At 66.1% G+C, this 56,336-nt stretch carries 51 protein-coding genes and 1 other RNA gene (1 of these 52 only partly in view); 29 read left to right on the top strand and 23 right to left on the bottom strand.

Features of this window, described 5'->3' with window-relative positions; genetic code table 11:
- Positions 1-135 precede the first annotated feature (135 nt).
- Positions 136-351, top strand: a complete 216-nt coding sequence (locus tag XH93_RS31280; RefSeq protein ID WP_139480027.1) for a dodecin family protein — start codon at positions 136-138, stop codon at positions 349-351.
- A 108-nt stretch (positions 352-459) separates the two neighbouring features.
- Here XH93_RS31280 and XH93_RS31275 read toward each other — a convergent pair whose 3' ends face one another.
- The 3 genes from XH93_RS31275 to XH93_RS31265 all read right to left on the bottom strand — a co-directional run bounded on the left by XH93_RS31275 (position 460) and on the right by XH93_RS31265 (position 4,248).
- Positions 460-1,671, bottom strand: coding sequence for an ABC transporter substrate-binding protein (locus XH93_RS31275; RefSeq protein WP_194470408.1), 1,212 nt, complete (start codon positions 1,669-1,671; stop codon positions 460-462).
- A gap of 128 nt (positions 1,672-1,799) precedes the next feature.
- Positions 1,800-3,368, bottom strand: a complete 1,569-nt coding sequence (locus tag XH93_RS31270) for a DUF4403 family protein (RefSeq protein ID WP_194470407.1) — start codon at positions 3,366-3,368, stop codon at positions 1,800-1,802.
- 190 nt (positions 3,369-3,558) lie between these two features.
- Positions 3,559-4,248, bottom strand: a complete 690-nt coding sequence (locus XH93_RS31265) for a L,D-transpeptidase (RefSeq protein ID WP_194470406.1) — start codon at positions 4,246-4,248, stop codon at positions 3,559-3,561.
- A gap of 250 nt (positions 4,249-4,498) precedes the next feature.
- Between XH93_RS31265 and XH93_RS31260 the strand changes: the two genes are divergently transcribed.
- On the top strand, positions 4,499-5,701 hold the full coding sequence (locus XH93_RS31260; protein ID WP_246799343.1) for an acyltransferase: 1,203 nt from the start codon (positions 4,499-4,501) through the stop codon (positions 5,699-5,701).
- A 36-nt stretch (positions 5,702-5,737) separates the two neighbouring features.
- Here XH93_RS31260 and XH93_RS31255 read toward each other — a convergent pair whose 3' ends face one another.
- Both XH93_RS31255 and XH93_RS31250 read right to left on the bottom strand, forming a co-directional pair.
- Positions 5,738-6,520: a sulfite exporter TauE/SafE family protein gene (locus tag XH93_RS31255; RefSeq protein ID WP_246799342.1), complete on the bottom strand. Its 783-nt coding sequence runs from the start codon at positions 6,518-6,520 to the stop codon at positions 5,738-5,740.
- Positions 6,521-6,829: 309 nt separating this feature from the next.
- Positions 6,830-8,212, bottom strand: a complete 1,383-nt coding sequence (locus tag XH93_RS31250; protein WP_194470403.1) for a TAXI family TRAP transporter solute-binding subunit — start codon at positions 8,210-8,212, stop codon at positions 6,830-6,832.
- Positions 8,213-8,351: 139 nt separating this feature from the next.
- Between XH93_RS31250 and XH93_RS31245 the strand changes: the two genes are divergently transcribed.
- From XH93_RS31245 to XH93_RS31235, 3 genes are all read left to right on the top strand, one after another.
- Positions 8,352-9,407: a glycosyltransferase family 1 protein gene (locus XH93_RS31245; protein ID WP_194470402.1), complete on the top strand. Its 1,056-nt coding sequence runs from the start codon at positions 8,352-8,354 to the stop codon at positions 9,405-9,407.
- A 24-nt stretch (positions 9,408-9,431) separates the two neighbouring features.
- A complete protein-coding gene (locus XH93_RS31240) occupies positions 9,432-10,121 on the top strand; it encodes a class I SAM-dependent methyltransferase (RefSeq protein ID WP_194470401.1) in 690 nt (229 codons plus the stop codon).
- A 230-nt stretch (positions 10,122-10,351) separates the two neighbouring features.
- Entirely contained in the window at positions 10,352-10,972 is a 621-nt protein-coding gene (locus XH93_RS31235; RefSeq protein ID WP_194470400.1) for a hypothetical protein, read from the top strand.
- Between the two features lie 897 nt (positions 10,973-11,869).
- On the opposite strand, the gene XH93_RS31230 is transcribed toward XH93_RS31235, so the two are convergent.
- On the bottom strand, positions 11,870-13,534 hold the full coding sequence (locus tag XH93_RS31230) for an aminotransferase class III-fold pyridoxal phosphate-dependent enzyme (RefSeq protein WP_139480037.1): 1,665 nt from the start codon (positions 13,532-13,534) through the stop codon (positions 11,870-11,872).
- Positions 13,535-13,568: 34 nt separating this feature from the next.
- On the opposite strand from XH93_RS31230, the gene asd reads away from it, so the two are divergent.
- Both asd and XH93_RS31220 read left to right on the top strand, forming a co-directional pair.
- Complete coding sequence (asd, locus tag XH93_RS31225) at positions 13,569-14,432, top strand: archaetidylserine decarboxylase (RefSeq protein WP_194475394.1); 864 nt, start codon at positions 13,569-13,571, stop codon at positions 14,430-14,432.
- Positions 14,433-14,649: 217 nt separating this feature from the next.
- On the top strand, positions 14,650-15,453 hold the full coding sequence (locus tag XH93_RS31220; protein WP_194470399.1) for an NUDIX hydrolase: 804 nt from the start codon (positions 14,650-14,652) through the stop codon (positions 15,451-15,453).
- On the opposite strand, the gene XH93_RS31215 is transcribed toward XH93_RS31220, so the two are convergent.
- Positions 15,454-17,274, bottom strand: a complete 1,821-nt coding sequence (locus XH93_RS31215) for a transcriptional regulator (protein ID WP_194470398.1) — start codon at positions 17,272-17,274, stop codon at positions 15,454-15,456.
- Positions 17,275-17,431: 157 nt separating this feature from the next.
- Here XH93_RS31215 and XH93_RS31210 point away from each other — a divergent pair, with 157 nt between their 5' ends.
- The 3 genes from XH93_RS31210 to XH93_RS31200 all read left to right on the top strand — a co-directional run bounded on the left by XH93_RS31210 (position 17,432) and on the right by XH93_RS31200 (position 19,114).
- On the top strand, positions 17,432-17,737 hold the full coding sequence (locus XH93_RS31210; RefSeq protein ID WP_194470397.1) for a nickel-binding protein: 306 nt from the start codon (positions 17,432-17,434) through the stop codon (positions 17,735-17,737).
- 77 nt (positions 17,738-17,814) lie between these two features.
- Positions 17,815-18,228, top strand: coding sequence for a hypothetical protein (locus XH93_RS31205; RefSeq protein ID WP_194470396.1), 414 nt, complete (start codon positions 17,815-17,817; stop codon positions 18,226-18,228).
- 58 nt (positions 18,229-18,286) lie between these two features.
- Complete coding sequence (locus XH93_RS31200; RefSeq protein ID WP_194470395.1) at positions 18,287-19,114, top strand: class I SAM-dependent methyltransferase; 828 nt, start codon at positions 18,287-18,289, stop codon at positions 19,112-19,114.
- A gap of 74 nt (positions 19,115-19,188) precedes the next feature.
- Here the strand turns inward: XH93_RS31200 and XH93_RS31195 are convergent, their stop codons facing one another.
- The 6 genes from XH93_RS31195 to XH93_RS31170 form a co-directional block, all read right to left on the bottom strand.
- Entirely contained in the window at positions 19,189-20,784 is a 1,596-nt protein-coding gene (locus XH93_RS31195) for a FecR domain-containing protein (protein ID WP_194470394.1), read from the bottom strand.
- A gap of 171 nt (positions 20,785-20,955) precedes the next feature.
- Entirely contained in the window at positions 20,956-21,270 is a 315-nt protein-coding gene (locus tag XH93_RS31190; RefSeq protein WP_229179885.1) for a hypothetical protein, read from the bottom strand.
- A 156-nt stretch (positions 21,271-21,426) separates the two neighbouring features.
- Positions 21,427-22,041 (bottom strand): inner membrane-spanning protein YciB, encoded by a 615-nt coding sequence (locus XH93_RS31185; protein WP_194470392.1) that lies wholly within the window; start codon positions 22,039-22,041, stop codon positions 21,427-21,429.
- A 21-nt stretch (positions 22,042-22,062) separates the two neighbouring features.
- Complete coding sequence (locus XH93_RS31180; protein WP_194470391.1) at positions 22,063-22,863, bottom strand: CPBP family intramembrane glutamic endopeptidase; 801 nt, start codon at positions 22,861-22,863, stop codon at positions 22,063-22,065.
- Positions 22,864-22,960: 97 nt separating this feature from the next.
- The gene (locus XH93_RS31175; protein ID WP_194470390.1) at positions 22,961-24,070 is read right to left on the bottom strand and encodes an AraC family transcriptional regulator; all 1,110 of its coding nucleotides are present in this window, start codon (positions 24,068-24,070) and stop codon (positions 22,961-22,963) included.
- A gap of 128 nt (positions 24,071-24,198) precedes the next feature.
- Entirely contained in the window at positions 24,199-24,963 is a 765-nt protein-coding gene (locus XH93_RS31170; protein WP_194470389.1) for a DUF2147 domain-containing protein, read from the bottom strand.
- Between the two features lie 635 nt (positions 24,964-25,598).
- On the opposite strand from XH93_RS31170, the gene XH93_RS31165 reads away from it, so the two are divergent.
- From XH93_RS31165 to XH93_RS31140, 6 genes are all read left to right on the top strand, one after another.
- Positions 25,599-26,867: an extensin family protein gene (locus tag XH93_RS31165; protein WP_139863621.1), complete on the top strand. Its 1,269-nt coding sequence runs from the start codon at positions 25,599-25,601 to the stop codon at positions 26,865-26,867.
- A gap of 107 nt (positions 26,868-26,974) precedes the next feature.
- Entirely contained in the window at positions 26,975-27,358 is a 384-nt protein-coding gene (locus tag XH93_RS31160; protein ID WP_139480050.1) for a response regulator, read from the top strand.
- Between the two features lie 125 nt (positions 27,359-27,483).
- Positions 27,484-27,678 (top strand): hypothetical protein, encoded by a 195-nt coding sequence (locus tag XH93_RS31155; RefSeq protein WP_139480051.1) that lies wholly within the window; start codon positions 27,484-27,486, stop codon positions 27,676-27,678.
- Positions 27,679-27,869: 191 nt separating this feature from the next.
- Positions 27,870-28,574, top strand: a complete 705-nt coding sequence (locus XH93_RS31150) for an SDR family oxidoreductase (protein WP_194470388.1) — start codon at positions 27,870-27,872, stop codon at positions 28,572-28,574.
- Positions 28,575-28,915: 341 nt separating this feature from the next.
- On the top strand, positions 28,916-30,169 hold the full coding sequence (locus tag XH93_RS31145; protein ID WP_194470387.1) for a Spy/CpxP family protein refolding chaperone: 1,254 nt from the start codon (positions 28,916-28,918) through the stop codon (positions 30,167-30,169).
- A gap of 335 nt (positions 30,170-30,504) precedes the next feature.
- Positions 30,505-33,174, top strand: coding sequence for an alpha/beta hydrolase fold domain-containing protein (locus XH93_RS31140; protein ID WP_194470386.1), 2,670 nt, complete (start codon positions 30,505-30,507; stop codon positions 33,172-33,174).
- Positions 33,175-33,423: 249 nt separating this feature from the next.
- Here the strand turns inward: XH93_RS31140 and XH93_RS31135 are convergent, their stop codons facing one another.
- Positions 33,424-34,266, bottom strand: coding sequence for a GNAT family N-acetyltransferase (locus XH93_RS31135; RefSeq protein WP_194470385.1), 843 nt, complete (start codon positions 34,264-34,266; stop codon positions 33,424-33,426).
- Positions 34,267-34,551: 285 nt separating this feature from the next.
- Entirely contained in the window at positions 34,552-35,190 is a 639-nt protein-coding gene (locus XH93_RS31130) for a TetR/AcrR family transcriptional regulator (protein WP_194470384.1), read from the bottom strand.
- Between the two features lie 241 nt (positions 35,191-35,431).
- On the opposite strand from XH93_RS31130, the gene XH93_RS31125 reads away from it, so the two are divergent.
- The 4 genes from XH93_RS31125 (at position 35,432) to XH93_RS31110 (ending at position 41,934) form a co-directional block, all read left to right on the top strand.
- Positions 35,432-36,646, top strand: a complete 1,215-nt coding sequence (locus tag XH93_RS31125) for an HlyD family secretion protein (protein WP_371815129.1) — start codon at positions 35,432-35,434, stop codon at positions 36,644-36,646.
- Positions 36,647-36,753: 107 nt separating this feature from the next.
- A complete protein-coding gene (locus tag XH93_RS31120; RefSeq protein ID WP_194470382.1) occupies positions 36,754-38,346 on the top strand; it encodes a DHA2 family efflux MFS transporter permease subunit in 1,593 nt (530 codons plus the stop codon).
- A gap of 330 nt (positions 38,347-38,676) precedes the next feature.
- Positions 38,677-40,479 carry an ABC transporter ATP-binding protein gene (locus tag XH93_RS31115; protein ID WP_371814825.1) on the top strand — a complete coding sequence of 601 codons (1,803 nt, stop codon included), beginning with the start codon at positions 38,677-38,679 and terminating at the stop codon, positions 40,477-40,479.
- A gap of 66 nt (positions 40,480-40,545) precedes the next feature.
- Entirely contained in the window at positions 40,546-41,934 is a 1,389-nt protein-coding gene (locus tag XH93_RS31110; protein WP_194470381.1) for an MATE family efflux transporter, read from the top strand.
- Between the two features lie 17 nt (positions 41,935-41,951).
- Here the strand turns inward: XH93_RS31110 and XH93_RS31105 are convergent, their stop codons facing one another.
- Entirely contained in the window at positions 41,952-42,695 is a 744-nt protein-coding gene (locus XH93_RS31105; protein ID WP_194470380.1) for a sulfite exporter TauE/SafE family protein, read from the bottom strand.
- Positions 42,696-42,818: 123 nt separating this feature from the next.
- On the opposite strand from XH93_RS31105, the gene XH93_RS31100 reads away from it, so the two are divergent.
- Entirely contained in the window at positions 42,819-43,535 is a 717-nt protein-coding gene (locus XH93_RS31100; RefSeq protein ID WP_194470379.1) for an alpha/beta fold hydrolase, read from the top strand.
- A gap of 17 nt (positions 43,536-43,552) precedes the next feature.
- Here the strand turns inward: XH93_RS31100 and XH93_RS31095 are convergent, their stop codons facing one another.
- Positions 43,553-43,732, bottom strand: a complete 180-nt coding sequence (locus XH93_RS31095; protein ID WP_139480064.1) for a hypothetical protein — start codon at positions 43,730-43,732, stop codon at positions 43,553-43,555.
- Positions 43,733-43,889: 157 nt separating this feature from the next.
- Positions 43,890-44,304: RNase P RNA component class A (gene rnpB / locus XH93_RS31090), an RNA gene on the bottom strand.
- Positions 44,305-44,438: 134 nt separating this feature from the next.
- Here rnpB and XH93_RS31085 point away from each other — a divergent pair.
- Both XH93_RS31085 and XH93_RS31080 read left to right on the top strand, forming a co-directional pair.
- Positions 44,439-45,335: a LysR family transcriptional regulator gene (locus XH93_RS31085; protein WP_194470378.1), complete on the top strand. Its 897-nt coding sequence runs from the start codon at positions 44,439-44,441 to the stop codon at positions 45,333-45,335.
- A gap of 106 nt (positions 45,336-45,441) precedes the next feature.
- Positions 45,442-45,882, top strand: coding sequence for a PAS domain S-box protein (locus XH93_RS31080; protein ID WP_194470377.1), 441 nt, complete (start codon positions 45,442-45,444; stop codon positions 45,880-45,882).
- On the opposite strand, the gene XH93_RS31075 is transcribed toward XH93_RS31080, so the two are convergent.
- Positions 45,857-46,009 carry a hypothetical protein gene (locus XH93_RS31075; protein WP_172626617.1) on the bottom strand — a complete coding sequence of 51 codons (153 nt, stop codon included), beginning with the start codon at positions 46,007-46,009 and terminating at the stop codon, positions 45,857-45,859. The two genes, XH93_RS31080 and XH93_RS31075, sit on opposite strands and share 26 nt — an antisense overlap.
- Positions 46,010-46,280: 271 nt before the next feature.
- On the opposite strand from XH93_RS31075, the gene XH93_RS31070 reads away from it, so the two are divergent.
- Complete coding sequence (locus XH93_RS31070; RefSeq protein WP_194470376.1) at positions 46,281-46,640, top strand: YciI family protein; 360 nt, start codon at positions 46,281-46,283, stop codon at positions 46,638-46,640.
- 105 nt (positions 46,641-46,745) lie between these two features.
- A complete protein-coding gene (locus XH93_RS31065) occupies positions 46,746-47,981 on the top strand; it encodes an RNA polymerase sigma factor (protein ID WP_194475392.1) in 1,236 nt (411 codons plus the stop codon).
- An 83-nt stretch (positions 47,982-48,064) separates the two neighbouring features.
- Here XH93_RS31065 and XH93_RS31060 read toward each other — a convergent pair whose 3' ends face one another.
- The 4 genes from XH93_RS31060 to XH93_RS31045 all read right to left on the bottom strand — a co-directional run bounded on the left by XH93_RS31060 (position 48,065) and on the right by XH93_RS31045 (position 52,144).
- Positions 48,065-48,295 (bottom strand): hypothetical protein, encoded by a 231-nt coding sequence (locus XH93_RS31060; protein WP_139480069.1) that lies wholly within the window; start codon positions 48,293-48,295, stop codon positions 48,065-48,067.
- 334 nt (positions 48,296-48,629) lie between these two features.
- Positions 48,630-50,477 carry a CHASE2 domain-containing protein gene (locus XH93_RS31055; RefSeq protein WP_371814824.1) on the bottom strand — a complete coding sequence of 616 codons (1,848 nt, stop codon included), beginning with the start codon at positions 50,475-50,477 and terminating at the stop codon, positions 48,630-48,632.
- A gap of 71 nt (positions 50,478-50,548) precedes the next feature.
- Complete coding sequence (locus XH93_RS31050) at positions 50,549-51,070, bottom strand: FecR domain-containing protein (RefSeq protein WP_194470374.1); 522 nt, start codon at positions 51,068-51,070, stop codon at positions 50,549-50,551.
- Positions 51,071-51,271: 201 nt separating this feature from the next.
- The gene (locus XH93_RS31045) at positions 51,272-52,144 is read right to left on the bottom strand and encodes an N-acetylmuramoyl-L-alanine amidase (RefSeq protein WP_139480072.1); all 873 of its coding nucleotides are present in this window, start codon (positions 52,142-52,144) and stop codon (positions 51,272-51,274) included.
- Between the two features lie 460 nt (positions 52,145-52,604).
- On the opposite strand from XH93_RS31045, the gene rsmH reads away from it, so the two are divergent.
- The 4 genes from rsmH to XH93_RS31025 form a co-directional block, all read left to right on the top strand.
- The gene (rsmH, locus tag XH93_RS31040; RefSeq protein WP_194470373.1) at positions 52,605-53,600 is read left to right on the top strand and encodes a 16S rRNA (cytosine(1402)-N(4))-methyltransferase RsmH; all 996 of its coding nucleotides are present in this window, start codon (positions 52,605-52,607) and stop codon (positions 53,598-53,600) included.
- A 2-nt stretch (positions 53,601-53,602) separates the two neighbouring features.
- Positions 53,603-54,043, top strand: coding sequence for a hypothetical protein (locus tag XH93_RS31035; protein WP_194470372.1), 441 nt, complete (start codon positions 53,603-53,605; stop codon positions 54,041-54,043).
- 11 nt (positions 54,044-54,054) lie between these two features.
- Positions 54,055-55,812, top strand: a complete 1,758-nt coding sequence (locus tag XH93_RS31030) for a penicillin-binding protein 2 (protein ID WP_194475391.1) — start codon at positions 54,055-54,057, stop codon at positions 55,810-55,812.
- 124 nt (positions 55,813-55,936) lie between these two features.
- Positions 55,937-56,336, top strand: the 5' end (the start) of a protein-coding gene (locus XH93_RS31025; protein WP_194470371.1) for a UDP-N-acetylmuramoyl-L-alanyl-D-glutamate--2,6-diaminopimelate ligase. 1,058 nt of this gene lie beyond the right edge of the window; the window shows 400 of its 1,458 coding nt (coding positions 1-400); it begins with the start codon at positions 55,937-55,939; the stop codon falls past the right edge of the window.

Raw genomic sequence — 56,336 nt, 5'->3', positions numbered from 1 at the left:
TTCGAAGCGCGTAGCCCATCCGGGCTACGCCACACTCGGAATGGTGCGGCGCATCCTGTTAGCCCTGATGTCCCGATGTTAGGCTGATCGCGGCGGGAGCACTCGCCTCCTGCCTGACAGCAAAGGGAGGACGACATGGCTGAGAGCGTCTACAAGGTTATCGAGCTGATCGGGACCAGCAAGGACTCCTGGGAAAAGGCGGCCGCAGCAGCGGTCAGCAGGGCCGGAGAGACCCTGCGCGATTTGCGCGTTGCCGAGGTCGTCGAGCTCGACCTGCAGCTGGACGCCGCCGGCAAGGTCGAAGCCTACCGCGCCAAGTTGAAAGTTTCGTTCAAGTTCGAAGGTTCGTGAGCGCACGCAACCGTAGCTCGTAGCCCGGATTGCGTTTCGCTGCATCCGGGCTACGGAACGGTAGGGTGGGCAAAGCGAAAGCGTGCCCACCCTGCACAGCAACGACGGCTACGGCTTCACCAGCGGGCAGCCACCCTTGTCGAGCGGACGGAACGCCTCGTCGCCGGGCACGGTGGCGATCAGCCTGTAGAGGTCCCACTCGCCCTTGGACTCTTCCGGCTTCTTGACCTCGAACAAATACATGTCGTGCACCATGCGGCCGTCGATGCGGATGTGGCCGTTCTTGGCGAAGAAGTCGTTGATCGGCGTGTTGCGCATCTGCTCCATCACCTTCGACGCCTCGTCGGTGCCGATGGCCTCGATCGCCTTCAGGTAATGCATGGTCGCCGAATACAGCCCGGCCTGGATCATGGTCGGCATGTGGCCGACCTTCTCGTTGAAGCGCTTCGAGAAGGCGCGGGTCTCGTCGTTCATGTCCCAGTAGAAGGCGTCGGTGACGATCAGGCCCTGTGTCGCCTTGATGCCGAGCGAGTGGGTGTCGGTGATCTCCTGCAGCAGCGCGATCATCTTCTGGCCGCCCTGCACGAGGCCGAACTCGGAGGCCTGCTTCAGCGCGTTGGTGGTGTCACCGCCGGCATTGGCCAGCGCCACGACCTTGGCCTTCGACGCCTGCGCCTGCAGCAGGAACGACGAGAAGTCCGACGAGTTCAGCGGATGCCGCACGTCGCCGAGCACCTTGCCGCCGCTCTCCTTGACGACATTGGCGGCGTCGCGCTCCAGCGCCATGCCGAAGGCGTAGTCGGCGGTGACGAAGAACCAGGTGTCCTCGCCGCGCTTGACCATCGCCTTGCCGGCGACGTTCGACAGCGCGTAGGTGTCGTAGGTCCAGTGCACCGTGTTCGGCGAGCAGGCGATGCCGGTGATGTCGGAGGAGCCGCCGCCGGAATTGATGTTGATCTTGTTCTTCTCGCGGGTCAGCGCCGAGATCGGCAGCGCGACCGAGGAGGTCGGAACGTCGAGGATCGCATCGACCTTGTCGTTGTCGTACCAGCTGCGCGCGATGTTGATGCCGACGTCGGGCTTGTTCTGGTGATCGGCCGAGACCACCTGGACCGGCACGCCCTTCACCTTGCCGCCGTAATCGGCGACCGCCATCTCGACGGCGGCGACCGAACCCTTGCCGGTGGCGTCTGCATAGAGGCTCGACATGTCGGTGAGCACGCCGATCTTGACGACATTGTCGGAGATCTGGGCGTTGGCCGCGGTGCCGGAGGCCGCGAGCGCGAGGCCGGCCGCAGCTGCGGCCAAGAGCGATTTCATGGTTGTTCTCTCCCTGACTTTTCGTTGAGGGTTGCTGTCCACGGCGCCGTTCTATCCGGTGCGGCAAGGTGTCGCAAAGCCGACTTTGTGGGCAGACAACGGTATGCGGGGAGGGGCGGTTCCGCCGTTTACAGTGCCGGCAGCGCAGTGACCGCGGCCTTGATGGTGCCGTCGGTTTCCACGATCACCCGCAAGGTCTTCGCATCGAAGGCGATGCCGGCGAGGCGGATGCTGGTGACCTCGGCGTCGACGCGCAGGCCCTCCTCGTTCTTCTGCAGGTCGGCGATGGCAGCGGCGATCTTGCGCTGCGCATTGCTCGCGAACGGCTTGAGGTCGACGATCATCCGGTCGGCCAGCGCCTGCTGTACGCGCGGGATCGCCGCACGCGCGGCGGCGCCGAGCAGGCCGAACGCCGCCTCGGATTCCACCGCCAGCTCGACATCGTTCAGCCGCAACGTCTGCGCCTCCTGGTCCAGCCGCGGGCGGCCCCAGATATGCACGGTCGCCTCGGCGCCGAGGCCGAACCAGCTGGTCTTCTCCTTGGCCTGCACCAGGAGCGAGATCAGAAGGCGGTCGCCGGAGGCGGCGATGCTCGCGCGCTTGACAGTCACGTCGACCGGACCGGAGCCGTCCTCGGGAAAGGTCTTGCCCTTGAGCTGGGCCTCGACGAGCTGGGTCAGTGTGGTGAAGGACATGTCGACCGGCAGGCCGATTGCGACGCTGCCCGGCATCGGCGGCACGATCGAGAGTTTGTCGGGGAACGGGCAGCTCGGATTGGTCTGGGTCTCGGTGATCCTGGACTCGGCCTCGATCCCCATGGTGAGGATCATCGATGACGCATCGACCTTGGGCTGCGCCGCGATCGCGCGGGTCGGCCGCAACTCGAGCCACATCGGCGGCATCGACGAGGTGCCGCCGGTGCCCTGCAGCGGGATCGAGCGGCAGGCCTTGACCCATTGCGCGCGCGCGCTGTTCTGGAACGCCGGGTTGTTCTGCAGCTTGGCCTCGACGGCCGCGATCTGATCGGCGACCGTCTTGTCGATCACCGGCTTGACCTGGTTGGGCACGCTGATGCGGACGCCGGCGGCGGTCAGGCTGGTGTCGCCGAGATTGACCTGCGCCTGCAGGTTGGGCTCGATCCGCCAGGAGGCGCCGAGCTTCGGCCGCGATGTGAGGGTGACGTTGCCCTTGATCTCGGCATTGGCGTTGACGTTCTTGATGTTCACCGCGCCGATCTGCTTGGCGACATTGGCGCCGAGCAGGCTGCCGAGCGCGTCGTTGACCGCCCCGTTCGCTTTCGCCGACAGCGAGCCGGTGACCTTGAGCGATCCGTCGATCGGGGTCGACAGCGTCAGCACATCCTGGGCGCCGGTCAGCGCCATCGGGCCGCGCCCGGCGGTCCAGTTGATGTCGGCGTTCTGCAGGATCTGCGGCGCCGGATTGGGGGCCTTGCCGCCAAATGTCTTCGGCGCACCGCGTTCGGCGGCATCGCGGATCGCCGACAGCGCGACCGAGACCTGCGCCACGATCGTCGAGGAGCGCGGCGCGGCGGGCAGCGGCGGCACCTCCACGAGCTTGGGCTGCTGCACCGTGGCGCGCGGCGCAAACCACTCCATGGCCTTCAGGCTGATGAGGAACGACACCGCGACCACCGCGACGGCGATCAGGATCGTCCATGGACGCATCGGCAGACGCATCATTTCCCCGGATGAAATGAACTCGATGCGGTTGTACAGGCCCGCCGACGAGGGCGCCAGTGTGGCCGGATCAAGCTGGTTCGGGGGCGGAGTTGGGCGGCTGCCGCAAATCGCTGTGAAGAGTTAACGGACGCGACAACGGCCCCGGCGGGGAAGCCGGAGCCGTTGTCGATGAACGAATGTTTCCGGCTTAGCGGATGGTCGCGCCGAGATCCGCGCGGCGGTCGGTCATCGGCAGCACGATTACCTTGGTGCCGACGCTGACCCGCGAATAGAGATCGGTGACGTCTTCATTGGTCAGGCGCAGGCAGCCCGAGGAGACGCGGGTGCCGATGGTCTCCGGCATGTTGGTGCCGTGGATGCGGTAGATGGTGCCGCCGAGATACATGGCGCGGGCGCCCAGCGGGTTGCCGGGGCCGCCGGCCATGTGGCGCGGCAAATAGGGCTGGCGGGCGATCATTTCCGGTGGCGGGGTCCAGTCCGGCCACTCCGCCTTCTTGGTGATGGTCTGGGTGCCCGACCAGGTGAAGCCGTCGCGGCCGATGCCGATGCCGTAGCGCATCGCCTGGCCGTTGCCGAGCACGAGGTAAAGATAGGTGTGCGGGGTGTCGATGATGATGGTGCCGGGCGCCTCGCGGGTCGGGTAGGCGACGATCTGGCGGCGGAGGCGGGCGGGCAGCTGGAACGACCCTTCATCGTCCTGCGCCTGCGGCATCGACTGCACCGGCGGCGGCGCGGCCTCGGTCGGCGGCGTCAGCAGGAACGGGAACATTGGCAGCGGCGCGGCCGCGGCGGAATTGGAGAATGCCACGGCGCCGATCGCCAGCGCACCGAAGGCGGCGGCAGCGAGACGCGAGTTCAGCTTGCTGGAATTGAACATTGTCGACCCCTGTTGTTTGCGCCCTTGCACGCCAGTTCGGCGCGTCGTTGGCTCAAACCACTACAGGGTGGGCGTTTCCGGACGTTTGCACGAAATCGCCAAAATGGTTTCGTGGCGTTAGGGAATTGTTTCGTGCGTGTTTCGTGGGACAGTTAATCCAGGGTTGATCCGGAAGTGTCCCGGCACAGGACAGAAGTCCTTGGCACGCCCCTTGCTGTCCAGCGCATTGTTTCTCGGTTGAGAGGAAATGATGTCACGGCAATCGATCGGCAACATGCTGGATCGACAGAAGGGGTTCGGTCCGGGCTTCGACTTTCTCCGCATTTCGCTCGCGGTTTCCGTCGTCGCCGCCCATGCGCCCTATATCGCGATGGGACGTCTTAACGGCCCGGAGCCGTGGTATGTGTTTTTTCCGCACTATGCCGCCCTGGTGGTGTTCTTTGTGCTCGGCGGATTTCTGGTCGCGGCAAGCGGCCTGCGCTTGAGCCTGAAGGAATTCGTCATCAATCGCGGCTTGCGGATCATTCCCGCGCTCGCCGTGGAGATCGTGCTGTCGGCGCTGATCCTCGGACCGATCTTCACCTCGCTGCCGCTGTCGGAGTATTTCACCAGCTACGGGACCTACCGGTATTTTGGCAACATTGCTGGCCTGGTCGACTACATGCTGCCCGGCGTGTTCAGCGGCAACCCCGCACCGGAGGTCAACAGCTCGCTCTGGACCATCCCGTTCGAATACATGTGCTACGTGCTGATGATGGCCGTGATCTCCTGCGGACTGTTGCGCAGGCCGGCGCTGATCCTGTTCGGTGCGATCGCGCTCGTGGGCATCGGTCTCGTGCTTGATCGCACCGGGCACGCCGTGCTTCCGCCGCAGCTGACCCCCGGTGTCACCGCCTCGCTGCACGACAAGATCTTCAGCACCGCGATCTTCCTCGGGCGCGGCTCAAAACTGCTGGTCGCCTTCATCCTCGGCGTCGCGATCTACCTCTACCGGTACCGCATCCCCTACGATGGGCGCATTCTCGCCGCCTGCTGCCTGCTTTGCCTCGCCGTCGCGATCATCGGGCCGGTCGACTGGCTGACCCAGCCTGTCCTCAACGCCACCCTCTGCCCGGCGTTGGTCTACATCACCGCATACCTTGGCGTCTCGAAGCTGCCCCGCCTGCCGGTGTTTTCAAGGGGCGACTATTCCTACGGAATCTATCTCTATGGATTTCCGCTGCAGCAGGTGGTGAAGACGCTGCTGCCGAACACATCGTTGCTCGCGCAGTTCTGGATATCCTTCGTGCTGATCACGCTGTTCGCGGCGTTCTCCTGGCACTGGATCGAAAAGCCGGTGCTGAAGCTGCGCAGCGGCTTCTCGTTCGTGGCGCCGCGACGGCTCGCGGCCGATGACACGCCACTCGCTGCTGCGGCCGGTGGCGTCGCCGGCAGGCGATCCGCGGCTCCCTGACGGCATCCGAAGCACAGCCGGGATCGGCTGCGGGCTTCAGAACCGGATGTATCCGGCGAGGCCGTCCCACAGCAGCTTGGCCGCGGTGACGACAAGAATGGCGTAGCAGGCGCGGTACAACGCGCGCTGGTCGAGGCGCTCGTGCAGCCGCCAGCCGGCCCAGACCCCGGCGGGTACCGCTGGCACGCACAGCGCCATCAGCATCCACAGGCTGCGCGAGGGCGTGGCGAGCACCAGCCACGGGCCCGCCTTCAAGAGGTTGCCGACCGTGAAGAACAGGCTGGTGGTGCCGGCGTAGAGCGCCTTCGGCATGCCGAGCGGCAAAAGGTACATCGCCAGCGGCGGTCCGCCGGAGTGCGCGACCATCGTGGTGACGCCCGAGCCGAGCCCGGCCAACGAAGCCTTGATGGTCGAGCGCGGCCGCGGCTTGATCTCGCCGCCGCCGAGAAACCAGGTCGCGGCGAACGCCAGCGTGACGACGCCCATCACGATCTCCACCGCGTGGCGGCCGAGATCGCGCAGCACGAAATAGCCGAGGCCGATGCCGACGATGAGCGCCGGCAGCAGCATCGCGAGGTCGGCGCGCGACCAGGTGCTCGGCCGCCAGAAGCGCAGCGCCGTGATGTCCATGACGACGAACAGCGGCGCCAGCAGCGCGCCGGCGGCGATCGGATCCATCGCCAGCGACAATAGCGGGATGCCGACGATGGCAAAGCCGCCGCCGAACGCACCCTTCATGAAGGCGATCAGGAACACGCCGGCGAACGCAACCGCGAGCATGTATGGCCCGGGCAGTTCTGCGATGGCGGAGGCGGTCATGGTGCTGTGCGATGCGTTGCGATGATGAGCAACATGGTATCGCGTGCATGCGCGCGCAACTTTTATATTGCTCTCGGAGCACATTGCTCTCGGTGCAATTCCGCGCGGTGTTGTTGAGATCAGGTCGAACGGCAACCGCGTCGGAACTGCGCTCTCTCTCACCCCCTTGCGGGCCGTCGCGGGGGGCGTCTGCCAAAATGCCGAAAAACAACCCCATGCAAAGTAGCCGGCGGCCGACCGGCGATACGGCCTTGACACGTCGGGCAACTCACCGGTATTATTCCATTATCCCGAAATTATAGGCGAGCGCTAGGCGCGTAGCCGCGGCAGGCCGGGGCGGTCGCCGCCGATCACGGCGCGGCGATCGGCGATGGCGTGATGGAATTGCTCCAGCGTCAGCGCGATGACCGCGAGATCGCCTTCCTCGATCGCGCCGTCGTCGTAGCAGTCGAGCGCCTCGCGCAGGAGATCGTCGGCATCGCTCATCATCGCCTCGAGCTGTTCCGGCGTCTCGGCGCTGCGCACCCGCGTGATGAGCGCGAGCAGATTGTCGCGATGGGTGATGTACTGCTCGCGCTCGTTGCGCTTCATGTAGTGGCGCAGCCAGGCGCCCGCCGAGCCGAGGCCGGAGATCAGCAGGATTCCGGCCCAGAGATAGTCGGAGTATTTTTCCAGGAAGGTGCGCTCGGTGCCGTCGATATAGGCGGCGGCGCCCTGATGCGCCGGCAGCGCGGCGTCCTTGTCGGTGTCGGGCTTCTCGATCTTGGAGGCTGCCGGCGCCTCATGGGCGACCTGCTGGCGCAGGGCGAACAATTGCCGGGCCAGCGCGCCGACGGTGGCATCGTTCAGCGCGTGCTGCGCGATCAAGAGATGGTTGACGCTGACGGTCTCGACCTTGTCCTCGGGCCGCGCCGGCGACGACGAGAAGATGCTGCCCGGGATCTCCTCGGATTCGTAGAGCGGATGTTTCTGCGCGATCGCTTCCGAGACATCGACCGGCAGGAAGCGTGGCTCGCCGCGGGCCGCAGCGGTTGCCGAGATCGCTTCGGTGGTGACCTTGCTGTCGAGCGGGCCGACCGCCATGTAGGCGTCGAGCGAGGGATCGCGCGCCAGATCGGCGATCTGCTTGGTCGAGAACTGGGCGACCGCGACCTTGTCGGGATTGACGCCGGACTCGCTCAGGATCACGCGCAGCAGCGTGACATTGGCCTGCGTGCTGCCGATCACGCCGACCTTGCGGCCGGCGAGGTCGTCGATGCTCTTGATCCGCGCTGCCGAGCGCCGGGCGCCCTTCGCGCCGGAGGGCGCCCACAGCACGACGACGTTCTTGCGCAGGATCGCGACCGACTCCGCGCTCGCCGGCAGATTGAGATCGCCGCGCGCGACCGCGAGGTCGGCCTTGTTCGCGGCAAACAGCGCGATGCTCTCGGCGGCGCCCGCCGTTATCACCGGCTTCAGCCGCACCGCGCTGCCGTCGCGCGCAAACGTCTGCGCGAAGGCCTGCATCATCTTCACATCGTCGCTGCCGGTCGGGCCGACCGCAACCTGCAGCGTCACCGGGCGCAGCGCATAGTACAGCGCGCCGGCGCAGAGGCCGAACACGAAGATGCCGACCGCAAGGATCAGCAGCGACCAGTTTCGCCGCCTCAGCCTGCGGCGCACGGCGCCGGGATTTTCACTCTGCTCTGACATCTTACTGTCACGTTACACGAAAAACGGGGACTGCGGGTTCAAAAAGAACCTAACATTTCGATGACGTCATACGTTTGAAACATCCATGTCAGAACGTCGTGCGAGCAGAATCAAACGTTAACGATCTGGATCTCCTGCAATGCGCATACTGGTTGCGACCGATGCCTGGCATCCGCAAGTCAACGGCGTGGTGAGGACGCTGACCTCGCTGTCGCGCAGCGCCGCGACGCTCGGCGCCGAGATCGAATTCTTGACGCCGGACGGCTTTCCCTCGGTCGGCGTGCCGACCTATCCGGGCCTGCGCATGGCGCTGCCGAACCGCCGCGAGATCGCGCGCCGGATCGAGCAGGCCGCGCCCGAGGCGATCCACATCGCGACCGAAGGGCCGATCGGCTGGGCGGTGCGCGGCTATTGCAAGCGCAACAAGCTCGCCTTCACCACGTCCTACACCACGCGCTTCCCGGAATATGTCTCGGTGCGGACCGGCATTCCCGACAGCGTCGGCTACGCCGTGCTGCGCCACTTCCACGCCGCCGGATCGATGACGATGGTGGCGACCGACTCGCTGCGGACCGAGCTCGCCGAGCGTGGCTTCCGCAAGCTCGGCTTCTGGACCCGCGGCGTCGACACCCGCCTGTTCAACCCGGACCAGCCGGCCAAGCTCGATCTGCCGCGGCCGATCTTCATGACCATGGGCCGCGTCGCGGTGGAGAAGAACCTCGACGCCTTCTTGTCGCTGGAGCTGCCCGGTTCCAAGGTCGTGGTCGGCGACGGACCGCAGAAGGCGGCGCTGGAACAGAAATATCCGGATGCGATTTTCCTTGGCGAGAAGAAGGGCCAGGATTTGACCTCGCACCTCGCCGCCGCCGACGTCTTCGTGTTCCCGAGCCTCACCGACACCTTCGGCGTCGTGCAGCTCGAGGCGCTGGCCTGCGGCACGCCGGTCGCCGCGTTTCCGGTCACCGGCCCGAAGGACGTGATCGCGGATCATCCGATCGGCGCGATCGACAACGACCTGCACAAGGCCTGCCTGCGCGCGCTGACGATGTCGCGCGAAGCCTGTCGCAACTTTGCGCTGGAACGCTCCTGGGAAAACAGTGCGCGTCAGTTCATCGGCAATCTGGCCACGCTGCAGCCGAGCCGCGCGCCGCGGCCCGCCCGCCGCGTCGCCGGCCAGACCGCGGTTTCGAATTAACAAACGAACGAGAGACAAGGGACTATGGCTAACATCCTCAAGCTGGACGCAAAGCGCTCCATGGACTTCGACCGCGAAACGGTCGAGCAGGCCTATGACCGCTGGGCGCCGATCTATGACCTCGTTTTCGGCGGCGTGTTCAGCAAGGGCCGGCAGGCCGCGATCCAGGCCACCAACAAGATCGGCGGCCGTGTGCTCGAAGTCGGCGTCGGCACCGGCATCTCGCTGCCGCTCTATAGCCAGAATGTCCGCATCTTCGGCACCGACATCTCCGAAGCCATGCTGGAGAAGGCCAAGAAGCGGGTCACCGAATACGGCCTGAAGAATGTCGAGGGGCTCGCGGTGATGGACGCCGAGAAGCTCGAATTCCCGGACAATTCGTTCGACGTGGTGATGGCGCAGTACGTGCTGTCGGCGGTGCCGAACCCGGAAGCCGCGCTCGACGAGTTCGCCCGCGTGGTGCGCCCGGGCGGCGAGCTGATCATCCTGACCCGTGTCAGCGCCGACGCCGGCGTCCGCCGCTTCATCGAGCAGCGGCTGCAGCCGGTGGTGCGTCCGCTCGGCTTCCGCACCGCCGAGTTCGCCTGGTCGCGTTACACCAAGTGGCTCTCCGGCGCGCACGGCATGGAGCTCGCCGAGCGCCGCCTGATCCCGCCGCTCGGCCACTTCTCGCTGGTCCGCTTCCGCAAGGCGGAGGTCGCCAAAGCGGCCTAACACCGCCGCCGTTGCTCCCGCGTGAGGTGGCGCACAGCGCCGCCTCGAACCGGGAAACTACGGTACCGAGCCTCGGCCTCATCCACCGCGAGTGCGCGTGCCGGGTGAGGCGAGGCACTCTCCGGTTGCGTCAAGGCGTCGCTCCACATCGTTATATGTCATTATGATGATGTCACACGCCGTACATCGAATCCCTGTAAACCAAGTTCCGAAAGATGTTGGGGGAACCAATGATCAAGAATTTTCTGCAAGAGTTGCGTACCCAGCGCTGGGATGACCACCGCTACTATCATCACAGCCGCATCAACCAGAGCCTGCACTTCGTCAGCGCGCTGAGCTTCCTGTTCGCCTATGTGATGCTGTTCTTCGATCCGGTGGTGTCGGCGCTGGTCGGCTGGCTGGTCTCGATGACCTCGCGCCAGGCGGGTCACTTCTTCTTCGAGCCGAAGGGCTACGACCACGTCAACCACGCCACCCACGAGCACAAGGAAGACATCAAGGTCGGCTACAATCTGCAGCGCAAGGTCGTGCTGATGTCGATCTGGGCGCTCTCGCCGATGGTGCTGTACTTCGATCCGACCCTGTTCGGCCTGTTCAAGCCCTGGGTCACGATGGGCGACTTCACCCGCCAGGTGGCCAAGATCTGGCTTGCGGTCGGCATCGGCGGTCTCTTGTTCCGCACCGTGCACCTGTTCTTCATCCGCGACATCGAGACCGGGCTGGTCTGGGCGACCAAGATCATCACCGACCCCTTCAACGACCTGAAGCTCTATCACAAGGCGCCGCTGTTCCTGATGAAGGGCGAGCTGATCGATCCGGGTCTCGAGAAGCACGTCAAGCACGCCGCCTGATCGTTGATCCCCCAACCTTCGAACTGCGTGATGCCCGGGCCAGTCCCGGGCATCGACGTCTTGGGACCACTTCGATTGAATCTCGTCGGCCATACGCTCACTTCGCCTCGCCCCGCTTGCGGGGAGAGGCCGGATTGCATCGCAGATGCAATCCGGGTGAGGGGGACTCTCCGCGAGTCCATCTCTCACCGGTTTCGCGAAGACTCCCCCTCACCCCAACCCTCTCAGCGCGAGCTTTGCTCGTCGCGGCCCCGCAACCGGGGCGAGGGGGGGAGACAGTTGTGCCTTGTCTCAGGGCTTGGACGACTAAGCCGCGTACTCACTTCGCCTCTCCCCGCTTGCGGGGAGAGGCCGGATTGCATCGTCAGATGCAATCCGGGTGAGGGGGAGCCTCCGCGAGTCCGTCTGGCAGCAATTATGTGGACGCAGCCCCTCACCCCGACCCTCTCCCCGCAAGAGCGGGGCGAGGGAGGGAGAGAGTTGTGCGCAGCCTTATCGCGAGGGCACGTCCCCGGCACACCCGCTTCGCCTCGCCCCGCTTGCGGGGAGAGGCCGGATCGCATCGTCAGATGCAATCCGGGTGAGGGGGAGCCTCCGCGAGTCCGTCTGGCATCAATTATGTGGACGCAGCCCCTCACCCCGACCCTCTCCCCGCAAGAGCGGGGCGAGGGAGGGAAAGAGTTGTGCGCAGCCTTATCGCGAGGGCACGTCCCCGGCACACCCGCTTCGCCTCGCCCCGCTTGCGGGGAGAGGCCGGATTGCATCGCAGATGCAATCCGGGTGAGGGGGCCTCTCCGCGAGTCCGTCTGTCACCGGCTTTGGGGAGACCCCCCCTCACCCCGACCCCCTCCCCGCAAGCGGGGCGAGGGGGCGAGAGAGCGGTGCTCGTGGCTGCGCTCAGCGCTTGAACTTCGCGGCAGCCATTTCGCGCAGGATCTGGCGCTTGATGTTCTTGTTGGTGAGGCCGTCCTTGTGCCACCACCAGCTGTCGCGCTTCATCTTCTCCGCGGCGGCGACGAAGCGGTCGGCGACCTCGGTGAAGTCGGCGTCGTTATAGTTCAGGCTGAAGATCAGCCGGCCGGTGCCGACCCAGCTCAAGGCCAGGCCCTCGGCGCGCAGATAATATTGCAGCATCCAGTTGTAGCGGGACGGCTCGGTGTAATAGACCGTCCAGATCGACGAGATGTTGCCGACGCGAACCGGCAGCCCCTGCGCTTCGAGCCGGTCGTTCAGCGCCTTGGCGCGGCCGTTCCAGGTCTCCTCCAGCCCGTTGTAGATCGAGCGGAAGTTAGGGCTGGCGAGCCGGCTCAAGAACTCGTCCATCGACGTCATGACGTAGGGATGCGAGTTGAAGGTGCCGCGGGCGAAGCAGACATCGGCAGGACGGTCGTCGCGGAAGCGCCGCATCAGATCCTTGCGGCCGCACACCACGCCGACCGGCAGGCCGCCGGCGAGGCTCTTGCCGTAGGTCACCATGTCGGCCTTGACGCCGAAATATTCCTGGGCGCCGCCGGCGGCGAGGCGGAAGCCGACGAACACCTCGTCGAAGATCAGCACGATGCCGCGCGCGGTGCAGACCTCGCGCAGCTGCTTCAGCCAGTCGGTGTAGGCGGCACGGTCGTATTTCGAGGAGCGCGACGAGTCGACCAGCGCGGAATCGCCGGGTGCGTTGGCGTTCGGATGCAGCGCTTGCAGCGGGTTGACCAGCACGCAGGCGATGTCGCTGCGGGTGCGCAGCACGTGCAGCGTCTTCTCCGACATCTCGGCAAGGGTGAAGGTCTCGTGCGGCGACACCGGGTTGCCGACGCCCGGCTGCACGTCGCCCCACCAGCCGTGATAGGCGCCGGCGAAGCGGACCAGGCGCTTGCGCTTGGTGTGGTAGCGCGCGAGCCGCACCGCCTGCATCACCGCCTCGGTGCCGGACATGTGGAACGAGACCTCGTCGAGGCCGGAGATCTCGCAGAGCCGCTTCACATTGTCGGTGATGATCGGGTGGTAGGGGCCGAGCACGGGGCCGAGCCCATGGGCGCGCTTCTCACCCTCGGCGATGCACTCCTTGTAGAAGTCGTTGCCGAAGATGTTGACGCCGTAGGAGCCGGTCAGGTCGTAGAACGTGTTGCCGTCGACGTCGGTCACAGTGACGCCGCTCGAGGCCTGCATGAAGGCCGAGGTGTTGAGATGCTCGCGCACCAGGCGGCTGTACTGGAACGGCACCCGGTAGGATTCGGTGAACTGCAGATCGGAGATGCGGTCCGAGACCTCGGCGGTCAGCGCGCGGCCCTTGGGGTAGCGCTCCTTGTAGAGGCCGGCGAGGCGGAAGAAGCCGTCCTGCCGCTGCATCGCGACCTCGGACGGCGCGCCGTCGGAGCGGAAGAACTCGTCGATGTCGAATTCGTATTTCGGCACCATCCGCGCCACCATCTTGGACATCTTGGAATGTCCGGTCAGCGAGCGGTGTTTGGCGCGCGACAGCGCGATGCGGGCCTGAATTTTGGGGAAAGCTGCGGCGGCGCCGGCAAGCGCGGCGGCGGACAGCGAGAGAATCGGAAGGGATGTTTCCATGACAGAAGCGCTAGCCTCGGCACCTAACAGATTCATGACAGTCAAGGGCCTGATCTCGGCATTCACCCAGCAGGAAGACCTGAATTTCCTGCTCACCAACCGGATTCCACGGGCGGCCCTGACCCGGTTCATGGGCTGGTTCTCCAAGGTCGAGAACCCCTTGGTCCGCGACGCCTCGATCGCCTGCTGGAAGCTGTTCTCCGACCTCGATCTGTCCGAGGCCAAGAAGACCGAGTTCAGGAGCCTGCACGACTGCTTCACCCGCGAGCTCAAGCCCGGCCTGCGCCCGGCGGCGGCCGACCCCGCGATCATCGCCAGCCCGTCGGACGCGATCATCGGCGCCCATGGCCGGATCGAGGACGGGCAATTGTTCCAGGTCAAGGGCGCGCCCTATTCGCTGCTCGATCTGGTCGGCGACCCCGCGCTGGTCGAGCAGCACAAGAACGGCCGCTTCGTCACGCTGCGGCTGACCTCGAGCATGTATCACCGCTTCCATGCGCCCTATGACCTTGCCATCGGCAAGGTCACATTCATTCATGGCGACGTCTGGAACGTCAATCCGATCGCGCTGAAGCGGATCGAGCGGCTGTTCTGCAAGAACGAGCGCGCGGTGCTGCGCGCAAAGCTCTCGACCGGCGAGGCCTTCACCATGGTTCCGGTCGCCGCCATCCTGGTCGCGAGCATCCGCCTGCATTTCCTCGACGTCACACTGAATGCGCAGTCGCGGGGACCGGTGGATTTTCCCTGCGATACGCAGGTGAAAAAGGGCGACGAACTCGGCTGGTTCGAGCATGGCTCGACCATCATCGTGCTGGCGCCCGATCATTTCGAATTCTGTGACAACGTCGCGGAGGGAACGCGGATCAAATGCGGCGAGCCGCTGCTGCGCAAGCCATAGCGTTTTCGAGCGAAGTGGGCACCGGTTCGCGTGAAGAAAACGCGTCAAAACAGGAATCCCGATTTGATCGTTTCGTCGCCGCATTTTTGCGCATGATCTCGACGCAGATGTTTTGCAGTTGTCGCGGGGAAAACCGGTTTCCACTTTTGCCGATCATGCTCTAGTATGGACGTGATCGTCGTGCGACGATTGCAAATCGCAAACCTTGGGATTTCTGATGGCGCGGACGCCTGTTCTGGCGGCGGGAGGCATTGTGCTGCGGCGGGAGTCACCGCCGCGGATTGCCGTCGTGCGCCTGCGCAAGCGCAATGAATGGGTGCTGCCGAAGGGCAAGCTCGATGACGGCGAGACGCCGCGCGCCGCCGCCGAACGCGAGGTGCTGGAGGAAACCGGCCACGCCGTCGACGTGCACGAGTTCCTGGGCACGCTGGTCTACGAATCCGGCGGCCGTTCGAAAGTTGTGCATTACTGGCGCATGGATGCTGGCGGCCGGCCGGTGCGCGAGTTGATGAGCGACATCCGCGAGGTCGACTGGCTGCCGCTCGAACAGGCACTCGAACGGCTGTCGCGCAGCTATGAACGCACGTTCCTTGAAAATGTCGGCCCGATCGCGTTGCAGTCCGCGGCGCTGGCCGAACGCGAGCGGCGGGCGCGTTTGCGCGCCGTGGCTGCTGAACGGCGGAAGAGTCGGCTTGCTGGGCAGGTGCCGGCCGTCGAGGGGACGCCGGTTGTCGACACGCCGGTGGTCGCACAGGCGCCCGAGGCCGCGGAAATGCCAGAGGTCGCGGAAACGCCCGAGGTTGTGGCGCACGCCGAGCCTGAGGCGCCGGTTACGGCGCCGCAGGAGGCTGCTGCCGATGCGGGCGATGGCATCGCGAGCGAGCAGGCCGCAGGCCCGGCGGCGCCGGCAACCTCGCCGTCATTTGCGCCGGAGATCGCGCCGATCGGCGCCGCGGCCCAGCCGATCCTGCGCAAGAACCTGCTCGATCGCGTGCGCGACTGGCTGCGCCGCGCCGCGTGATCAACCACGCAACTGGTGGCGCTGACCCGCGACGGCGCGGCGGCCCGTCGCCCAGTCGATGTCGCGCTCTAGCGCGATGCAGTCGGCTTCCAGCTTGCGCGATCCCAACTCGCTCGCAATCAGCCGGGCGGCGTGGACCTCGGTCGCGGCGCCGCGAATGTCGTCGCGTTCGAACTGCAGCCTGGCGATCTGCAGCCGCAGCCGCACCGCCTGAACCCGCCCCTCGATGCTCGACCACAGTTGTCGCGCCAGATGCAGGTGCCGCAACGCCGCGCCATGATCCTGCCGGCCGAGCGCGAGGATCGCCTGCGCCTCGTTGGTGAGCGCGCGGATCGAGGGCATCGGCCAGCGATCCGGACTGCCGGACAGCTCGCGGATCAGGCTTTCCGCCTGCTCGTTCCGATGGGTGTGGGCCGCAACCAGCGCCAGATGCGCCAGCAGGATTCCGCGGCGCTGCAATGTCCACCAGGTCTTGCCGATCAGGCTCCGCTCGAGGCTGGCATAGGCGGCTTCGGCTTCGCCTCTTGCCAGCAGCAGCATTGCGCGGCCCGGCTCCGGACACCAGCCCAGCGCGTAGGCCCTGTCATAGGCCGCGAGCGCCGCGTCATCATTGCCGATCGCGGCTTGTATCTCGCCCAGCACGCGGTTGGCGTCGCCGATCGACCACGGCGCATCGCTGGTCAGCCGCGTCAGCGCGTCCTGGATACGCGACAGCGCTTCGCCGAGCGAGCCGCGGATGCCGAGCACCTCGGAGCGGTGCAATTGGCAGGACCCCGTCAGCTCCATGCCGCTGCCCGAGCAAAAGCTCTGGTAGCCGCGTGTCCATTGGTCGGCGCGCGCCCAGTCGCCGAACATCCGCGCCGCCCACAGGATGTTGCAGTAGAGCAGGCCGGCCATGATCGGATCCAGCGTGTTGCTGGAGAGCGCGAGCGCGGCGGCATGGTCCTGATCGGCCAGTCCGCCGCTGGTGTCGCCGAGGCACAGCCGGTAGAAGCCGCGATAGGCAAGGCTCACCGCCTCGATGCCGATCGCGTCCTTGTGCCGGACCGATGTGTAGGCGGTGTCGGCCAAGGCGAGCGCCTGTTCCGGATCGCCGTCGAATGCGGCGAGCTTCGATTTCATCCACAGCACCAGCGCGCTGGTCGGCGGATCGTTCAGCCCGGACGCCCAGTCTTCCGCGCGAGCCAGCCAGCCCTTGCCGATCGCGGCCTGGCCGCATTCGAAATGCAGGCCCGACAGCGTGATCGCGTCGGCCGCGGCACCGGCGGCATCGCCCGCCTTGGCGCGTGCACTGACCGCGCGAACCAGAATTGGAATCGCCGCCGCAGGTTTGCCGAGGCATTGCAGCGCCAGCGCCCAGTCGTGCAAATCGTCGGCGGTGAGTGCGCCGTCCTCATGCCCGCTCTCGAACAGGCTGGCGGCCTGCAGCCACAATTGTCCGGCCACGGCGCGCCGCGCGAGACCGATCGCGCCGGCGCTTTCGCCAAGCTGCGGCTCGGCAGCCTGCAGCGGTTGCGCGCTCTCGGCCTCGAGGCTGAAGCGATATCCCTTGCCCGGCAGGTTTCGGATCGCATGCTCCATGCCGCCCTTGCGCAGCACGGCGCGCAACGCACTCACGGCGCGCTGCAGCGAGTTGTCGGTGACTGTGACGTCGGGCCACACCGCGTCCAGCAGTTCATCCTTGGAGACGACGCGGCCGCGGTGATGAACGAAATAGACCAGCAGGTCGAAGACACGCGGCTGTAATGGGACCTCTTGCCGCGCGCACAACACGACGCGGCCCGCTTCGTCAAGCTCGAACGGTCCAAAGGCGAAGGCCATGTCGGTGAGTCCGGCCGCCGTGGAAAAGGTTCAGGCAAAGATCAGACAATGATCAGTCCGCGGTAAGGACAGTCAGCGCCGGCAGCGCATATAGCTCCTCACGGCTCGCGATCGTCGCGACCCACCGTTCAACAATTCGTCATCGAGGAGCATTTCCATGGATCTCTACGTCATTCGCCGCCCCAGCGCCTGGGCCAACATGGCCGAGCTGCAGGCCGCCGGTGCGACCTCCGCCCGGATCGGCAACGAGCAGATGTCCGATCGCGTGCGATGGATCCGCAGCTACGTGGTGCATGAGGCAGATGGTCGCATTGGCACCTTCTGCATATACGAGGCGCGTGACGGCAACTCGATCCGCGAGCATGCTCGCCGCGTCGGCATGCCCGGTGAGGAATTTTACAAGGTCGCGACCACCGTCGTGGTGCGCGGCGATCCCGTCGAACCGCCCATTGCCGCTGAGTGACGCTTTGCGAAGCGTCCGATGGCGCATCCCGATCCGACGATCCGGCACGCCGTCACATCACGATCAAGGATACGATAATGTCTTTCTCTTTCATGGAGCCAGTTTTTAGTCCGGCGCAAAAGTATTTTTCCTTTGTCCTTTCGCGCTTCAGCCGGATCGTCAATCAGTCGGTCGCTCGCATGCTTGCAAATCGTGCGCGGCAGGTCAGCCGCGTCATGCTGCGCAGCTTCGGCGGCCGACCGTTGCCGAACCTCGGCGTCCGGCCCTCGCGGCCGATCATGCGGCGCGCGCTCTTTGCCTTGGTGATCGCAGGTGGCTCTTCACCCGTGTTCACCATGGCCGCGGACCTGGTTGTACGGGACCATCATGAGGCGCAAGCGGAGCAGGCGGTCTCGCAGCAACGCACCAGGCAGCGCTGTCGCCTCAGCTCGGAATGGCGCCTCGTGGTCGCGTCCGCGAGTCCTGACATCCCCGACCAGCGCACGGAATAGTCCGCAGCACATTTTCAGCACTGCATTTTCATCACGACACCTCTCGAGGGAGATAGCAATGAATGTTCAGACCGAAACGCCCGCCGTCGATCTCGCTGCCGTGAAGGCGCGGCAGCAAGCCACCTGGAGCTCGGGTGACTACGCCATCGTCGGCACCACGCTGCAGATCGTCGGCGAGACGCTCTGCGAGGCCGTCGACCTGCGCAGCAATCAGCGCGTGCTCGACGTCGCCGCCGGCAACGGCAATGCGACGCTCGCGGCGGCGCGGCGCTTTGCCGATGTGGTCTCGACCGATTACGTCGGCGCGCTGCTCGAGCGCGGCCGCGAGCGGGCGGCGGCCGAGCGTCTGCCGGTGACGTTCCAGGAAGCTGACGCGGAGAACCTGCCGTTTCCCGACCGGCGCTTCGATGTCGTGCTGTCGACATTCGGCGTGATGTTCACCGCCGACCAGCAGCGCGCCGCCAATGAGCTGCTGCGCGTCTGCCGCGTCGGCGGCAAGATCGGCCTCGCCAACTGGACGCCGGACAGTTTTGTCGGCAACATCTTCAAGACCATCGGCAAATATGTCCCGCCGGCGCCGGGCGTGAAGTCTCCCGCGCTATGGGGCACCGAGGCGCATCTCGCCGCGCTGTTCGGCCCGCGCGCGAGCATTGCCGCCAAATCGAAGCACTTCAACTTCCGCTACAAATCGCGCGAACACCTGCTCGAGATCTTCCGCACCTATTACGGGCCGGTGCTGAAGGCCTTCGGTGCGCTCGACGCCGACAAGCAGCAGGCGCTCGCCGCCGACATGCTCGCCCTCGTGGACCGGTTCAATACGGCGACCGACGGAACGCTGGTCGTTCCCGGCGAATATCTCGAGGCCGTCATCACCAGGAACGGCTGATCCGCCGTTGGCGTTCGTCGAATTCGCGCGCGCGGCACTGGCGTAATCGCCCGTGCCGCGCTCGCGTGTCTGATCTACTGACGCTGGTCCTTGGGCGGTTTCCCTTGCCGCGCCGGAGCCGGTCGCCGCTGCTGCTGGACGCCGGGGCGCGGCTGCGCACCTGGGCGCAGCAGGCCGGGCACGAGCCGGCCGCCCGGCACCGCTTGCTGGAAGCCCGGCCGTATCTGTCCCGGCACCGCCGGTGCAAGGCCCTGGCGTGGGTAGCCGGGCTGGCCCTGCAGTTGACCAGGTTGCCGCACGCCGCCCGGTTGCTGCACGCTGGGCTGCTGCTGCGGGCGTCCCGGCTGCAAGCCGCCCTGACGTGCGGGCGATGCCTGCCCGGCGGGCGCGGGCGCGCCGCCCTGTCGCGAAGGCTCCTGGCGTCCCGGCTGTTGTCCCGCCGGCTGTTGTCCCGTCGGCCGCTGTCCGGCCGGCGTCTGCGCGCCGGGCGTGCGCGGCAGCGCCGTGCCGCCGGGCTGGCCGGGCAAAGCATGACCCGCCGCGCCCTGCTGCTGCGTGCCCGGCTGCTGCGAGCCTTGCCGGCCCGGCGTGCCCGGTCGCGGCGGTTGACCGGGACGGTTTTGCTGGCCGGGCTGCTGCTGCAACTGGCCCGGACGGTTCTGCTGACCCGGCTGTCCCGGCGCGTTGCGGTTCTGGCCCGGCAGGGCGTTCGGCCGCTGCTGGTTCGGCTGCACCGGCTGGCCGCGGTTCGGATACGGCGCCGCCGGATTGCTGCGGCGGAAGTCCGGATTGGCGCGGCGGAAATCGCGCTGCTCGCTCACCACTTGGCGGCCGAGCGATTGCGCGGTGTGCACCTGGCGGACAAAGCCGCGGTCGCGGGTGATCTGCTGCGGCGAGATCGTCAGCGGCACCGCGGCGAAACGCACTCCGCCGACGCCGGGGCGAATCGCAAAGCCGCTCGCCGCGCGCGTCAGCACGCCGAGCGAGGTGCCGCCGCGGTCATGAACCTCGATGCGCCCGACATGGCCGTCCTCGTCGGGATAGAGCTTGATGCCGACATTGTTGCTGGTCGCGGTCGCGCCTTTGGGCACCTCGACGAGGCCGGTGGTGCCGCGGATGCCGAGCGTCGCGGTCGGCGTCGAGATCTTCATGTCGCCGGTCTTGGCGACGGCGGCGGCGACGAAAGCCGCCGTTCCCCTGGCGACGTCGAACAGCGCGCTGTTCTGCTTGCCGCCGTCCTCATAGACATAGCTGTCGATCGTGATCCGGGTCGAGGCCCGCAGGTTGAAGGTGGTGCCGTCGTTGAAAGTGATGCCGAGCGAGGAGGTCGCCGCGGTCGCGACCTCGTCATTGGCGAAGATGTCGTCGCGGATCTGCAGCGGCGTGGTGGCGTTGTTGCGCTTGACGGTCGCGGTGCCGGTCAATGTCGCGACGTTGCCGATCGGCTCGAGCGCCGCGGGCTGCGCGCTCGCGGCCGGAGCCGAGGTCGTGGGCGCCGGCGTTGCCGCAGGCGCTGGCGTCGTAGCGGGCGCAGGCGTTGGTGCGGCCGGTGCAGGCTGCGCCTGCGCAAGCCGCGTCAGGTCCGGCGCCGCGACAGCTCGCGTGTGCCAGCCAACCATGACGCCGACACCCAGCAGAAGCGCGAAAGACAGCCTGCGCCGCATCAGCATGAATTCCCGGGGGAGCATTCGGACGGAGAGGCAATTGAGCCGTGTCAGGCTGAATGCCGAATGAACGGTCGCGCCTTGTTGTCTTGTCAGGTTATTTTGGCAGACCGGAACGATCAAGCACCGCGCCTTCCTTGGGAGGCGGCGGTGCGTGTTCGATCTTGGATGAAATGATCAGCCGCGCTTGTGCGGGGTAATCGTGAGCGGCTTGCCCGGCTTGGCTGCCGGCGAATAGCTCGCGGGCTGCGGCGCCGGCGGCACGTAGTGGAAAACCGCCTTGCAGCCGTCGCTGAGCTGCGCGCGTTGGCGGATCATGCAGGCTGTGACGCGATCGACGTCGGGAATGTCGGCGCTGCACAGCCGCATCGCATCGCCGGCGCACATCTGCTGCTGCTCGTCAGTGTAGGCGTACGCAGCCGAGGTCAACAAACCCAGCGCGAACGCGGTGGCAGCGAGCAGCTTGCCGTGACGGAGTGCGGTGAAAGCCATCTTGTCCCCCTTGTGTCGAACGCATCGAAGCGGTGCATCGGCTGCATGACTAGGGGCGCTCGGTTTCCGCAATTCTTCGTCGCGACGCCAAAATGGTTTCGTCGCGCGCTCCGTTTGTTTCGTTCACCAAGCGAGATCGGGCCCGCGGATTGGCCGTCATGGCGAGGCCGTCGCCGTCCCGCTGTCGAGCGCCAGCAGCGCATCACGCTGGTCGGCCGGCATGGCGTGGAGGCGGCGCCGCACGGTCATGCGCAGCAGGGCAAAGCCGCCGACGAACACCACCACCTTGCTGACGATGCCGTAGATCGGCATGGCCACGGCCCAGGTCTCGAGACTGCAGGTCAGCGCGACGAAGGCATTCACCGCGGCGGACACGAACATCAGCCCGGCCCAGGCGTAGCCCACGGCCGTGGCAATGTCGGGCGCCACCGTCCGTGCAATCTCGGGCACATAGCGGTTCAGCCAGCCGCGCTTGAGCATCACCGCGCCGACGATCGCGTAGATCACGCTCGGCTTGAACAGCACGAAGCGCACATCGTGGGTCAGCAGCGTCGCGATGCCCGCGACGACGATGAGGGACAGGCTCAGCCATTCCATGGCGTGGACCGGCCTGCGGCGGATCAACTGGCTGCCGATTTGCACAAGGCCGAATGCGATGCCGAGGCCGACCGCCAGCGCGGTGTTGTGGGTCAAGAGATAGACGACGAGAAAGAACAGCGTCGACGCCAGGTCGAGAAACAGCAATTTGGCCGCGTTGAGGAAATGCTTCATCGTTGCTTGAACTCGCTATCTTCAGGAGATGGATCCAGGGTGCAATGCGGTCGCGATCCGGCTGATCAGCGGCAGGATCAGAAATGGTTGCGCATTGAATAGCACATGGGTGAGCCACGCGGGCGTCAGGGAGCCGTAGCGCAGGCGCAACCCAAACAGGATGGCGCCGAAGGCGGTGATGACCGCGCTCCAGACCAGGCTGAACGGAATGATGTGATTGGCCCCGAAGATCAGGCTGCCCACCAGCCAGATCGTGGAATCTCGCCAGCCGATCCGGCGCAGCCAGGCCACCAGCAGCCCGCGATACAGAATTTCCTCGCACAGCGGCGCCGTGACCACGAACAGCACGAGGTAGATCGCGGTCATGTACGGGCTGTGGAAATCGATCCGGCCGCCCGGGCCTGCGCCGCCGGTGACATGCGACAACCAATGTGTCGCGGCCGGCGCGCCGTACAGCGCGATCAAGAATCCCGCGAGGCTCGCGGCGCTCGCCGGCCAAGTCAGCCGGCGGAACAGAAACACCTCGTGGTGTAAGCCCCGTCGCCGCGACCAGCGCCAGGCCGCCGCGACCGCAATCCAGCTGCTGACCACATAGGCCAGCATCCCGAACGGCTGAAGGTCCCGCCATGTCGGGATTTCAACGACGTCCCTGTAAACGATTTTCCAGCTTGCGTAGGCTAGGGCACCGGCGGCGGTCAGGAGCACGGCCAGTGCGACCGGCGCCAGCACCATCGCGAGGACGACGATGCCTTCGCGCCAGCCGCCGCTGCCCGCCTTGGCCTGAGGCGCCGTGGATCCGGCGCCGCCGTCCAGTATGGCCATGTTCACCTGCGAACTCCCGAAGCAGTGCTGTCACCGGCACAGTCAGGCAGATCGCGCGGCGTTGCGCCTATCGAATTTCGAAATCGAGGAGCGATTGTCAGTTTGAGGAGGCGATTTCCGCCGCATCGGCGGTTGGCCCGGCCGCGGCCCGGCGGCGAAACTCGGTCGGGGTCAATCCGGTGTCGGCCTTGAAGGCGCGGTTGAACGGCGCCAGCGACTGGAAGCCGGCGTCGAGCGCGATCGTCAGCACCGGTACCTCGGCCTGGCCGCGATCGGCCAGCGCAGCTTTCGCTTCGTCGAGACGGTAGCGGTTGAGAAAGGCGTTGAAGTTGCGGTGGCCGAGCCCGTCATTGATCAGCGTGCGCAGCCGGTATTCAGGCATGCCGAGCCTGACCGCCAGCACGCCGATGGTCAGCCCCTCCTGCCGATAGCTCCGCTCGGTCGCCATCAGATGCCTGAGGCGGTGGAGCGCGGCATGGTCCGGGGCCGACGGGCCGGCGTCCGCAAGCGGGCCCGGCGCCCGGGCAGCCTGGCCATTGCCGCCGCTGGCTGCGGCGACAGCCGGCAGGTTTTCGGGCGGATCGAACACCATCATCCAGACCGACAACACGCCGAACGTGCCGAGGCCCAGCGCGACGGTCAGGCTGATGGCGCGAAACGGAATCGCGGCAAGCCCCGCGCCGGCGCTGAGCACGATCTGGACGCTGATCCCGACGATCAGCGCGACCAGCAGCCGCCCGCGCGCCGTCGCGATGGCGTTGCGCCAGCCCTTCGGAATCTGCGCCACCGCCAGCAGGGCGAAGCCGATCGATGCCAGCGCCAAGAGGCGGCCGCAGAGCGCCGCAAGGCCGGGCCAATTTGTCGAACCGTTGAAGGTCATGAGGCCGAGGCCGGCGACCAGCACCCACACCGCGCCATGCCAGGGCCGCAGCGCAAAACTCTCGTCGAAGATCGCGCGCGCCCAAAGCCATAGAATGACGGGAGAACCCATCGCCAGCGCGATGAAGGGAGAATTCCAGCCGAACGACCACAGCGGAAAGTATGGCGCGGTGGAAATCGCGTAGGCCGCACCGGCCACGCCCAGCGCCGCGCCCAAATGCGCGGCGCGGTGCACCGCCGGGGTGCGCAGCAGCAGCACCGCACACACCACGAGAAAGAGTCCGACCACCGCGCCGCGGAGGCCGAGATCAAGAGCCGTCAACGCCATCGCAAGCCGCCCTCGGTTCGACGCTACCCTTATAGCGTTTCCGGTGATCGGCTTGAAGCTGCAGCCACACTCGCCGATGCCCGCCTCCGGACGGAAGCGGACATCGCGCATTATCCAAACTCGCGCGCTTAGCTGACCCGCTTCCAGGTCTGGCCGCCGCAGAACATGCCGCCGAAGGCGCAGCCCTGCACGCGCATCGCATTCGGGCCCTTCATTGCGATCGTCGAGTCGTAGTTGCGGCCCGAATTGGGATCGTGGATGCGGCCGCTCCACTTGCTGCCTTCGGGCTTCATGTTGATCAGGATCCGCTCGTTGGTCTTTTCCGAGTAGCCGCACAGATTGACGCCGCAGGCTTCGACGCGGACGTTGCCCTTGTTCTCCTCGGTGGCCCAGACGCCGATCGGTCCGGTCGGCGCGGGTGCCGGCGCTGCCGCGGCGGGAGCGGCCTGCGGCTGCGGCGGGGGCTGTGCGGCGACCGGGGCCGGCGCGGGTGCGATGGGCGCGGCATCAACCGGCGCCGGCGCTGCGGTCGCGACCGTCGCGGCTGGCGCAGGAGGAGGTGCGGGCGGTGCCACGGCGGCAGCGGGCGCGGCAGGTTGCGGCCGCGGCGGGGCGGCCTGAACCGGTGCGGGAGCGGGCGGCGCCGGCGGCGGCGCGTCCGAGACGACATCGTCATCGTCGCTCGACTTCGAACCAAGCCCCTTGAGATTGATGTTGCCGAGCGTGCCGTTGTAGCCGGGCGCCGAGATGCGGATGCAGGACATCGCGTTGCAATTGCGCGGCGCCTCGATGTGGATGCGCTGGCCGTCGACCTGGAAGGTGATGCCCGCGCCGCCGGCATGGGCGGTCGTCGTGGCCATCAGCAGCGCGGCGATTGCAACGAGCTTCTTCATCACAGTCTCCCCTCGAGAGTGGCGGCGCATCCGCGCCTGGTTGCATCGGATTGCCGAGGAGGCTACGCGCCGTCAGGCGCGGCTTCTGTGATACGGGTCACGCTGGCTCGTTAGGGGTCCCTGAAATGCAAAGCGCCCGGCGAGGGCGGCCGCCGGGCGCTCAAAACTACTTGCCTGGTCGATGATCAGAACACGCCGAGAATGATGGCGCCGACAAAGGCTAACGCGATGTACGCGGCCACAATGCTCAGCTTGCTCAGCAGAGGACTCGCGAAATCCATTGGGAAACTCCCTCGGTTCACAACGCTGCCCGCATTAACTCTAAAGGGTAGCAAGTCGTTCCCGACCTAAAAAGTCAGTCCTGCTGTCCAGCCTCGGCATCCGGCCGCAACGCTTAGTTGCGATGCACCCGAAAACGGATGTCGAATCAACGTGTTGATGGTTCCCCAAGTATATTTTGGGCCGTCGGCGTCTCTTTCCCCAGAGTGCATCATTGCTAGACACAATCACAAGGCGAGTGGAGTGGAGACCTAATCGAAGCGCGATCGCGTTGCCGGGTTCCGCCGCATGGTTAAAGACTCCTGACATCAATGCGTTGAAGAGTCTTTTAATTAAGTTCGAAGAACCTGCGCGGCATGACGCGTGGAGTTCGTTTGTATCTCGTCGGCTCCCTTGTCCTTGTTTCGCTGGCTGGTTGCGGTCGCGGTCTGTTTCAGACTGCCGAGCGCGAGCCGTGGCGGGCCGAGGCCGAAGCCGCATGTTTGAAATCCGGCGCGGTCAAGGAAGGCCCCGACCTCGTCCGCATCGATCCGATCTCCGGCCCCGGCGTCTGCGGTGCCGAGTTCCCGCTCAAGGTGGCAGCACTTGGCGAGAGCAGCTCGGCCTATGGCTTTGCCGACGATAGTCTGCGTCCGCCGGCAGCGATCGGCAACCAGCCGCGCTGGCCGATCAACCGGCAACCGAGCCCGCCGCCGGCGCAGGCGCCCTATCCCGATCAGCCCCAGTCAGGCTATGGCAGCCAGCCGGGCTATGGCGCTCAGCAGAGTTATGGCAATCAGCCGAACTCGGGCTACGGCAACCAGTCGAACGGACCGATCTCGCTGTCGGCGCCCGGCGTTCCGCCGCAGCAGGACGAGATCGACCTGCCGCCCGAGGGCACGCCCGAGCCGCGCGGTGAACGTCCCTACTATCCGGGCCTGCCGGCCAACCCGCAGCGCGAGCGCGCCGCCGCGCCTTACTCACCGGCACCTTACTCCCAGCAGCCGGCTGACGCCGCGCCGCCGCGGCTCGGTCCGTCGAGCGGCAATCCGGTGATGGCGGTCGGCCCGGTCGCGGTGAAGCCGGCGGCCACGCTGGCGTGCCCAATCGTCTCGGCGCTCGAGCGCTGGCTCGCCGATTCCGTGCAGCCGGCGGCGCAGCGCTGGTTCGGCGCGCGCGTGGTCGAGATCAAGCAGATCTCGGCCTATTCCTGCCGCGGCATGAACGGCAATCCGCATGCGCATATTTCCGAGCACGCCTTCGGCAACGCGCTCGACATCGCCGCCTTCACGCTCGCCGACGGCCGCCGCATCGTGGTGAAGAACGGCTGGAAGGGCCTCCCCGAGGAGCAGGGTTTTCTGCGCGACGTCCAGGCCGCGGCCTGCCAGCAGTTCAACACCGTGCTGGCGCCGGGCTCCAACGTCTATCACTACGACCACATCCATGTGGACCTGATGCGCCGGGCCAGCCGGCGCGTGATTTGCCAGCCGGCGGCGGTCTCCGGCGACGAGGTCGCCGCACGCGCCGGGGCCCGCAACCCCTATGCAGCGCGCGAACCTTATGTCACAGGTTCACTTGGCGGCAGAAAGCCGTCCCCGCGGGGCAAGGCGGGCGCTTACGACGAAGACGAATTCCTCGACGAATAGGGCAGGACGCCCGTATTTCTACTGGGTGACACCGTGCAAACGGTGGCCACTTTTGCTGCATATGCTCGCTGAGTCGGGCACGCCCGGCTGGATACTGGGGGACTGTTTTGCAAGACGCGCCGATCATTCTCGTCATCGAAGACGACCGTGACCTCCAGATGATGGTGGAGGACGCGCTGAGGGACGGCGGCTTTGAGCCTGCGATCGCGCCCTCCGGCGAGGAAGCGCTGACGCTGCTGAAGGCGTTCCGGACCAAGTACAGCGCGCTCGTCACCGACATCCGTCTGCTCGGCCGGCTCGACGGCTGGCGCGTCGCACGCGGCGCGCGCGAGATCGATCCGTCGTTCCCGGTGCTCTACATCACAGGCGGCGGCGGCGACGAATGGCCGACCCGCGGCGTGCCGGATAGCGCGCTCTTGAAGAAGCCGTTCTCGCCGGATGAACTGGTCGCGGCGGTGGCCAAGCTGGTCAAGGCTGCGCCGCGGCCGTGACGGCCGGCGCTTATTCGGCCTTTATACCGTCCGCAAGCAATCCTTCTCGAATTCATACGCGCTCGCGCTCATCTTCGCGGCAGGCATCCGTTCGCAACGGGCCGCACCGGATTTGGAGAGCGAACATGACGACCTATCGCGCATATATCGTCGGGGCGCACAGCCGTTCGATCGGCGTGGTCAATTTGGATTGCGCCGATGACGACCAGGCCGTTACATCGGCGAGCCGCCTGGTCGAGAGCCACGATGTCGAGCTTTGGCAGCTCGATCGGCCCATCGCCAGGTTCGATGCCGCCTCGAAGCAGGTGTTCAGGAAGTAGTGCGACATCGCGCAGCGGAGTGCTGTCGCGCCGCGCGATATCAGGTGATAGAGCGTTTTCGAGCGAAGTGGATACCGGTTCGCGTGAAGAAAACGCGTCAAAGCTAGAATCTAGAGCTCCGTTCCGATTCCATCGGAACGGAAATAGCTCTAGACCTAGCATCAGCTTCGTCATCACGGGGATATCAGATCATGGCAGCAGAAAAAGTCGCGCTCGTCACCGCGGGCGGCAGTGGGATGGGCGCGGCGGCGGCGCGGCGGCTTGCCGCTGACGGCTTCCGCGTCGCGATCCTGTCGTCGTCGGGCAAGGGCGAGGCGCTGGCGAACCAGCTCGGCGGCCTCGGCTTCACCGGCTCGAACCGCTCGAACGACGATCTCAAGCGCGCGGTCGACGGCGTGATGGCGCGCTGGGGTCGCATCGATGCGCTGGTCAACAGTGCCGGCCACGGCCCGCGTGCGGCGGTGCTGGAATTGACCGACGAGCAGTGGCACACCGGTCTCGACGTCTATCTGATGAACGTGATCCGCCCGACGCGTCTCGTCGCACCGATCATGCAGGCGCAGAAGTCGGGCGCGATCGTCAACATCTCGACCGCCTGGGCGTTCGAGCCGAGCGCAATGTTTCCGACCTCGGCGGTGTTCCGCGCCGGACTCGCGGCCTTCACAAAACTGTTCGCCGACAGCCACGCCGCCGACAATGTGCGCATGAACAACGTGCTGCCGGGCTGGATCGACAGCCTGCCGGCCACCGAGGCGCGCCGCGACAGCGTGCCGATGCAGCGCTACGGCAAGATGGAAGAAATCGCGGCGACCATCGCGTTCCTGCTCTCCGACGGTGCGGGCTACATCACCGGCCAGAACCTTCGCGTCGATGGCGGATTGATGCGGTCGATCTAGGTCGTGCACTCATAAAGTCGTCGCAAGCAAATCGAACACCTGGGGTGTGACAACAATCATGTCCCCTCGAAGCATATTGGAAAGCGTTTCGTGAGTGGTGCAAGTGCGGAAGGCTGCGGACCCAGCCGTGCCGGCTGACGGGGGGCGAGTTAATGGACATCAGCATCACGCGGGGTCAGATCGACTACGTCGCCTCGAACCTGACGATCGACCGCAGGGTTCACCGGAATGAAAACGGCGGGAACTTTCGGTTTCGCTGCGAGTCATATTTGTGACGCGATGCGGCCTGGCCGCCAAGGAGGGAAGCCAAGGGAGCGGTCATGTCAAAGTCCAACCTTGGAATGGCTGCGGCCGGCGTCGCACTGGTCGTTCTGGGAGCGCTGCCGAGCGCGGCCGAGGCGGGCTTCCGCCTGCGCGTTGGCGGCCCCGTGAGTGTCGCGCGCTTCGCGATGGCCGGCATGCTGTCGGTCGCAGGTCGCCGCCACGCACGCATGGCGGCGCGCCACAGCCGCGTCCGAATGGCTGCTTTAAGACCGCAAGATCTGCGCCCCGCCGCCGAGTCGATCCGCCCAAGTGAGCGCGCGCAGCTCACTGCGGTCGTGGCGCTGGCCGGCTGGCAGGGCGGCCGAGCTGCGCAAGGCTGGTGGCAGCACTCCGACGGGTCATACGGCTGGGTCGGTCCGCTCTTCTGGCCGTTCGCCTATAGCGATCTCTATGACTACGCGCTTCTCAATGATGGCAGCAGCCTCTGGGCCTATGGCTACGGCGATCTCTACGCCGCGATCTTCTCGCCTTACGCAGCGAGCGATCTCTCGGCGTTTGCGGCCGAGCGCCCCGCCGCGAGGCGGCATCGCAAGGCGCCCTCCGTGCAGGAGCTCTGTAGCGGCGACACCGCCGAGACGACCGGCCTTCCCCTCGAGCGGATCGGCCGGGAGGTCGCGGCGAACGAGGCGCAGCGCACAGCCTTCGACGAGCTCGCGAGCGCCTGGATTTCCGCCGGCGATATCATCCGCGCCTCCTGTCCGGCACAGGCCGCTACCACCGCGCTGGAGCGGTTCGCGGCCATGCTGAGCCGCGTCGACGCAATGCTGAGCGCAGTTGCAGCCGTTGAGCTGCCATTTCAAAAATTCTATGATCTCCTAAGCGATGAGCAGAAGGCGCGGTTCAATGCGCCCGAACGCGACCGCCGCACTAACGCTGCGGCCGCGAAGCTGAGGGAGATGCAGGATGCCGCCTGCAAGGCGAGCCGCGAACCGCAGGACGAGCAACAGGCCGAAAAGCAATACCGCCAGCTCGTCGCCCAGCAATGGCCCCTCGACGACATCGCCGCCAGCCTGAAACTGAACGATACCCAACGCGCCGCGCTCGAAGTGGTGCAGGACACCACGATGGGCACCATGGAAGCCTTAAGCGCATGTCCGCCAAAAGACGCGCTCACGCCGCCGGCCCGCCTTAGGGCCGCAAAGGCGCGGTTGGAAGCGATGCGAGAGGCGATCATGAGCGTGAACGACGCGGTCGACGATTTCCATTGGAACCTGAGCGACGAGCAGAAGACGCAGTTCGAGGGGCTCGGTCCGAAGAAGCGGGGGGTGTGATTTTTCATCCCCAAGCGGCGCTGATCGGCGAAGGCAACACGTCACCCCCTGTCGCATTTGCAAGCCGTCATCCTGAGAGAACGTGAATGCATGACTCAGGAGCGACGGCAAATATTCGGTGTCGTCCCGGCCTTCGCCGGGACGACGCGTGGAGAGAACTGCGCCGTCGTCGCCTTGCCGCAACTTGCATCAACACTTGCGTCTACACGCTGCATCTCGCGCTGCAGACTGCGCGCGTCACAAATATGGTGATCAGAGATTGCACTTGTCGTGATGACAAACTGAATGCGCAGGACTAGCCTTCTCCCAAAATCAAAACACTCGGGAGGAATGGCATGCCAGACGCAGCGGTTGCAGCACGCGCTTCGGACTCCACGCAGAGCGGAACCACACAGCAGATCGACGTTGTCGTGGTCGGCGCCGGCTTCGCCGGCCTTTATCTGTTGCATCGGCTGCGCAAGGCCGGTCTGTCGGCGGTGGCGCTGGAAGAGGGCGGCGACGTCGGCGGCACCTGGTACTGGAACCGGTATCCCGGCGCGCGCTGCGACATCCAGACCATCGATTACAGCTACACGTTCGATCCCGAGCTCGACAAGGCCTGGACCTGGTCGGAGAAATACGCGACCCAGCCGGAAATCCTGCGCTATCTCGGCTTCGTCGCCGACCGCTACGATCTGCGCCGCGACATCCGCTTCGGCATCAAGGTGACGCAGGCGACCTGGGACGATGCAAGCGAGCGCTGGCAGCTTGCGACCAACAACGGCCCGATCGCGTGCCGCTATTACATCATGGCGACCGGCTGCCTGTCGTCGCCGAAGCCGCCGGAGATCGACGGCGTCAAGGACTTCAAGGGCGAGATCTACTTCACCGGCCGCTGGCCGCATCAAGGCGTCGATCTCAAGGGCAAGCGCGTCGCGGTGATTGGCACCGGCTCGTCGGGCATCCAGTCGATCCCGCTGATCGCCGAGCAGGCGGCGCAGCTCACCGTGTTCCAGCGCACGCCGAACTTTGCATTGCCTGCGGGCAACGGCCCGTCGCCGGAAGATCGCAAGACCTATTTCGAGACCGACCGCGCCGCCTATCGCGATCAGGCGCGCTGGTCGATGACCGGCGTGCCGTATCCGCAGCAGACGGCGGTGAGCTGGCAGCTCAGCGACGCCGAGCGCCGCGAACGTTTCGAGAAGGCATGGGCGGCGGGCGACCTCGTCCACATCCTGACTCAGCTGTGGGCCGATCAGGGCGTCGACGTCGACGGCAACCGGCTGGTCGCCGATCTGATCCGCGAAAAAGTCCGCGCCGTCGTCAAGGATCCCGAGACCGCGGAGGCACTCACGCCCTATGACCATCCGTTCGGCGCCAAGCGGCCCTGCCTCGATACCAATTACTACGCGACCTACAACCGGCCCAACGTGACGCTGGTGAACCTGCGGCAGGAGCCGATCAAGCAAATCACCGCGAGCGGCATCTCGACCAACGGGCGCAGCTTCGACGTCGACGTCATCGTGTTCGCCACCGGCTTCGACGCCATGACCGGCGCCATCATGGCGGTGCATCCGATCTCCGGCCGCGGCGGCAAGTCGCTATCGGATGTCTGGGCGCACGGACCGCAGACCTATCTCGGCGTCACTGTCGCGGGCTTCCCCAACCTGTTCATGATCACCGGTCCCGGCAGCCCGTCGGTGCTGTCGAACATGGCGGTGTCGATCGAGCAGCATGTCGACTGGGTGGTCGAGCGCATCGCGGCGCTGCGCGACGCCGGCTTCACCACCATGGAGGCGACCGAAACGGCGCAGGCCGGCTGGCAGCGCCACATGGCGGACTGTTCGATGCTGACGCTGCACCGGCTCGCCAACACCTGGTACACGGGCGCCAACGTGCCCGGCAAGCCGCAGGTCGTGATGCCCTATACCGGCGGCGTCGGACCGTATCGCAGCATCTGCAACGAGGTCGTCGGCCGCGGCATGCTCGGCTTCAAGCTCACCGGCCCCGGCGTCGCCGAGCAATGCAATGACGGCGAGATCGTGCGGCTGCAGCCCGACGTGCGGCTGGTGCTGAACATGCTCGGCGAGATGAACCTGCCGCCGCTCGAGACCATGGGCGCGCAGGGCGCGCGCGACTTCCTCACCGAGTTCAACAAGGGCCGTCCCGCCGGGCGTCCGGTCGGCGAGGTCGGCAGCGGCATGCTGCAGGGCGCCGATGGTCCGCTGCCCTACAAGCTCTACCGGCCGGCGACGCCGGGGCCGCATCCGATCGTGGTGTATTTCCACGGCGGCGGCTGGGTGCTCGGCGACGAAATGTCCGACGATCCGTTTTGCCGCGATCTGTGCCGGCGCACCGGCATGATCGTCGTCAGCGTCGGTTATCGCCACGCGCCCGAGCATCGCTTCCCGGCTGCGGCCGAGGACGGCTACGCCGCGGCGCGCTGGATCGCCGCCCACACCGCCGAGCTCGGCGGCAGGGCCGGGCCGCTGCTGATCGCAGGCTGGAGCGCCGGCGGCAACATTGCCGCCGTCACCTGCCAGCTCGCGCGCGAGCGCGGCGGGCCCGAGATCGCGGGCCAGCTCCTGATCTGCCCGGTGACCGACTCGACCTTCGACCGGCCGTCCTATGTCGACAACGCGGCGGGCTACTTCCTCACGCGTGGGCTGATGTACTGGTTCTGGGACCTGTACTGTTCGCCGGCGGACCGCAGCGATCCGCGCGTCGCCCCGCTGCGCGGCAAGCTCGAAGGGCTGCCGCCGGCGTTCATCGCCACCGCCGAGTTCGATCCGCTGCGCGACGAGGGCAATGCCTATGCCGAGGCGCTGGCCAAGGCCGGGGTCGAGGTCGAGCAGCTCAAGGGCCACGGCCATTTCCACTCGTCCTTCGTGATGGTCGACGTCATCATCACCGCCGTCAGCGCTCGCGCGAAAATGGCACGTGCGCTGCGCCGGTTTGCGGGATTGCCGGAGGAGATCGAGCAGGACAACGTGGTAGCGCCGAAGATCAACGCTGCGGCAAACTAGAACGACGTTGGATCGAGTGGTTCGTCATGCCCGGGCTTGTCCCGGGCATGCACGTCTTGTCGCAGGGCGCGTAGGCAAACAGCGAAAACAACCCCATGCAAAGTAGCCGGCGGCGGGCGGCGGTCGACCAGGCGGTCGACCAGACGCTTGACACGTCGGGCAAGTCAGGGGTATTCTTCCAATATTCCGAAATTTGTGCAGGCGCGCCAGGGCGGCATCGTCGTTGCCGTGCGACGTCATCGCATCGCGCTAACCCAGCTCGAACGTCGTGACCCCGAACACGCGATCGATCCGCAAGCGCGGGATCGCGCCGGTGTACATCCGCGCGGTTTCGAACACCGGCGCAAGTCCGAGGTCCTGCGCCAGCGCCACCGCGTCGCGGTTGACCGCGGGCACGTCGAGGAAGATTTCGCCGCCGCCCGTGCTTGCGAGCAGCGCTGACAGCACGGCCTCGGCGGCGGCGCGATCGTCGGCAACCAGCGGACCGATCTTGCGGCCGCTCCGGCACGGGCGGATCACGCCCCAGCCGGCGAGCCGGCCGTCGCGCAGCAGCGCGCGCCCGACATGTCCCGATGTGGTGATCCAGGCGTGCAGGAAGGCCGGCCGCGGCGCCGGAAACACCGTCGCGTCATCGGTGGCAAGGACCGCTTCCGGCACGTCGGTCAGCGGGATGATGCCGGCCTTCGGCGCGGGAGGTGCAGCGATGGTGCCGCCATAGCGGATGTTGGCGTAGGCGAGCTCGAAGCCGGACTTCCGGTAGTTGGCCTGCTGCGCCACCACGCCGTCGAGCCCGATCACGCGCGGCCGCGCATGCGCGATCGCGGCGTTCCAGATCTGCAGGCCATAGCCGCGGCCGCGCAGATCCGGACGCACGATGTAGAAGCCGAGGAAGGAAAAATGCGCGCCGTAATTCACGCAGGAGGTCACCGCGGCCGGTTGCCCGGCGAGTTCGCCGATAAAAAATCCCGCGGGATCCTCGGCGGCAAAGCAGCCGGCATCGGCGAGGCCCGGATTCCAACCCTCGGCCGCGGCCCAGTCCACCGCAAGCGCGATCTCGTCCGGCCGCATCTGTCTGATGGTGAGGTCGTTCATGGCGAATGATTCCTCGCACTGACGTTCGCTGCAGAGTAGCGCGCCATCTCGCCGCAGTAACCACTGCGTCCCCACCCACTGCTGTCATCGCCCGGCCTGTGCGCAATTGCGCACGTGGACCGGGCGATCCAGTACGCCGCGGCTTCTCGGCTCAAGCACCGCTGCCTCTGGAATACTGGATCGCCCGGTCGAGCCGGGCGATGACAGCGAGTGTGTGGCGCTTTCGCGGGTGATGACGATGTACGTGTTCTTGCAGCCGGGTCTCTACGTCGATGTCCGGATGCATCATCCCTTTGGCCGGTACGCCGCGAAGAACACGCGCGTGGCGCTGTCGACGACGGTTGCGATCCGTTCGGGCGTCGGTGACGGCGCGGCCTGGAAGATGAACGCCTGGAACAGCGTCGCCTGGCACATCTGCATGAATTGCCAGGCCGCGAGCTGATAGTCGTCGATGACGAGCTCGCCGAGCGCGGCGCGCGCCTCGAGATAGGCGGCGAAGCGGTCGACGGTGTGCGCGATCACATGGGTGTAGAACCGGCTGCCGAGCTCGGGCATCCGCTCGGCGATCGCCATCACGGTGCGGATCGCCGAACCGCCGCCGGGCCGGCACAGCACCGCGACATAGGCGCGGCCGAACTCGGGGAGGGTGGTGTCGACGTCGCGGGTGGGGTCGAAATTGAACGCGACCTTGCTGTTGGCAAGCTTCTCTTCCTCGACGATGGCCGCGAACAGCCCGGCCTTGTCGGGGAAGTAGACATAGAGGGTGCCCTTGGAGACCCCGGCAGCGCGCGCGATCTCGCCCATGCTGGCGCCGTCAAAACCGAGCTCCAGGAAGACCTTGCGGGCACCGTCCAGGATCTGGCGGCGCTTCGACGGCTCCTGGTCGCTGACGAGGTGGAGGGGGTTGGGCGGGGCTGCAACCATTGATTTAGCTTCTCGGTAAGAACTCAATCCAATACGGGCCGAGGTAAGAATCGAAGCGTTATAATCCGCGCCACGGGAATATAGATTGACCGAACCGTTCGGTCAATGGTATCATTGGGGACAAAGATGCGCTGGATGGCCCTTCTTCCGCCACCGCGCGCATCGAGATTTTCTTTGGGGAGCCTCGGCCATGGCCGCAGCACGAGACCAGGCTGCACGCATCGTTCGTTCCGGGCCTGAGATGGCCGAGGGCGAGGTCGCGCGCGACGCTTCCACTGCCGACGAGGCCAAGCGCCCCGCCGAAGCGCCGCCGGCGGCTGCGCCCGAGCAACCGGCCACCGCGCCCGCCACCGCTGCGGCGCCAAAGTCCGGCAAGCGCAAATTCGTGATGCTCGGTGTGGTCGGCCTGCTCGCGCTCGCCGCCGCAAGCTACGCCACCTATTACCTGCTGGTCGGGCGCTTTTACGTCTCGACCGACGACGCCTATGTCCGCGCCAACAACTCGATGCTCGGCGCCCGCGTCGCCGGCCACATCGCCGCGATCCTGCCCGGCGACAATGCGCTGGTGCGCGCCGGCGACGTGATCTTCCGGATCGACGATGGCGACTATCGCATCGCGGTCGACGCCGCCCGCACGAGGATTGTGACCCAGGAGGCGACGATCGAGCGCATCGGCCGCCAGGTCCTGGCCGCGGAGAGTTCAGTCGAGCAGGCGCAGGCGCAACTCACGTCAGCCGAAGCCGGCCTGAAGCGCGCCGATCTCGATTTCGATCGCCAGCAGGCGCTCAACACCAAGGGTTTTGCCTCGCGCGCGACGTACGAAGTCTCGGAAGCCGGCCGCGACCAGGGCGCCGCGGCGGTGCGTTCGGCGAAGGCGGCTTACGACGCGGCCAAGAGCAATGTCGAGGTCACCAAGGCGCAGCAGGCGGAGGCGCGCGCCCAGCTTGCCGAATTGCGGACCCAGCTCGCCCGGGCCGAGCGCGATCTCGACTTCACCAAGGTTCGCGCGCCGGTCGACGGCACCTTCTCCAACCGCATGGTCAACACCGGCGATTACATCAATGTCGGCCAGCGGCTCGGCAATGTGGTGCCGCTCGAGGGCGTCTACATCGATGCGAATTACAAAGAGACCCAGCTCAAGCGCATCCGCCCCGGCCAGCACGTGACCATCAAGGTCGACGCCTACGGCTTCCGCAAGTTCAGCGGCATCGTCGACAGCATCTCGCCGGCCGCGGGCTCGGTGTTCACGCTGCTGCCGCCGGACAACGCCACCGGCAACTTCACCAAGATCGTGCAGCGCCTGCCGGTCCGCATCCGGGTGCCCGCGAGCGTCGCCAAGCAGGGCCTGCTGCGCGCCGGCATGTCGGTCTACACCACCGTCGACACCCGCGAGGGCGCCGCCGACGCCGACAGCGAGACCGATCTCGACGCGCCGATGGCGATCCATCCGCAGTGATGCGTTGAAGGCGCGCAACGCCATGACGTTGGATCAGAGAGTTGCGGCATCGACAGTCCACCTCTCCCCAATGGGGAGAGGTGGTGGGAAGCAGCGAGCTGTAGCCCATGGCTGATACCACCACCGCATCTCCATCGATGACGAGCGCCGTACCGGCGGCCTCCGAGACCATTCGGCCGAAGCGGCTGATCGCGTTCATCATCATGGTGTTCGGGATGTTCATGTCGATCCTGGACATCCAGATCGTCTCGGCGTCGCTCAACGAAATCCAGGCCGGCCTGTCGGCGAGCTCGACCGAGGTCTCGTGGGTGCAGACCGCCTACCTGATCGCCGAGGTGATCGCGATCCCGCTGTCCGGCTTCCTGTCGCGCGCGCTCGGCACGCGGCTGTTGTTTGCGATCTCGGCGTTCGGCTTCACCGCCTCCAGCATGTTGTGCGGCTTCGCCTCCTCGATCGAGCAGATGATCCTGTGGCGCGCGCTGCAGGGTTTTCTCGGCGCCGGCATGATCCCGACGGTGTTCGCTTCGGCCTATCTGATCTTCCCGCGCAACAAGTTCCACATCGTGGCGCCGATCATCGGCCTGGTCGCGACGCTGGCGCCGACCGTCGGTCCGACCGTCGGCGGCTACATCACAGACCTGATGTCGTGGCACTGGCTGTTCTTCATCAACGTGGTGCCCGGCATCGGCATCACCATCGGCGCATTGCTGCTGATCGATTTCGACGAGCCGAATCTCGCACTGCTGGAGCGCTTCGACTGGTGGGGCCTGATCTTCATGGGCGGCTTCCTCGGCGCGCTGGAATACGTGCTCGAGGAAGGCCCGCAATACGAATGGCTGCAGGACACCTCGGTGGCGACCTGCGCCGCGATCGGTTTCGTCTCGGCGATCGCCTTCTTCTGGCGGGTGCTGACCGCGGAGGAGCCGATCGTCGACCTCTACGCCTTCACCAACCGCAATTTTGCGGTCGGCAGCTTCCTGCAGTTCTGCATCGGCATCGGGCTCTACGGGTTGACCTATGTCTACCCGCGCTATCTCGCCGAGGTCCGCGGCTACAGCGCGCTGATGATCGGCGAGACCATGTTCGTGTCGGGCGCGGCGATGTTCCTGATGGCGCCGGTGGTCGGCCGGCTGATGCTGAAGGTCGATTTGCGCTACATCATTGCCTTCGGCCTCGTCACCTTCGCGCTCGGCTCCTGGCAGATGACCTGGATCACCCGCGAGTACGATTTCTACGAGCTGCTGGTGCCGCAGATCCTGCGCGGCATCGGCATGATGTGCGCGATGGTGCCGACCAACAACATCGCGCTCGCCACGCTGCCGCATGACCGGGTCAAGAACGCCTCCGGCCTGTACAATCTGATGCGCAATCTCGGCGGCGCGGTCGGGCTGGCGATCATCAATCAGGTGCTCAACGAACGCACCGATCTGCACATCTCGCGGCTGCACGACCGCGTCACCTGGGGCAACACCACCGCGGTCGAGACGCTCAACATGCTCGCCCAGCGCATGCAGGGTCTCGGCGATTCCGCAATGATGGCGATGAAGCAGCTGTCGCAGATCGTGCACCGTCAGGCCGCGGTGATGGGCTATGGCGACGCCTTCCTGATGCTGGCGCTGTTCTATGCCGCCCTCAGCCTGCTGGTGCTGCTGGTCAACAAGCCGACCTCGCTCGCCGAAAGCGGTGGCGACGCACATTGAGTCTTTACGGCCACACTGGCGCGGTTTGACGCGCTCACGCGCTTGTCATCTTGCAAATCGGGCGTGATGCATTTATAAGTTTCATATTGTCACTCGAGCCGGGGAGATGCGCATGATTTCGTCGTTTATGCAGATCGCGCGCCCGCGTTCGATGATGCTGGACGCGCTCGCGCATTAGCTCCCAGCAGCTCTGATCGGGCCTGATCCCCGGTCACTCAAGCTTCCCAACACGTTACCGATTGTTTTTCGCGACGCCTGCGGCCGGATTCCGTCCGCGTGTCGCCTCAGATGGAGCCGGCCGGCGCAAGAGATGCGTGGCCGGAATGGGCCATGATCTCTGCAAAGACCAAGCGACCGGCCGCGATCCGGATCGTGCTGCCATTCGTCTTCCGCCATTGGCTGGAGCAGCCGCTCCGCGCCTCGGTCGTCACCGCGGGTTTCCTCGGCGCCACCGCGGCCGACCTGTTCATGCCGGTCTACTCCGGCCATCTGGTCGACGCGCTGACATCAGGCGCGGCGGACCCTGCCGCGCGCCACGCGGCGATGCTCGCTTTCGTCGCCATCGTCGCGCTCGGCGCGCTGTCGGTGATGCTGCGCTTCGTCGGCATCCAGACCATCGTGCCGTTCACGCTGAAGACGATGTCCGACATCGGCCAGCAGGCCTTCATGCGGGTGCAGCGCTTCTCCACCGACTGGCACGCCAACTCGTTCGCCGGCTCCACCGTGCGCAAGATCACGCGCGGCATGTGGGCGCTCGATTTGTTGAACGACACCATCCTGATGGCGCTATTGCCCTCCGTCGTCGTGCTGATCGGCTCGATGATCCTGCTCGGCCTGCACTGGCCGCAGCTCGGCGCGGTGATCGCAATCGGCGCGGTGATCTATGTCGCGATGACCATGGCCTTCCAGGTCCGCTACGTCGCGCCGGCCGCGCGCGTCTCCAACGCATGGGACACCAAGGTCGGCGGCACGCTGGCGGATGCGCTGACCTGCAACGCGGTGGTGAAGTCATTCGGCGCCGAGGCGCGCGAGGATATCAGGCTCGACGGCGTGATCGGACGCTGGCGCCGCCGGGTGCGGCGGACCTGGTTCCGCTACAACCACACGGGAGTGGCGCAGCTCGTGGTGCTGCTGTGCTTTCGCGCGTCGGTGATCGGCGGCGCGATCCTGCTGTGGGCGGCCGGCCGCGCCACGCCGGGCGACGTCACCTATGTCTTGACCAGCTACTACATCATCCATGCCTATCTGCGCGATGTCGGGATGCACATCAACAACCTGCAACGCTCGGTGAACGACATGGAGGAGCTGGTCCAGATCCATGGCGAGCCGCTCGGCATTGTCGACGCTGACGACGCCAGACCGATCGACATTGCCGGCGGCCGCATCGTGTTCGACGACGTCACCTTCCATTACGGCGGCCATCGCCGGCCGCTGTATGACGGGCTGTCGGTCGACATCGATGCCGGCGAGCGGGTCGGCCTGGTCGGACGCTCCGGCTCCGGCAAGACCACGTTCGTCAAGCTGGTGCAGCGGCTCTACGACGTCTCCGGCGGAAAAATCCTGATCGACGGTCAGGACATCGCACAGGCGACGCAGCAATCGCTGCGCAGCCAGATCGCGATCGTGCAGCAGGAGCCGATCCTGTTTCACCGGACGCTTTCGGAGAACATCGCGTACGGCCGGCCCGGCGCCTCGATGGAGGCGATCGAGCAGGCGGCGCGGCTTGCCAATGCGCACGACTTCATCATGCGGCTGCCGAAGGGCTACGGCACGCTGGTGGGCGAGCGCGGCGTCAAGCTGTCGGGCGGCGAGCGGCAACGTGTGGCGCTGGCGCGCGCCTTCCTGGCCGATGCGCCGGTGCTGATCCTGGACGAGGCGACCTCGAGCCTCGACTCGGAATCGGAGGCGCTGATCCAGCAGGCGATGGAGCGGCTGATGAAGGGCCGCACCTCGATCGTGATCGCGCATCGGCTGTCGACCGTGCGCAGCATGGACCGCATCCTGGTGTTCGATCGCGGCGAGATCGTCGAGCAGGGCACGCATGAGGCGCTGACCGCGCGTCCCGGCGGCATCTACCGCTCGCTGTTCGAGCGGCAGGCCACCGAGTTCGGCCAGGTCGCGGCGGCGGAATGAGAAGGGGCGGCTGACGGGCAGATGCTCCGTCAGCCGCGCAGCTTCGGGGACTCCTTGGGGGTTACGATGAAAGACCTGACACGCGGCTCCATCGTGAGCCACATCCTGACGATGGCGCCACCGATCGTGGTCGGCATGATCACGATCATGATCTGCCAGCTGATCGACCTGTATTTCGTCGCGGGGCTCGGCGATGCGGCGGTCGCCGGCGTGGCCGCAGCGGGCAACGCCGGATTCCTGATCAACGCGCTGATGCAGGTGCTCGGCGTCGGCGCCGTCGCGCTGATCGCGCAGGCGGTCGGACGCAAGGATCCGCGCGACGCCAATCTGGTGTTCAACCAGGCCATCGTGCTGTCGGTGCTGTTCGGGCTGGTGACGCTGGTCGCGGGCGGCCTGCTGTCACGGCCCTATATGCGTGCGGTCGCGGCCGACGCGGCCACCGTCGAGGCCGGCACGCTTTATCTGCTGTGGTTCATGCCGGCGCTGGCGCTGCAATTCATCACGCTGGTGATGGGCTCGGCGCTGCGCGCCACCGGGATCGTGCGGCCGAGCATGCTGGTGCAGGCGATCGCGGTGCTGATCAATATCGCGCTGGCGCCGGTGTTGATCGCGGGCTGGGGCACCGGCCATCCGCTCGGTGTCGCCGGCGCCGGGCTTGCCAGCTCGATCGCGGTGCTGATCGGCGTCGGGATGCTGTTTGTGTATTTCCACAAGCTCGAGCGCTATGTCGGATTCGATCCCGCGCAATGGCGGCCGCAGCTCGATCAGTGGAAGCGCATCCTCTATGTCGGCCTGCCGGCCGGCGGCGAGTTCGCGATCATCTTCCTCTGGATGGGCGTGATCTATTACGTGCTGCGCGATTTCGGCCCGGCGGCGCAGGCCGGCTTCGGCATCGGCACGCGCGTGCTCGGCCTGATCCAGATGCCCGCGCTCGCGGTCGCGCTCGCCGCGGGCCCGATCGCCGGCCAGAACTTCGGCGCCGGCGATGCCGCGCGCGTGCGCGAGACCTTTGTCAGGGCGGCGACGATCGCCATCGTCGTGATGATCGGCTTCACCTTGCTGGCGCAGTTCAAGCCCGGCTGGCTGCTCGACGGCTTCTCGAACGACCGCGAGACCATGGCGGTCGCGGCCCAGTTCCTGCACTTCGTCTCGTTCAACCTGGTGGCGCAGGGATTGGTGTTCACCTGCAACAGCATGTTTCAGGGGCTCGGCAATACCAGGCCGGTGCTGCTGAGCTCGGCCGCGCGGCTGTTCATCTATGCGGTGCCGGTGATCTGGCTCTCGACGCTGCCGGGCTTTGCGATCCAGCACGTCTGGTATCTGTCGATCGCGACCACCACGCTGCAGGCGGCCTTGAGCCTGTGGCTGCTGCGCCGCGAGTTCGGCAAGCGCCTGGCGCCGCTGGAGCCGCAGCTTGCGCCTGAGCCGGCGGCGCCGTCGCGCGCGTCCGCGTAGCACCGTCGACTGCGGTGCTACTTCGGCGCAACTCCGCTCCACACCAGCGCGACGCCGGACAGGAACAGCAGTGCCAGCACGACGTCGGAGAAGTTGCGGTCGCTGAGCGCGTGATAGACCCGCGAACCGATATAGGCGCCGAGCAGCGTGCCCGGGAATGCGCAGGCGACGAGCCAGACGATCTCGATCTTCACCAGGCCGCTTGCGACCTGGATGCAGAGCGCGGCGAACAGGATCGTGAAGTTGAAGGTCTGGAACACGCCGCGGCGCTGCGCCTTGCCCCAGCCGCGCACGCTCGCCCACAGGATCGGCAGCGGGCCGGACAGACCTGCGAGGCCGCCCAAGATGCCGCCGGCAAAGCCGATGGCGCCGTCGGCCCATTTGCCGCCGAACGCGATCGACATCGGCTTCTTCTGCAGGAACAGCGCAGCCGGAAACACCAGCAGGAAAATGCCGATGGTGAGCTTGAAGGCAGCCGGGTCGGCGCGCGCGACCAGCAAAATGCCGATCGGCACGCCGGCGAGGCCGCCGATGATGAACGGCCAGACCAGTCGGAAGTCGATGGTCTTCCAGATCGACGGCAGCGTCGAGATCTGCGCGATGACCGAGCAGACCAGCACCAGCGGCACCGCGAGCGTCGGCGGCAGCACGTAGAGCCAGATCCCGAGCGCCATCAGCGCGGTGCCGAACCCGGCGAGCCCGGAGACGAAACCGCCGGCGAGCGCGCCGAGGAACAGGATGGCGTAGCTCGCTGACGTCAATTCGTTTCTCTCCTTATGCGCCGCAGAATGACGGCCGTTTTGCCGCGACGTTTACACGACGAGAGCGGTGGCTACTATGCGAAACCGCGGCTCATCAACGACAATCGAAAATGGAAGCATCCCATGACTGCGAGTTCGTCCAAAACCTTTCTGGTCTGTCACGGCGCCTGGTCGGCAGGATGGGCGTGGAAGAAAATGCATCCGCTGATGCAGGCGGCCGGGCACCGGCTGATCACGCCGAGCTACACCGGGCTCGGCGAGCGCGCGCACCTCGCCAATCAGTCGCTCGACCTGGAGGCGCATATCCATGACGTGCTCAGCGTCATCAGCTATGAGGATCTGCGCGACATCGTGCTGGTCGGCCACTCCTATGGCGGCATGGTCGCGACTGGCGTCGCCGACCGGATGCGCGAGCGCATCGCGCAACTGATCTATATCGACGCCTTCGTGCCGCGCGACGGCCAATCGCTGTTCGACCTCAACGAACCGGGCATCGAGAGCATGCGCAAGGCCGCCCGCGACGGCGACGGCTGGCGCATTCCGCCGATGCAGACGCCGCCGGATACGTCGGCCGCCGATGTCGAATGGCTGAGCTCACGCCGCGTTGCGATGCCGATCAAATGCTTCGAGCAGAAGCTGAAGCTGCAGCACGGCGAAACCACGCTGCCGCGCTGCTACATCTACGCCACCCGGATCACGCCCGCCGACACCTTCGGTCAGTTCGCAAGGCGCACCAGGAACGAACCCGGCTGGCGCCATTTCGAGATCGACGCCAGCCATTCGCCGAACGTCACTGCGCCGGAGGCGCTGATGGCGCTGCTGGACCAAATCGTTGCTTAGCCCCGAGCATCTGGCTGCTATGTTTCGGCCTCGTCGTCCTTGAGCCTGATCCCCTCGGCCCGCAGAGCTCCAAGGAGAGCCTCGATCTCCTCGGGCTCCATACTGTTCGGGCACAAGCCGCTGAGCTGTTCGGTGGTGATTGTGCCGGTTTGCTTGGCGATGTCTCGGGCCGTCGCCATGATCTTCTGAAGGTCCATCTGCGATCCTCCGCGAAGGACACTTTAGCAAATGGGATGCACTCGTGTTGAATGTGGCGAGGGGCCCGGCGTGTTGCGCCGAGCCCCTCGTGGCCTTTCTTCAAGACGCGTTTTCTTCACGCGAACCGGAACTCCACTTCGCTCGAAAACGCTTTAGAGCATCAGCCGGCCTGTAAGCCGGGTTCTGTAGGGCACCATTCTCGCGAATGGTGCGTGACGGCCATTCCTCTGGGACAAGGTTTGCACCTTGCCTCGAGCAACCTACCCGGACAGCGGGCCTGACATCGCCCTGCGGTGTTATCGCGCGTGCGCGAACTAACCGCGATGCTGTCCCTATTCGGTTTTGCTCCCGGTGGGGTTTGCCATGCCGTCGCCGTTGCCGGCAACGCGGTGCGCTCTTACCGCACCTTTTCACCCTTGCTTCCTCCGAGGAGGGAGCGGTTCGTTCTCTGTGGCACTTTCCCTGGGGTCGCCCCCGCCGGACGTTATCCGGCACCGCATGTCGATGGAGCCCGGACTTTCCTCCCCCGCGGCCTTTCGGCACATGCGGGAGCGGCCGTCCGGCCGACTGACGTCCCGTGCATGCGGGCTTTGGCCGCCCGCGTCAAGCGATTGCGATGGTTAATCGGCCGCCGTCCATGGTTTTGACATTCGCGGAGCCGCGGCATTTGATATCGGCTTTCCCGATTCAAGGACCTGACGCGCCATGGACACCGAACTGGCCCGGACCTTCCTGACGGTGGTGAGCGCCGGCAACTTCATCACCGCGGCCGAACGGCTTCATGTCAGCCAGTCGACGGTCAGCACCCGCATCCACACGCTCGAGCAGCAACTCGGCTGCACGCTGTTTGTGCGCAACAAGGCGGGCACCACGCTGACGCCGGCCGGCCGGCAGTTTCAGCGCCATGCGTCGCTGCTGGTCCGCACCGTCGCGCAGGCGCGCCACGATGTCGGCCTGCCCAGCGGATTCACCGCGACCTTGGTCGTCGGCGGCCGCATCGGGCTGTGGGAAGAGTATCTGTTGCGCTGGCTGCCGCTGATGCAGACGACGTGTCCCGAGGTCTCGATCCGCGCCGAGAGCGCGCTCGAACCCGAACTGATGCAAGGGCTGGTCGAGGGACGCATCGACGTCGGCGTGATGTACACGCCGCAAAGCCGTCCCGGGCTGAAGGTCGAACATTTGTTCGACGAGCAGCTGGTCCTGGTGTCGACCGATCCGAAGAGTCCGCCCGAGCCGCAGCCGGGCTACGTCTATGTCGACTGGGGCCCCGAATTTTACGCGCGGCACAGCACGCTGTTTCCGAACTTCGCGGGGCCTGCGCTCAACGTTAACATCGGCTGGCTCGGGCTGCAGCATGTGCTCGCCAACGGCGGCTCCGGTTTCTTCGCGCGGCGCATCGTCGAACCACTGCTGAAGGCAAAGCGGCTTTACGCGGTCGCCGGTGCGCCGGTGTTTTCGATGCCCGCCTATGTCGCCTATCCGCTCGACCGGCAGGAGGCGCACGTTGCGAACGCGGTCTCGCTGATGCATCGCGCCGCCGCCTCCCAGCTGAAGAGCGACGCTGCGCTCCCGCTCGCGAAGCGCAACCGTAAGGGGCGCTGATCACAACGTTCATATCGATGTTCCCGATGCCTGCGATCGGCAATCCGCGCTTGTCAAGAACGGCCGGCGGGTTCAGACCTGCGCAGGCGAATGAGCGGAGACCACGATGGATCTTGCTTCGGACCTCGGCAAAGCGCTGCTCGGCAGCGCGTCGGATGCGATCGTCGCGACCGACAGAGACGGCCTCGTCACGTTCTGGAATCCGGGTGCGGAGCGGGTGTTTGGATTCGCGGCCAGGGAGGCGGTCGGGCAATCGCTCGACCTGATCATTCCGCAAAATCTGCGCGCGCGGCATTGGGCCGGCTTCCGGCAGGTCATGCAGACCGGCGAGAGCCGTTACGGCCACGGCGATCTGCTGGCGGTCCCCGCGCTGACCAAGGACGGCCGGCGCATCTCGGTCGAGTTCACGATCGTGATCCTGCGCAGCGCGCAGGGCGACGTCGCGGGCACCGTGGCGGTGATGCGCGATGTGACGAAGCGGTTCGAAGAGGTCAGGGACCTCAAACGCCGATTGGCTGATGTCACACGCCCGTCGGGTGGTTGCTGACCGCGACCACGGCCGCGATCTGTTCGGCGCTGTGTCCGTGTCCGATCGCGTCGGCCGCAAACAGGACCCGGCTGGCGGCCCAGCACACCAGCAACAGCAGCAAGCCTTCAATTCCCGATGATGTCATGGCCGTTCTCCGTGGAGCGATCCGATCGTCTGCACATCGGGCCCGTTGCGGCCGAGGCGACGACACTCTGGGAAGGCTAGCGGCGATCTTGGTTTTGACAAACGAATAATATTAGCCATTGCTATCTATTTTATAGATACAAATGCCTTGAACCGACCCCGCCGCGCCGTGCGGCCGCGGAGGTTCAAATAATTTATTCTGCGGATGTCGTTTGGCCTGTCGCCCGTTCGACTGGGTGTCGGCGATCCAGCCGATCAAAAGGAGAGACGAGATGCAATACCTGCTGCTGATCTACCGGAGCGACGAGAAATACGCCCACATGACCGCTGACGACCGCAAGGCCTTGTCGGCGGAGTACGGGGTCTACACCCAGTCCATCATCCAGAGCGGCCACTTCAAGGCGGGTGACGGGCTGCAGCCGGTGTCGACCGCAACCACGGTGCGGGTCCGCGACGGCAAGACCCTGACGACGGATGGTCCGTTCGCGGAAACCCGCGAGCAGCTCGGCGGCTACTATCTGGTCGAGGCCAAGGATCTCGACACCGCGCTCGGCCTCGCGGCGCGGATTCCGGGCGCCAGGGACGGATCGATCGAGGTCAGGCCGGTGATGATCTACGACAATCCGCGATGAGACCAATGTCATTCCGGGGCGTCCGAAGGACGAACCCGGAATCTCGAGGTTCCGGGTTCGCTCGCGAAAGGGCGCGCGGACCCCGGAATGACGAAGTTGGATGAAATGACCCCCAGCCAGATCGAAAAAATCTTCCGCGACGAGGCGGGCCGCGCGCTCGCGACGCTGATCCGTCTCGTCGGCGATTTTGATCTGGCCGAGGACTGCCTGCAGGATGCCTTCGCGGTGGCGCTGCAGCGCTGGCCGATCGGCGAATTCCCGTCCAATCCGCGCGCCTGGCTGGTCAATGTCGGCCGCAACAAGGCGATCGACCGCGTGCGCCGCGCCGTCACGTTTCGCGGCAAGCAGCAGGAGCTGACGCATCAGATCCTGCTCGATGCCGAGGCCTCGCCCGAGCCGGCCGATGCGACGCTCGACGACGACATGCTGCGGCTGATCTTCACCTGCTGCCATCCGGCCTTTGCCGCCGAGGTCCAGGTCGCGCTGACCTTGCGCACGGTGTGCGGGTTGACGACGGCGCAGGTCGCGCGCGCCTTTGTGGTGAGCGAAGACGCCATGGCGCAGCGCCTGGTGCGCGCCAAGCAGAAGATCAAGCTCGCCGGCATTCCCTATTCTGTGCCGGAGCGCGAGGCGCTGGAGCCGCGGCTCAGCGGCGTGCTCGCGGTGATCTATCTTGTCTTCACCGAAGGCTATGCCGCGACCGCCGGCGAAGACTTGATGCGGCCGGACCTTGCGCGCGAAGCGATCCGGCTGGCGCGGCTGCTCGATGCGCTGATCCCGGCGCGCGGCGAGATCAAGGGCCTGCTGGCGCTGATGCTGCTGCATGACGCACGCCGCGCCGGCCGCCAGACCGCCGATGGCGACATCGTGCTGCTGGAGGAGCAGGACCGCGCGCTGTGGGATTTTCAGCAGATCGCCGAAGGCTTGACGCTGGTGGAGGAGGCGCTGCGGATGCCGGGGCGGCCGCAATCCTACGCGGTGCAGGCCGCGATCGCCGCGCTGCATGCGCAGGCCCCGAGCTACGCCGACACCGACTGGCGTCAGATCGCCGGCCTCTACGAGGTGCTGCTGCGGATCAGCCCGTCGCCGGTGATCGAGCTCAACCACGCCGCTGCGGTGTCGATGGTCGACGGCCCGGCCCGCGCGCTCGATCTGATCGATGCGCTGGATGCGCGCGGCGGCCTGAAGGGCTACGACCAGTTGCCCGCCGTCCGTGCCGATTTGCTGCGCCGGCTCGGCCGCAAGGAAGAAGCGCGACAGGCCTATCTCGCCGCGACCGCCGCGACGCAGCTCGAGCCGCTGCGGCGGCTCTATGCGCGGCGGATCGCGGAGATGGGGTGACATCACCTCGTCCCGCGTGCCGCCCAAGACGGGCATCCCTCTACATCATCGATCGTCGGCGCGCGGCGCGCTCTTGAATACGCTCAGTACCCTGATTTTGCCTTGGCGCCGCTGGTCGAACTCCCCGTCGTCGCTCCACCCGACATGCCGGTCGTGGTGCCGGGTGCCATCTTCACCTTTTTCTGCGCATGATGGACTTTGTGGGTCTTGTGCATGGTCGACGTAGTCTTGTCCCGGGTCGACATAGCGCCTGCGGCGGTCGGAGCAATGACGAGGCCGATCGCGACAGTTCCCGCGATGAGTGCTTTGAACATGGATGAATCTCCACTCAGACCCACCCCGACAGAGAAAGTCGGCACAACGTGAAAAGTTCCATTTTTGTGCATGCGCATCAGATTGGGAAAGCAACACGCGGCAGGCCTGTCCCGCTGCAACCGCCGCGACACAGCACGAGCCGTGCGTCGTCTGTATGCGCAACGGCTCGCGGCGGTCGGCAGAAGGTCAGTTTGCTGCGCGCTAGCTAGAGCATGATCCGGAAAGGTGTGAAGCGGTTTTCCCTCGTGGCAAACGCGGAACACGTTTGCGCGGAGATCATGCTCAAACAACGAGCCAAAGCGCGATGAGGATTCAACCCAATCTCATCGCGCTTTAGCGCGGGCGGGAGCCGTCAGGATGCTCGACGGCGCCGGCATCGGCCGTTTGCGCCGGCTGGCTCCAGAGCCAGATCACCAGCGAACCCGAACGGCCGCGCAGCCGGGTCTTGAGCGGGCCGGTGAGCGCTCCCGATTGGTACAGCGCGCTGTCGCGCCCGGCGGCCTGCAGCAGTTCGTCGCTGACGCTGAGCTCGACCCGATGACTGGCCGCTACCTCCATCAGGCGATTGGCGACGTTGACGGTGTCGCCGGTCGCGGTGATGTGACGATGGCTGGTGCCGCCGAGGCGCGAGGCGACGATGGTTCCGAAATGCGCCCCCAGTTTGTATCCGAGCGTTGATGCCATCGGCGCCGGCAGGGCTTTCAGCCAACGCGAGGTGCTGGTCGAGAGGCTGACGGCGCAGTCGATCGCGCGGACCGCATCATCAGGTGCCGGCTGCGGCAGGCCGAACAGAACCATGGCGCCGTCGCCGAGAAACCCAGTGATGGTGCCACGATATGTCGCGACGTCCTTGTCGATGATGCCGTGAAATTCGTTCAGCAGCTCCCTGATGCGATCGGGCCCGATCGACTCGCTCAGCGACGTGAAGCCGGACAGATCGATAAACACGACCGCCCCATTCTGGCGCACCGGCTCGGCAAGAAAATTGGGATCGGCGGCGAGCCAGCGCTGAACGCTGGGGGCCTGAAACTGGCCGAGCACCTCGCTCTTCATGGCGAAATAATGTGCCCGTCGCCGGCCCCACCAGAGTTGAATGATGCCGAACAGCAGCACCGGAGGCGCGGTGGCGGCCAGCGGCACCGCCGCGCCCAACCACACGCCCGACGAAGCGGCCAGGAACGTTGCGCTCATCCACAGCAGCACGACGCCGGCCGCGGCGACGATGCCCGCTGTGCTGCGGCGCCAGGCCAAGAGGCCGACGATCATCATCGGCAGGATGACGCAGACGATGCCCTCCGCGACCTGCACCGACCGGTCGTGCCGGGTGACGTCGCCGGCCAATAGATCGGTGATCGCGGTCGCCATCACTTCCACGCCCGGCATCAGCGGCTCGAACGGCGTTGGAAAGAAGTCGCCGCCGCCGGCGACCGCAGCGCCCACCACCACAACCTTGCCGGCAATGGCCGCGGCAGGCAGCTCGCCCGCCAGCAGCGCCGCGGCGCTGATGGTGCGTATGGTCCGGCGCGGGCCGTAAAAGCTGATCGGCAACCCATGATCGGCGTCGGTCGGAATCGAGAGCTGGCCCAGCACCAGGCGGTTCGGCTCAATCACCGGCTCGATCGCCATGGCCAGGCTGGCGACGCGCAGCGGGAACGACATCGCGATGCCGTCGTTGCCCCGAAACAGCATCGGCACGGAGCGAGGGACACCGTTCTGATCCGTCGTCACGTTGACGACGCCGACGGACGCACGTTTGGCAAATTCCTCCAGCGGCCATAGGAAACTCGCGGCCGTCGGCAATGTCCCCAGCGGCTGATGCTTTTCAACCGGGATCGATTGGCGGTGTTCGGGAAACACCGCGGCAGCGGCGATCGCGGTCGGAGCAACTCCGAGCGCGTCGGCCAGCGCCGCATCCCCTGCGTCGGAGCCCTTGTCGAGCAACAGGATATCCAGTCCGATCGCTCTTGGCTTCAGCCGGGCGATCGCATCGACCAGTCTGGCAAGATCGCTCCTTGCGAGCGGATATCTGCCGAACTGCCTGACGACGGCATCGTCGATCTCGACGATCGTGACCAGGTCGGGCGGCGTTCTGACGCCGCGCAACACCGTTCGAAAGTCCGTCATCGCCGACTCCGCGCGGTCGAGCGCGCGCAGATGGCCCTGGGCGTGCAGAAAATACACCCCGCCTCCCCATAGCGCTGCGAGAGCGACCGGCAGCAGGGCTTTGAGATGCCGTCGCATCGGCGCTGCGGCTACTGACCCAGTCTTGCCATCAACGCCGCGACGCGGGGAGCCGGCCAGCGCTTGACGACGAGCGGACTTGCGCCCTCGACGTCGAGGCCTTCGCCAGGTCCGAGTATGACGCTCTGCCGGTCAGCAGACCGGCGCCGTACCGCGACGCGTCCATTGACGACGAAAACCGAAGTCTTCTGTCCGGTGGTGTCGACGGCCCATTTGGTGCCGCGCACCGCCGCGATGGCTTGCGGCGTCGTCACCGTGAACCGCTTGCCCTTGGGCACCTTGGGCACTTCCAGAAGGATTGCCTGACTGCCCAGTTCGACGGAGTCGACGCGACCGTCGCGGTTGGTGTCGCTCAGGGTATATTGCGCGCCGTTCTCGGCGGTGATGATGATCCCGCCGTCGCAGCGAAGCGTCTGTGCGGGACCCGTCGTGCTCACCGTCTGGCATTTGACGTCACTGGTCTGAGCAACGGCCATCTCGCTCAAAAACAGATAAAACAAAACGACGCCGATCGATCGCGCAAATACCGTCATGGTGACACCTTCCGCTTCAAATGGCTTGGGGCTCGGCAGCAGTCGTGACGTGCTGCCATCTTAAAGGAAGAAGCAAATCATTGCTAACCGCGCGCTTGACGCAGCTTAAGGGCGGAAATGAGGATCAGGTCCGCGCGCGGCGAGGCGTGCCCATGCACCGTTGTGCAGCGTGAGCCCATCAGGCGAACGAAGAGGCGGGCCTTATTTGGTCGCGACGGCGGCCGGCGCCGCCGCATCCGGCGGCAGGCTTGCGAGCAGCGCGTGCAGCGTCGCCATGGTCGACTGATCGGCGATTCCGTCGACCCGCTCGGGGCGGAAGTGACGCTGGAAGGCGGTGACGACTTCCATGGTGGCGCCGTCGAACTTGCCGTTGGTCGGGATGTTGTAGCCGTAGCGGCGGAAGGCGGCCTGCATGTTGGAGACGTCGTCGCTGATCGCGCCGAGCTTGAGCGCCGTGCCGCGCGTGATCGGCGCCGGCTGCACCCAGTGGCCGACGCCGGAATTGGCCAGCGAATGCCAGGGAAATTTTTCGCCGGGATCCTTCTTGCGCGCCGGCGCGACGTCGGAGTGGCCGAGCACGCGATGCGACGGCACCTTGCGGCGGAGCATGATGCCGCGGCACAGCGCGATCACCGCCGCGATCTGGCGCAACGGAAAATCCGGATAGCCCCAGTCGTGTCCGCGATTGACGATCTCGACGCCGATCGAGCACGAGTTGATGTCGTCCTCGCCGGCCCAGGCCGACACGCCGGCGTGCCAGGCGCGCTTGCTCTCGGGCACGCATTGCACGATGCGGCCGTCCTCGAGCACGATGTAATGCGCCGAGACTTCGGTGCCCGCGGTGCAGAGCTGCGCGATCGCGCCTTCGACGTCGGGCATGCCCGTGTAGTGCAGCACGATCATGTCGGGCTGGCGGCCATTGGCGCGCTCGCCGAAATTCACCGACGGGATCACGTCGGAGGCGATCGAGGAATCCGGCGTGAACGTCTTCAATTCGGCGACGCCCTTCGGAACGGGAAGGGTGCGTTGCCGCTTCGAATCGCCGTTGGAAGACGAGGACGAACCAGAAGCCATCAGCTCTCTCAAAAACCCGGCGCAACACCGGCATACGACAAATGGATAAACAAATAGGCGTTTACTATTCCTTTACCCTGCCGGCCGCGCAATCGCCCGGCCGGTTCCATGGGCCATTTTGCCGGAGGTGTGTGCCGAAGGCATCACTCGAAAGCGCATCAAAGGCCAGCTATTCCGCTAACCTATCGTCAACGTTTTCTTAACGCTAAGTGCCGTTACTGAGAGGTGAGGTGCCGAACCGGTTTCGGGGGACGGCCGAGGTCCGCTGTTTGCGCGAAATCCCATGGAAACCCACCCAATTCCGGTCGGATATCAGGATTTGCGGCCGAGGATGGGAATTGGCGGAGAGATCTCGCAGCTTCCGTCGCACGGCCGGACAAGGCGCGAGGATTTGCGGCGCAATGGATCGGCGCGCGTCCACACTCCAGTTTGCCTGCGCGGCTCCGATCGGAGACGGCGGATGAGCGCGCACGCCTCCCGTCACATTTCCGTGCTCGGCCGCGAGGCAGTCGACTATCTCGGCCCGCGCGCCGGCGGCATCTATGTCGATGCCACCTTCGGCGCCGGCGGCTACAGCCGTTCGATCCTCGACGTCGCGGGGACGCGCGTGATCGGCATCGACCGCGACCGCACCGCGATCGCCGGCGGCTTCGATCTGGTCGACGGCGCGGGTGGCCGGCTGACGCTGGTCGAGGATCGCTTCTCCCATCTTGCCGAGGTCTGCGCCGCGCAGGGCGTCGATGCGGTCGACGGCGTCGTGATGGATGTCGGCGTCTCCTCGATGCAGCTCGATCAGGCGGAGCGCGGTTTTTCGTTCCGCCTCGGCGGCCCGCTCGACATGCGGATGGGGCACAGCGGCCCGACTGCGGCGGATGTCGTCGCGAAGGCGTCCGAGAAGGCGCTCGCCGACATCATCTACATCTTCGGCGAGGAGCGGCATTCGCGCGCCGTCGCCCGCGCCATCGTCGCCGCGCGCAAGGACGCGCCGATCGCCACCACACAGGCGCTCGCCGACATCGTCGGCAAGGTCGTGCGCGCCAAGCCGAACGAGATCCATCCGGCGACGCGGACCTTTCAGGCACTGCGCATCTTCGTCAACGAAGAGCTCGACGAACTGCACGAAGCGCTGTCCGCGGCCGAGCGCGTGCTGAAGCCGGGCGGGCGGCTCGTCGTGGTTTCCTTCCATTCGCTGGAAGACCGCATCGTCAAGAATTTTCTCGCCGAGCGCGGCAAGGTCAGCGCCGGATCGCGCCATCTGCCCGAGGTCGCGCAGGCCGCGCCGAGTTTTCAGATCCTGACCAAGCGGCCGGTGACACCCGGCGATGCCGAGGTGTCGGCCAATCCGCGCGCCCGTTCGGCCAAGCTGCGCGCCGGCGAGCGCACCGCGGCGCCGGTGCACGCGGCCGATGAGCTGCCGTCTTGGCCGCATCTCGCCGACGTGATGCGGGGAGGCTGACGATGCGCCTTCTTCATTTGCTCGTCATCGGCATGCTGATCTTCGCGGCGTCCTATGTCTACCGCATCAAGATGGAATCGACCGCGCGCGTCGAGCGCGTGCTGCGGCTCAACGCGGAAATTCGCGAGCAGCGCGACGCGATCGCGCGGCTACGCTCCGAATGGGCCAAGCTCGACGCGCCGCTGCGGCTGCAGGGGCTTGCCGAGCGCCATCTGCCGCTGAAGCCGATCGTCGCCAACCAGTACGACTCGCTGCGGAACCTCCCCGAACGGCCGCCGAACTTCTCGCGGCCCGGTTCGAAGGACCCGATCGGCTCGATGATCGACACCATCGAGGCCGCCGCCGAGCCCGACAGCGCGACCGGCTCGATCGACAAGGCAGGACCCGAACAGCCCGCCGACCAGCCGGCGCCCGCGGATGCGTCCGAGGGAGATCAGCAATGACGGGATCACCGATGACCGGCCCGGCGCCGGTCAACAACGCCGCCCAGAAGCTCGCTGAACCCTGGAGCCAGCGGCTGATCCGCACGCTGCTCTACGGCAGCAATGTCGATCGCGCCGCCAAGGCGCGTGCCCGCGTCGGCTTCGCGATCCTCGCCTTCGCCGCGGTCTATGCCGTGCTGGCCGGACGGCTGGTGCTGTTCGCGGTCGGCGCCGACAGCCATGGCGCGCGGCGCACCGCCTCGCAGGATGCGATCGCGACCGCGCGGCCCGACATCACCGACCGCAACGGCGCGGTGCTCGCCACCGACGTCAAGTCGCCGAGCCTGTTCGGCGAGCCGCGCCGCATCATCGACAAGGACGAGGCGATCGAGCTGTTGACCGCGACCCTGCCCGATCTCGACACCGGCGAGGTGCGCGAGCGCATCCAGTCACGCAAGGGCTTCGTCTGGCTGAAGCGCGAAATCTCGGCGAAGCAGCAGCAGGATATTCACCGCCTCGGCATTCCCGGCATCGGCTTCCTGCGCGAGAACAAGCGGGTCTATCCGACCGGCAACGAGGTCGCCCACCTGATCGGCCTCGTCAACATCGACAACCAGGGCATCGCCGGCATGGAGAAGTGGCTGGACAATAACGGTCTGGCCGACCTGCATCGCGCCGGTTTTGCCACCGACCGGCTGCAGAAGCCGGTCGAGCTGTCGATCGACCTGCGCGTCGAGCACGCGCTGCGCGACGAACTGATCAAGGCCAAGGACAAGTTCAAGGCCAAGGCCGCCTCCGGCATCATCTCCGACGTGCGCACCGGCGAGATCGTGGCGATGGTGTCGCTGCCCGACTTCGACCCGAACAATCCCAGGGAGGCGCACGACCCCGAGCGCATCAACCGCCTGACCACCGGCGTCTACGAGATGGGCTCGACCTTCAAGGCCTTCACGCTGGCGATGGCGCTGGATTCCGGCAAGATCAATTTGAACACGTCGTGGGATGCGCGGGGCAATTTGCACTACGGCAAGTTCACCATTCACGACAGCCATCCGCTCGGACGCTTCATCAACACCAAGGAAGTCTTCACCTACTCGTCCAACATCGGCGCCGCGCGGATCGCGCTCGGCCAGGGCGTCGAGGCGCACAAGGCGTTCCTCGCCAAGATGGGGCAGCTGACGCGGCTGCGCACCGAACTGCCGGAGAGCGCGGCCCCGCTGGTTCCGCGGCGCTGGGGCGAACTGAACTCGGTGACCATCGCATTCGGCCAGGGCCTGTCGGTGGCGCCGCTGCAGGCGGTGATGGGCATCAACGCGCTGGTCAACGGCGGCTATCTGATCCCGCCGACCTTCCTGAAGCGCAGCGAGCAGGAAGCGAAGGCGCTGGCGAAGCGGGTGATCAAGACCGAAACGTCGGACAAGATGCGTTACCTGATGCGGCTCAATGCCGAGATCGGCACCGCCAAGACCGCCGACGTCAAGGGCTATTATGTCGGCGGCAAGACCGGCACGTCGGAGAAGGTGATCAACGGCCGCTATGCCAAGAAGCGGGTGCTCAACTCCTTCACCGCGATCATGCCGGCCGACGATCCGAAGTACCAGATTCTGGTCATGCTGGACGAGCCGCAGGCGCTGCCTGAAACGCATGGTTTCATCACCTCGGGCTGGAATGCGGTGCCGACCGGAGGCAAGGTCATCGCCCGAATTGCGCCGCTTTTGGGCGTTGAACCGCGGTTTGACCTGCCGCCGTCCGACCGCCTTATTCTTGCGGCATCCAGAACAACCCAGTAAGGCGTACATGACAGCATGATCCGGACCCGAAGGGCCACGCCAGCGCAAGGTGTGTAGCGGTTTTCCGAATAGATCATGCTCAAATAAAGCGGCGCGGGTATCGCGCCGGCCACACTGGAAGATCATGAGACTTCGCGACCTCTTCGGCGATGATGCCACGATCGATCCGCGTGCCGACGCCATCGAGGTCGGCGGACTTGCGGTCGACAGCCGCGCGGTGAAGCCGGGCGACCTGTTCTTCGCGCTGGCGGGCAGCAGGACCGACGGCGCGCGCTTCATCGACGCGGCGATTGCCGCCGGCGCGGTCGCGATTGCCAGCGACCATCTGCCGCAAGGCCATGCCCGCGTTCCCTTCGTGATCACGCCGAACGCGCGGCGGGCGCTGGCGCTTGCCGCCGCAAGATTCTTTTCCCGTCAGCCCGCGACGATTGCCGCGGTGACCGGCACCAGCGGCAAGACCTCGGTCGCCGCCTTCACGCGCCAGATATGGCAGCGGCTCGGCCATTCCTCGGCGAGCATCGGCA

Origin of the sequence: Bradyrhizobium sp. CCBAU 51753 (assembly GCF_015291565.1) — a bacterium.
Taxonomy (GTDB): Bacteria; Pseudomonadota; Alphaproteobacteria; order Rhizobiales; family Xanthobacteraceae; genus Bradyrhizobium; species Bradyrhizobium ivorense.
Note: the sequence above shows the minus strand (reverse complement) of the source record. Positions and strands in the feature narration are given on the sequence as shown.

Excerpts from the sequence above, each read along its gene's own strand:
- XH93_RS31255 (WP_246799342.1), bottom strand. The coding sequence starts at position 6,520 with ATGACCGCCTCCGCCATCGCAGAACTGCCCGGGCCATACATGCTCGCG.
- XH93_RS31240 (WP_194470401.1), top strand. The coding sequence starts at position 9,432 with ATGGCTAACATCCTCAAGCTGGACGCAAAGCGCTCCATGGACTTCGAC.
- XH93_RS31200 (WP_194470395.1), top strand. The coding sequence starts at position 18,287 with ATGAATGTTCAGACCGAAACGCCCGCCGTCGATCTCGCTGCCGTGAAG.
- XH93_RS31195 (WP_194470394.1), bottom strand. The coding sequence starts at position 20,784 with ATGCTGATGCGGCGCAGGCTGTCTTTCGCGCTTCTGCTGGGTGTCGGC.
- XH93_RS31095 (WP_139480064.1), bottom strand. The coding sequence starts at position 43,732 with ATGGACCTTCAGAAGATCATGGCGACGGCCCGAGACATCGCCAAGCAA.
- XH93_RS31185 (WP_194470392.1), bottom strand. The coding sequence starts at position 22,041 with ATGAAGCATTTCCTCAACGCGGCCAAATTGCTGTTTCTCGACCTGGCG.
- XH93_RS31130 (WP_194470384.1), bottom strand. The coding sequence starts at position 35,190 with ATGGTTGCAGCCCCGCCCAACCCCCTCCACCTCGTCAGCGACCAGGAG.
- XH93_RS31145 (WP_194470387.1), top strand. The coding sequence starts at position 28,916 with ATGGCTGCGGCCGGCGTCGCACTGGTCGTTCTGGGAGCGCTGCCGAGC.
- XH93_RS31140 (WP_194470386.1), top strand. The coding sequence starts at position 30,505 with ATGCCAGACGCAGCGGTTGCAGCACGCGCTTCGGACTCCACGCAGAGC.
- XH93_RS31260 (WP_246799343.1), top strand. The coding sequence starts at position 4,499 with ATGTCACGGCAATCGATCGGCAACATGCTGGATCGACAGAAGGGGTTC.
- XH93_RS31050 (WP_194470374.1), bottom strand. The coding sequence starts at position 51,070 with ATGACGGTATTTGCGCGATCGATCGGCGTCGTTTTGTTTTATCTGTTT.
- XH93_RS31080 (WP_194470377.1), top strand. The coding sequence starts at position 45,442 with ATGGATCTTGCTTCGGACCTCGGCAAAGCGCTGCTCGGCAGCGCGTCG.
- XH93_RS31250 (WP_194470403.1), bottom strand. The coding sequence starts at position 8,212 with ATGTCAGAGCAGAGTGAAAATCCCGGCGCCGTGCGCCGCAGGCTGAGG.
- XH93_RS31035 (WP_194470372.1), top strand. The coding sequence starts at position 53,603 with ATGCGCCTTCTTCATTTGCTCGTCATCGGCATGCTGATCTTCGCGGCG.
- XH93_RS31270 (WP_194470407.1), bottom strand. The coding sequence starts at position 3,368 with ATGCGTCTGCCGATGCGTCCATGGACGATCCTGATCGCCGTCGCGGTG.
- XH93_RS31075 (WP_172626617.1), bottom strand. The coding sequence starts at position 46,009 with ATGACATCATCGGGAATTGAAGGCTTGCTGCTGTTGCTGGTGTGCTGG.
- XH93_RS31155 (WP_139480051.1), top strand. The coding sequence starts at position 27,484 with ATGACGACCTATCGCGCATATATCGTCGGGGCGCACAGCCGTTCGATC.
- XH93_RS31115 (WP_371814825.1), top strand. The coding sequence starts at position 38,677 with ATGATCTCTGCAAAGACCAAGCGACCGGCCGCGATCCGGATCGTGCTG.
- asd (WP_194475394.1), top strand. The coding sequence starts at position 13,569 with ATGACAGTCAAGGGCCTGATCTCGGCATTCACCCAGCAGGAAGACCTG.
- XH93_RS31060 (WP_139480069.1), bottom strand. The coding sequence starts at position 48,295 with ATGTTCAAAGCACTCATCGCGGGAACTGTCGCGATCGGCCTCGTCATT.
- XH93_RS31180 (WP_194470391.1), bottom strand. The coding sequence starts at position 22,863 with ATGGCCATACTGGACGGCGGCGCCGGATCCACGGCGCCTCAGGCCAAG.
- XH93_RS31030 (WP_194475391.1), top strand. The coding sequence starts at position 54,055 with ATGACCGGCCCGGCGCCGGTCAACAACGCCGCCCAGAAGCTCGCTGAA.
- XH93_RS31070 (WP_194470376.1), top strand. The coding sequence starts at position 46,281 with ATGCAATACCTGCTGCTGATCTACCGGAGCGACGAGAAATACGCCCAC.
- XH93_RS31100 (WP_194470379.1), top strand. The coding sequence starts at position 42,819 with ATGACTGCGAGTTCGTCCAAAACCTTTCTGGTCTGTCACGGCGCCTGG.
- XH93_RS31210 (WP_194470397.1), top strand. The coding sequence starts at position 17,432 with ATGGATCTCTACGTCATTCGCCGCCCCAGCGCCTGGGCCAACATGGCC.
- XH93_RS31190 (WP_229179885.1), bottom strand. The coding sequence starts at position 21,270 with ATGGCTTTCACCGCACTCCGTCACGGCAAGCTGCTCGCTGCCACCGCG.
- XH93_RS31220 (WP_194470399.1), top strand. The coding sequence starts at position 14,650 with ATGGCGCGGACGCCTGTTCTGGCGGCGGGAGGCATTGTGCTGCGGCGG.
- XH93_RS31205 (WP_194470396.1), top strand. The coding sequence starts at position 17,815 with ATGTCTTTCTCTTTCATGGAGCCAGTTTTTAGTCCGGCGCAAAAGTAT.
- XH93_RS31165 (WP_139863621.1), top strand. The coding sequence starts at position 25,599 with ATGACGCGTGGAGTTCGTTTGTATCTCGTCGGCTCCCTTGTCCTTGTT.
- XH93_RS31150 (WP_194470388.1), top strand. The coding sequence starts at position 27,870 with ATGGCAGCAGAAAAAGTCGCGCTCGTCACCGCGGGCGGCAGTGGGATG.
- XH93_RS31275 (WP_194470408.1), bottom strand. The coding sequence starts at position 1,671 with ATGAAATCGCTCTTGGCCGCAGCTGCGGCCGGCCTCGCGCTCGCGGCC.
- XH93_RS31175 (WP_194470390.1), bottom strand. The coding sequence starts at position 24,070 with ATGGCGTTGACGGCTCTTGATCTCGGCCTCCGCGGCGCGGTGGTCGGA.
- XH93_RS31065 (WP_194475392.1), top strand. The coding sequence starts at position 46,746 with ATGACCCCCAGCCAGATCGAAAAAATCTTCCGCGACGAGGCGGGCCGC.
- XH93_RS31245 (WP_194470402.1), top strand. The coding sequence starts at position 8,352 with ATGCGCATACTGGTTGCGACCGATGCCTGGCATCCGCAAGTCAACGGC.
- XH93_RS31135 (WP_194470385.1), bottom strand. The coding sequence starts at position 34,266 with ATGAACGACCTCACCATCAGACAGATGCGGCCGGACGAGATCGCGCTT.
- XH93_RS31230 (WP_139480037.1), bottom strand. The coding sequence starts at position 13,534 with ATGGAAACATCCCTTCCGATTCTCTCGCTGTCCGCCGCCGCGCTTGCC.
- XH93_RS31085 (WP_194470378.1), top strand. The coding sequence starts at position 44,439 with ATGGACACCGAACTGGCCCGGACCTTCCTGACGGTGGTGAGCGCCGGC.
- XH93_RS31280 (WP_139480027.1), top strand. The coding sequence starts at position 136 with ATGGCTGAGAGCGTCTACAAGGTTATCGAGCTGATCGGGACCAGCAAG.
- XH93_RS31235 (WP_194470400.1), top strand. The coding sequence starts at position 10,352 with ATGATCAAGAATTTTCTGCAAGAGTTGCGTACCCAGCGCTGGGATGAC.
- XH93_RS31215 (WP_194470398.1), bottom strand. The coding sequence starts at position 17,274 with ATGGCCTTCGCCTTTGGACCGTTCGAGCTTGACGAAGCGGGCCGCGTC.
- XH93_RS31110 (WP_194470381.1), top strand. The coding sequence starts at position 40,546 with ATGAAAGACCTGACACGCGGCTCCATCGTGAGCCACATCCTGACGATG.
- XH93_RS31045 (WP_139480072.1), bottom strand. The coding sequence starts at position 52,144 with ATGGCTTCTGGTTCGTCCTCGTCTTCCAACGGCGATTCGAAGCGGCAA.
- XH93_RS31125 (WP_371815129.1), top strand. The coding sequence starts at position 35,432 with ATGGCCGAGGGCGAGGTCGCGCGCGACGCTTCCACTGCCGACGAGGCC.
- XH93_RS31120 (WP_194470382.1), top strand. The coding sequence starts at position 36,754 with ATGGCTGATACCACCACCGCATCTCCATCGATGACGAGCGCCGTACCG.
- XH93_RS31265 (WP_194470406.1), bottom strand. The coding sequence starts at position 4,248 with ATGTTCAATTCCAGCAAGCTGAACTCGCGTCTCGCTGCCGCCGCCTTC.
- rsmH (WP_194470373.1), top strand. The coding sequence starts at position 52,605 with ATGAGCGCGCACGCCTCCCGTCACATTTCCGTGCTCGGCCGCGAGGCA.
- XH93_RS31170 (WP_194470389.1), bottom strand. The coding sequence starts at position 24,963 with ATGAAGAAGCTCGTTGCAATCGCCGCGCTGCTGATGGCCACGACGACC.